54 protein-coding genes, 2 tRNA genes and 3 pseudogenes (1 of these 59 only partly in view) are annotated in these 55,023 nt (G+C 73.1%); 25 read left to right on the top strand and 34 right to left on the bottom strand.

The features are described from left to right. Nucleotides 1-46 precede the first annotated feature (46 nt). The 3 genes from ACNJ93_RS30085 to ACNJ93_RS30075 all read left to right on the top strand — a co-directional run bounded on the left by ACNJ93_RS30085 (nt 47) and on the right by ACNJ93_RS30075 (nt 2,473). Nucleotides 47-1,384 (top strand): hypothetical protein, encoded by a 1,338-nt coding sequence (locus tag ACNJ93_RS30085; RefSeq protein WP_418960608.1) that lies wholly within the window; start codon nt 47-49, stop codon nt 1,382-1,384. Between the two features lie 160 nt (nt 1,385-1,544). Next, a complete protein-coding gene (locus tag ACNJ93_RS30080; RefSeq protein ID WP_418960607.1) occupies nt 1,545-2,006 on the top strand; it encodes an SHOCT domain-containing protein in 462 nt (153 codons plus the stop codon). 29 nt (nt 2,007-2,035) lie between these two features. Next, nucleotides 2,036-2,473 (top strand): DUF7144 family membrane protein, encoded by a 438-nt coding sequence (locus ACNJ93_RS30075; protein ID WP_418960606.1) that lies wholly within the window; start codon nt 2,036-2,038, stop codon nt 2,471-2,473. A gap of 26 nt (nt 2,474-2,499) precedes the next feature. Here ACNJ93_RS30075 and ACNJ93_RS30070 read toward each other — a convergent pair whose 3' ends face one another. The 5 genes from ACNJ93_RS30070 to ACNJ93_RS30050 form a co-directional block, all read right to left on the bottom strand. Further along, entirely contained in the window at nt 2,500-3,714 is a 1,215-nt protein-coding gene (locus tag ACNJ93_RS30070; protein WP_418960605.1) for a ribonuclease inhibitor, read from the bottom strand. Then, a complete protein-coding gene (locus tag ACNJ93_RS30065; protein ID WP_418961579.1) occupies nt 3,711-5,099 on the bottom strand; it encodes an SDR family NAD(P)-dependent oxidoreductase in 1,389 nt (462 codons plus the stop codon). Before ACNJ93_RS30065 ends, ACNJ93_RS30070 begins: the two co-directional genes overlap by 4 nt. Nucleotides 5,100-5,170: 71 nt before the next feature. Next, a tRNA-Cys gene (locus tag ACNJ93_RS30060) sits at nt 5,171-5,243 on the bottom strand. 6 nt (nt 5,244-5,249) lie between these two features. Beyond that, nucleotides 5,250-5,321 (bottom strand) — tRNA-Ala (locus ACNJ93_RS30055). A 36-nt stretch (nt 5,322-5,357) separates the two neighbouring features. Further along, nucleotides 5,358-5,825 carry an RrF2 family transcriptional regulator gene (locus tag ACNJ93_RS30050; RefSeq protein WP_418960604.1) on the bottom strand — a complete coding sequence of 156 codons (468 nt, stop codon included), beginning with the start codon at nt 5,823-5,825 and terminating at the stop codon, nt 5,358-5,360. Between the two features lie 188 nt (nt 5,826-6,013). Here ACNJ93_RS30050 and ACNJ93_RS30045 point away from each other — a divergent pair, with 188 nt between their 5' ends. Further along, nucleotides 6,014-8,689 carry an FAD/NAD(P)-binding protein gene (locus ACNJ93_RS30045; protein WP_418960603.1) on the top strand — a complete coding sequence of 892 codons (2,676 nt, stop codon included), beginning with the start codon at nt 6,014-6,016 and terminating at the stop codon, nt 8,687-8,689. Between the two features lie 154 nt (nt 8,690-8,843). Further along, a complete protein-coding gene (locus ACNJ93_RS30040; RefSeq protein ID WP_418960602.1) occupies nt 8,844-9,809 on the top strand; it encodes a pirin family protein in 966 nt (321 codons plus the stop codon). 129 nt (nt 9,810-9,938) lie between these two features. Here ACNJ93_RS30040 and ACNJ93_RS30035 read toward each other — a convergent pair. Both ACNJ93_RS30035 and ACNJ93_RS30030 read right to left on the bottom strand, forming a co-directional pair. Continuing rightward, nucleotides 9,939-10,043, bottom strand: a pseudogene (locus tag ACNJ93_RS30035) (RidA family protein); the annotation flags it as partial. Nucleotides 10,044-10,093: 50 nt separating this feature from the next. Then, nucleotides 10,094-10,957, bottom strand: coding sequence for an NAD(P)-dependent oxidoreductase (locus tag ACNJ93_RS30030; RefSeq protein ID WP_418960601.1), 864 nt, complete (start codon nt 10,955-10,957; stop codon nt 10,094-10,096). A 148-nt stretch (nt 10,958-11,105) separates the two neighbouring features. Here ACNJ93_RS30030 and ACNJ93_RS30025 point away from each other — a divergent pair, with 148 nt between their 5' ends. Beyond that, nucleotides 11,106-11,630 (top strand): CGNR zinc finger domain-containing protein, encoded by a 525-nt coding sequence (locus ACNJ93_RS30025; RefSeq protein WP_418960600.1) that lies wholly within the window; start codon nt 11,106-11,108, stop codon nt 11,628-11,630. A gap of 77 nt (nt 11,631-11,707) precedes the next feature. On the opposite strand, the gene ACNJ93_RS30020 is transcribed toward ACNJ93_RS30025, so the two are convergent. Together ACNJ93_RS30020 and ACNJ93_RS30015 are read right to left on the bottom strand one after the other, a co-directional pair. Beyond that, the gene (locus tag ACNJ93_RS30020) at nt 11,708-12,577 is read right to left on the bottom strand and encodes an alpha/beta fold hydrolase (RefSeq protein ID WP_418960599.1); all 870 of its coding nucleotides are present in this window, start codon (nt 12,575-12,577) and stop codon (nt 11,708-11,710) included. A gap of 249 nt (nt 12,578-12,826) precedes the next feature. After that, nucleotides 12,827-13,183, bottom strand: coding sequence for a winged helix-turn-helix transcriptional regulator (locus ACNJ93_RS30015; protein WP_418960598.1), 357 nt, complete (start codon nt 13,181-13,183; stop codon nt 12,827-12,829). A gap of 49 nt (nt 13,184-13,232) precedes the next feature. Between ACNJ93_RS30015 and ACNJ93_RS30010 the strand changes: the two genes are divergently transcribed. Then, entirely contained in the window at nt 13,233-14,153 is a 921-nt protein-coding gene (locus tag ACNJ93_RS30010) for an NAD(P)-dependent oxidoreductase (protein WP_418960597.1), read from the top strand. Nucleotides 14,154-14,279: 126 nt separating this feature from the next. On the opposite strand, the gene ACNJ93_RS30005 is transcribed toward ACNJ93_RS30010, so the two are convergent. Beyond that, a complete protein-coding gene (locus ACNJ93_RS30005) occupies nt 14,280-14,705 on the bottom strand; it encodes a hypothetical protein (RefSeq protein ID WP_418960596.1) in 426 nt (141 codons plus the stop codon). A gap of 251 nt (nt 14,706-14,956) precedes the next feature. Between ACNJ93_RS30005 and ACNJ93_RS30000 the strand changes: the two genes are divergently transcribed. From ACNJ93_RS30000 to ACNJ93_RS29990, 3 genes are all read left to right on the top strand, one after another. Next, nucleotides 14,957-15,550 (top strand): hypothetical protein, encoded by a 594-nt coding sequence (locus ACNJ93_RS30000; protein WP_418960595.1) that lies wholly within the window; start codon nt 14,957-14,959, stop codon nt 15,548-15,550. Beyond that, complete coding sequence (locus ACNJ93_RS29995; protein WP_418960594.1) at nt 15,547-16,689, top strand: peptidoglycan recognition protein; 1,143 nt, start codon at nt 15,547-15,549, stop codon at nt 16,687-16,689. The genes ACNJ93_RS30000 and ACNJ93_RS29995 overlap by 4 nt, the downstream gene beginning before the upstream one ends. Nucleotides 16,690-16,828: 139 nt before the next feature. After that, on the top strand, nt 16,829-17,176 hold the full coding sequence (locus tag ACNJ93_RS29990; RefSeq protein ID WP_418960593.1) for a tetratricopeptide repeat protein: 348 nt from the start codon (nt 16,829-16,831) through the stop codon (nt 17,174-17,176). Nucleotides 17,177-17,225: 49 nt separating this feature from the next. On the opposite strand, the gene ACNJ93_RS29985 is transcribed toward ACNJ93_RS29990, so the two are convergent. The 3 genes from ACNJ93_RS29985 to ACNJ93_RS29975 are packed head-to-tail and all read right to left on the bottom strand — an operon-like array spanning nt 17,226 to nt 21,913. Then, entirely contained in the window at nt 17,226-18,734 is a 1,509-nt protein-coding gene (locus tag ACNJ93_RS29985) for a PE-PGRS family protein (RefSeq protein WP_418960592.1), read from the bottom strand. Between the two features lie 59 nt (nt 18,735-18,793). Next, a complete protein-coding gene (locus tag ACNJ93_RS29980; RefSeq protein WP_418960591.1) occupies nt 18,794-20,464 on the bottom strand; it encodes an amidohydrolase in 1,671 nt (556 codons plus the stop codon). 36 nt (nt 20,465-20,500) lie between these two features. Next, entirely contained in the window at nt 20,501-21,913 is a 1,413-nt protein-coding gene (locus ACNJ93_RS29975) for a purine-cytosine permease family protein (protein WP_418960590.1), read from the bottom strand. A gap of 166 nt (nt 21,914-22,079) precedes the next feature. On the opposite strand from ACNJ93_RS29975, the gene ACNJ93_RS29970 reads away from it, so the two are divergent. Then, nucleotides 22,080-22,691, top strand: coding sequence for a TetR/AcrR family transcriptional regulator (locus ACNJ93_RS29970; RefSeq protein WP_418961578.1), 612 nt, complete (start codon nt 22,080-22,082; stop codon nt 22,689-22,691). Between the two features lie 74 nt (nt 22,692-22,765). Here the strand turns inward: ACNJ93_RS29970 and ACNJ93_RS29965 are convergent, their stop codons facing one another. Beyond that, nucleotides 22,766-23,038, bottom strand: coding sequence for a hypothetical protein (locus tag ACNJ93_RS29965; protein ID WP_418960589.1), 273 nt, complete (start codon nt 23,036-23,038; stop codon nt 22,766-22,768). A 117-nt stretch (nt 23,039-23,155) separates the two neighbouring features. Further along, the gene (locus tag ACNJ93_RS29960; protein ID WP_418960588.1) at nt 23,156-24,001 is read right to left on the bottom strand and encodes a hypothetical protein; all 846 of its coding nucleotides are present in this window, start codon (nt 23,999-24,001) and stop codon (nt 23,156-23,158) included. A gap of 335 nt (nt 24,002-24,336) precedes the next feature. Here ACNJ93_RS29960 and ACNJ93_RS29955 point away from each other — a divergent pair, with 335 nt between their 5' ends. After that, nucleotides 24,337-24,501, top strand: coding sequence for a hypothetical protein (locus ACNJ93_RS29955; protein ID WP_418960587.1), 165 nt, complete (start codon nt 24,337-24,339; stop codon nt 24,499-24,501). Nucleotides 24,502-24,568: 67 nt separating this feature from the next. On the opposite strand, the gene ACNJ93_RS29950 is transcribed toward ACNJ93_RS29955, so the two are convergent. From ACNJ93_RS29950 to ACNJ93_RS29940, 3 genes are all read right to left on the bottom strand, one after another. Beyond that, the gene (locus ACNJ93_RS29950) at nt 24,569-25,504 is read right to left on the bottom strand and encodes an AAA family ATPase (protein ID WP_418960586.1); all 936 of its coding nucleotides are present in this window, start codon (nt 25,502-25,504) and stop codon (nt 24,569-24,571) included. Nucleotides 25,505-25,507: 3 nt separating this feature from the next. Further along, nucleotides 25,508-26,713 carry a T4 RnlA family RNA ligase gene (locus ACNJ93_RS29945; RefSeq protein WP_418960585.1) on the bottom strand — a complete coding sequence of 402 codons (1,206 nt, stop codon included), beginning with the start codon at nt 26,711-26,713 and terminating at the stop codon, nt 25,508-25,510. Between the two features lie 235 nt (nt 26,714-26,948). After that, on the bottom strand, nt 26,949-28,379 hold the full coding sequence (locus ACNJ93_RS29940) for a dihydrolipoyl dehydrogenase family protein (RefSeq protein WP_418960584.1): 1,431 nt from the start codon (nt 28,377-28,379) through the stop codon (nt 26,949-26,951). 127 nt (nt 28,380-28,506) lie between these two features. Between ACNJ93_RS29940 and trxA the strand changes: the two genes are divergently transcribed. Beyond that, entirely contained in the window at nt 28,507-28,881 is a 375-nt protein-coding gene (gene trxA, locus ACNJ93_RS29935; RefSeq protein WP_418960583.1) for a thioredoxin, read from the top strand. Between the two features lie 115 nt (nt 28,882-28,996). Here trxA and ACNJ93_RS29930 read toward each other — a convergent pair whose 3' ends face one another. From ACNJ93_RS29930 to ACNJ93_RS29915, 4 genes are all read right to left on the bottom strand, one after another. Then, complete coding sequence (locus ACNJ93_RS29930; protein ID WP_418960582.1) at nt 28,997-30,184, bottom strand: thiolase family protein; 1,188 nt, start codon at nt 30,182-30,184, stop codon at nt 28,997-28,999. 212 nt (nt 30,185-30,396) lie between these two features. Continuing rightward, nucleotides 30,397-30,666 carry a hypothetical protein gene (locus ACNJ93_RS29925; RefSeq protein WP_418960581.1) on the bottom strand — a complete coding sequence of 90 codons (270 nt, stop codon included), beginning with the start codon at nt 30,664-30,666 and terminating at the stop codon, nt 30,397-30,399. An 80-nt stretch (nt 30,667-30,746) separates the two neighbouring features. Further along, a complete protein-coding gene (locus ACNJ93_RS29920; RefSeq protein ID WP_418960580.1) occupies nt 30,747-31,769 on the bottom strand; it encodes a LacI family DNA-binding transcriptional regulator in 1,023 nt (340 codons plus the stop codon). A gap of 201 nt (nt 31,770-31,970) precedes the next feature. Continuing rightward, a complete protein-coding gene (locus ACNJ93_RS29915; RefSeq protein ID WP_418960579.1) occupies nt 31,971-32,834 on the bottom strand; it encodes a TIGR02452 family protein in 864 nt (287 codons plus the stop codon). A gap of 187 nt (nt 32,835-33,021) precedes the next feature. Between ACNJ93_RS29915 and egtA the strand changes: the two genes are divergently transcribed. From egtA to egtD, 4 genes are read left to right on the top strand one after another with little or no spacing between them, the layout of a single operon-like run. Further along, nucleotides 33,022-34,308, top strand: a complete 1,287-nt coding sequence (gene egtA, locus ACNJ93_RS29910; protein ID WP_418960578.1) for an ergothioneine biosynthesis glutamate--cysteine ligase EgtA — start codon at nt 33,022-33,024, stop codon at nt 34,306-34,308. Then, nucleotides 34,305-35,621 carry an ergothioneine biosynthesis protein EgtB gene (gene egtB, locus ACNJ93_RS29905; RefSeq protein WP_418960577.1) on the top strand — a complete coding sequence of 439 codons (1,317 nt, stop codon included), beginning with the start codon at nt 34,305-34,307 and terminating at the stop codon, nt 35,619-35,621. The genes egtA and egtB overlap by 4 nt, the downstream gene beginning before the upstream one ends. After that, on the top strand, nt 35,621-36,379 hold the full coding sequence (gene egtC / locus ACNJ93_RS29900) for an ergothioneine biosynthesis protein EgtC (RefSeq protein WP_418960576.1): 759 nt from the start codon (nt 35,621-35,623) through the stop codon (nt 36,377-36,379). The genes egtB and egtC overlap by 1 nt, the downstream gene beginning before the upstream one ends. Continuing rightward, nucleotides 36,376-37,341 carry an L-histidine N(alpha)-methyltransferase gene (egtD, locus tag ACNJ93_RS29895; protein ID WP_418960575.1) on the top strand — a complete coding sequence of 322 codons (966 nt, stop codon included), beginning with the start codon at nt 36,376-36,378 and terminating at the stop codon, nt 37,339-37,341. Before egtC ends, egtD begins: the two co-directional genes overlap by 4 nt. Here the strand turns inward: egtD and ACNJ93_RS29890 are convergent. The 3 genes from ACNJ93_RS29890 to ACNJ93_RS29880 form a co-directional block, all read right to left on the bottom strand. Then, complete coding sequence (locus ACNJ93_RS29890) at nt 37,236-38,240, bottom strand: lysophospholipid acyltransferase family protein (protein WP_418960574.1); 1,005 nt, start codon at nt 38,238-38,240, stop codon at nt 37,236-37,238. The two genes, egtD and ACNJ93_RS29890, sit on opposite strands and share 106 nt — an antisense overlap. Further along, complete coding sequence (locus ACNJ93_RS29885) at nt 38,237-39,013, bottom strand: GNAT family N-acetyltransferase (protein ID WP_418960573.1); 777 nt, start codon at nt 39,011-39,013, stop codon at nt 38,237-38,239. The genes ACNJ93_RS29890 and ACNJ93_RS29885 overlap by 4 nt, the downstream gene beginning before the upstream one ends. A gap of 200 nt (nt 39,014-39,213) precedes the next feature. Continuing rightward, nucleotides 39,214-40,467 (bottom strand): extracellular solute-binding protein, encoded by a 1,254-nt coding sequence (locus ACNJ93_RS29880; protein WP_418960572.1) that lies wholly within the window; start codon nt 40,465-40,467, stop codon nt 39,214-39,216. Nucleotides 40,468-40,659: 192 nt separating this feature from the next. Between ACNJ93_RS29880 and ACNJ93_RS29875 the strand changes: the two genes are divergently transcribed. Beyond that, entirely contained in the window at nt 40,660-40,875 is a 216-nt protein-coding gene (locus ACNJ93_RS29875) for a dodecin (RefSeq protein WP_418960571.1), read from the top strand. A 130-nt stretch (nt 40,876-41,005) separates the two neighbouring features. On the opposite strand, the gene ACNJ93_RS29870 is transcribed toward ACNJ93_RS29875, so the two are convergent. Then, on the bottom strand, nt 41,006-41,452 hold the full coding sequence (locus ACNJ93_RS29870) for an anthrone oxygenase family protein (protein ID WP_418960570.1): 447 nt from the start codon (nt 41,450-41,452) through the stop codon (nt 41,006-41,008). 96 nt (nt 41,453-41,548) lie between these two features. Here ACNJ93_RS29870 and ACNJ93_RS29865 point away from each other — a divergent pair, with 96 nt between their 5' ends. Then, entirely contained in the window at nt 41,549-42,127 is a 579-nt protein-coding gene (locus ACNJ93_RS29865; RefSeq protein ID WP_418960569.1) for a TetR/AcrR family transcriptional regulator, read from the top strand. 17 nt (nt 42,128-42,144) lie between these two features. On the opposite strand, the gene ACNJ93_RS29860 is transcribed toward ACNJ93_RS29865, so the two are convergent. Then, nucleotides 42,145-42,744 (bottom strand): TetR/AcrR family transcriptional regulator, encoded by a 600-nt coding sequence (locus ACNJ93_RS29860; RefSeq protein WP_418960568.1) that lies wholly within the window; start codon nt 42,742-42,744, stop codon nt 42,145-42,147. A 130-nt stretch (nt 42,745-42,874) separates the two neighbouring features. On the opposite strand from ACNJ93_RS29860, the gene ACNJ93_RS29855 reads away from it, so the two are divergent. The 4 genes from ACNJ93_RS29855 to ACNJ93_RS29840 all read left to right on the top strand — a co-directional run bounded on the left by ACNJ93_RS29855 (nt 42,875) and on the right by ACNJ93_RS29840 (nt 46,042). Then, the gene (locus ACNJ93_RS29855) at nt 42,875-43,294 is read left to right on the top strand and encodes a nuclear transport factor 2 family protein (protein ID WP_418960567.1); all 420 of its coding nucleotides are present in this window, start codon (nt 42,875-42,877) and stop codon (nt 43,292-43,294) included. Nucleotides 43,295-43,348: 54 nt separating this feature from the next. Then, complete coding sequence (locus ACNJ93_RS29850) at nt 43,349-43,828, top strand: anthrone oxygenase family protein (protein ID WP_418960566.1); 480 nt, start codon at nt 43,349-43,351, stop codon at nt 43,826-43,828. A 146-nt stretch (nt 43,829-43,974) separates the two neighbouring features. Continuing rightward, the gene (locus tag ACNJ93_RS29845; RefSeq protein ID WP_418960565.1) at nt 43,975-45,216 is read left to right on the top strand and encodes an NAD(P)/FAD-dependent oxidoreductase; all 1,242 of its coding nucleotides are present in this window, start codon (nt 43,975-43,977) and stop codon (nt 45,214-45,216) included. A 472-nt stretch (nt 45,217-45,688) separates the two neighbouring features. Next, nucleotides 45,689-46,042: a peptidase inhibitor family I36 protein gene (locus ACNJ93_RS29840; RefSeq protein ID WP_418961577.1), complete on the top strand. Its 354-nt coding sequence runs from the start codon at nt 45,689-45,691 to the stop codon at nt 46,040-46,042. A 266-nt stretch (nt 46,043-46,308) separates the two neighbouring features. Here the strand turns inward: ACNJ93_RS29840 and ACNJ93_RS29835 are convergent, their stop codons facing one another. Next, the gene (locus tag ACNJ93_RS29835; protein ID WP_418960564.1) at nt 46,309-47,472 is read right to left on the bottom strand and encodes an oxygenase MpaB family protein; all 1,164 of its coding nucleotides are present in this window, start codon (nt 47,470-47,472) and stop codon (nt 46,309-46,311) included. Between the two features lie 292 nt (nt 47,473-47,764). Beyond that, the gene (locus ACNJ93_RS29830; protein WP_418960563.1) at nt 47,765-48,580 is read right to left on the bottom strand and encodes a hypothetical protein; all 816 of its coding nucleotides are present in this window, start codon (nt 48,578-48,580) and stop codon (nt 47,765-47,767) included. 310 nt (nt 48,581-48,890) lie between these two features. On the opposite strand from ACNJ93_RS29830, the pseudogene ACNJ93_RS29825 reads away from it, so the two are divergent. Both ACNJ93_RS29825 and ACNJ93_RS29820 read left to right on the top strand, forming a co-directional pair. Further along, nucleotides 48,891-49,190: pseudogene (locus ACNJ93_RS29825) on the top strand (hypothetical protein); the annotation flags it as partial. 99 nt (nt 49,191-49,289) lie between these two features. Continuing rightward, a complete protein-coding gene (locus ACNJ93_RS29820; RefSeq protein WP_418960562.1) occupies nt 49,290-50,774 on the top strand; it encodes a hypothetical protein in 1,485 nt (494 codons plus the stop codon). Between the two features lie 76 nt (nt 50,775-50,850). On the opposite strand, the gene nhaA is transcribed toward ACNJ93_RS29820, so the two are convergent. The 5 genes and pseudogenes from nhaA to ACNJ93_RS29795 form a co-directional block, all read right to left on the bottom strand. Beyond that, nucleotides 50,851-52,149, bottom strand: coding sequence for a Na+/H+ antiporter NhaA (gene nhaA, locus ACNJ93_RS29815; protein ID WP_418960561.1), 1,299 nt, complete (start codon nt 52,147-52,149; stop codon nt 50,851-50,853). A 227-nt stretch (nt 52,150-52,376) separates the two neighbouring features. Continuing rightward, on the bottom strand, nt 52,377-53,915 hold the full coding sequence (locus ACNJ93_RS29810; RefSeq protein WP_418960560.1) for an alanine/glycine:cation symporter family protein: 1,539 nt from the start codon (nt 53,913-53,915) through the stop codon (nt 52,377-52,379). Nucleotides 53,916-54,309: 394 nt separating this feature from the next. Further along, a pseudogene (locus ACNJ93_RS29805) lies at nt 54,310-54,596 on the bottom strand (hypothetical protein); the annotation flags it as partial. 43 nt (nt 54,597-54,639) lie between these two features. Next, entirely contained in the window at nt 54,640-54,939 is a 300-nt protein-coding gene (locus ACNJ93_RS29800; protein WP_418960559.1) for a hypothetical protein, read from the bottom strand. A 74-nt stretch (nt 54,940-55,013) separates the two neighbouring features. Beyond that, nucleotides 55,014-55,023, bottom strand: the final stretch of a protein-coding gene (locus tag ACNJ93_RS29795; RefSeq protein WP_418960558.1) for a potassium channel family protein. It continues 707 nt past the right edge of the window; 10 of the gene's 717 nt are visible here — the last part of the coding sequence; its start codon lies beyond the right edge, outside the window; its stop codon occupies nt 55,014-55,016.

Raw genomic sequence — 55,023 nt, 5'->3', positions numbered from 1 at the left:
CGCCTGAGCCCGTGCCGCGCACGGACCGGCAAGGAAGTCGGCAGCCATGAACCCGGCGACGGCCCCGGAGCCGGGCGGCGGCGCGGGCGCGCGGCACGCCTTGACGGCCGAGGAACGAGCGGAGTACGAACGGCTGCGCCGCCACACGGCGGTGCGCCACCGGCGGCTGCGCAGGGCCGGCTCCGTGGTCCTCCTCCTGCTCGCGCTGCTGCTGGCGCCCCTGGCCGTCGTGGCGGCCTGGGTCCAGGACACGGTGTCCGACACCGACCGTTACGTGGCGACGGTGGCCCCGCTGGCGTCCGAGCCTCCGGTCCAGGAGGTCGTGATCAACCGGCTCACGGACCGCGTGGTGGCGAACGTGGACGTCGCGGCGGTGACGGACGCGCTCACCAAGGCGCTCCAGGACGCCGGGGCGCCTCCTCGGGCCGTGGACGCCGCCGAGGCCCTCGAAGGACCGCTCCGCAATGCCGTCACGACCGTCGTCGACCGTACGGTCACCCGCGTGATCACCGGCGACGCCTTCCAGCAGGTGTGGGAGGGCGCCAACCGCCGCTCGCACGCCGCGGTGATGAACATGCTCACCGGTGAGCGCGACGGCGCCCTGCGCGCCGACGGCGGGACCGTCCGGCTGGACGTGGGCGAGGTCGTCGACCAGGTCCAGGAACGGCTCGTCGACGCCGGCTTCGAGAAGGCCGCCGCCATCCCCGACACCGACCGGACGATCACCCTGTTCGAGACGGAACAGCTCGGCAAGGCCCAGGACGCCATGCGCCTGCTGGACATCGTCGGCGTCTGGCTGCCCGTCCTGGCCGTGGTGCTCGCCGGGCTCGCCGTGTGGACGGCTCCGGCGCACCGGGTGATGCTGATGGTCACGGCGACCGGATTCGCCGTGATGATGGTGCTGCTCCTCGTCGCGCTCGCCGTCATGAGGCGGGTCTACCTGGACTCTGTCCCGCCCACGGCGCTGCCGCCCGACGCGGCCGCGGCGATCTTCGACACGTTCGTGCGCTTCCTGAAGGACAGCACGCGCACCCTGCTGATCGTGTCGGTGATCACGGCCCTGGTCGCCTACCTGTACGGCCCCGGACGCCCCGCCCGAGCCGTCCGCGCGACGACGGACCGGGGGACGACGGCCGCCGGCCGGGCACTGCGCCGCGCCGGAGTGCGCACCGGTTCCACCGGGCACTGGCTGGCGGGCCACCGGGCGTGGACCACCGGCGGCGTCATCGCGGCCGCGGTGCTCACGCTGGTGCTCTGGAACCATCCCACCGTCGGAGTGGTGGCGCTGGTCGTCGGCGTCTCCGTGGCGGTGCTGCTGCTCCTGGCCGTGTGCGCGGCCGCCGCCGGGCCCGACGACCGGACGGCACACGGGGCGCCGTCGTGAGGGGCGCGACGGTGAAGCGCGGGTGCCCCGGCACGCTCACTCACCCGTGCCGGGTGAGGCCCGCGGCCCGTGCTGCGGGCACCCTGAAGGCGTCACAGCGCCGATGCCGCGGCGACGCCCGGCGCGGATGCCGTGCCGACGCCCGGAACGGAGAACGGACATGACCGGACAGACCTATCTGGCGTACGACTTCCCGCTGCTGAGCGCCTTCTGGACCATGCTGTGGTTCTTCCTGTGGATCCTCTGGTTCATCCTGCTCTTCCGGATCATCACGGACATCTTCCGTGACGACCGGCTGAACGGGTGGGCGAAGGCCGGCTGGCTCGTGTTCTGCATTCTCCTGCCCTTCCTGGGCGTGTTCGTCTACGTGATCGCCCGCGGCAAGAACATGGGCCGCCGGGAGATCGCCCAAGCACGCGCACAGCAGGAGCAGTTCGACGCCTACATCAGGGACACCGCAGGCGGGGGCCGCACCAGCAGCGTGGACGAACTCGCCAGGCTGGCCGAGATCCGGGACCGGGGCGACATCACGGACGAGGAGTTCCAGAAGGCGAAGCAACTGGTCCTGAGCGGCCACGGTCCGGCGGGCTCCGGCTCGACGGCCCGCCCCTCCGGCACGTGAACGTCCGCCCACGAGAAACGAGGCCCACGATGACCACGACACCCACCCGGCCCGCGTACACGGCGAAGCAGAGCTGGGCCACCGGCCTGACGGCCTTCGCCGCCGTGATGCTCCTCCTCGTCGGCGTGCTCGACATCTTCCGGGGCATCATGGCCATCGCCGAGGACGACGTCTTCGTCACCACACGCAGCTACGTGTTCGAGTTCGACCTCACCAGCTGGGGCTGGATCCACCTCGTCCTGGGTGTGATCGCCGTGATCGTCAGCCTGGGGCTGTTCAAGGCCGCGGTCTGGGCGCGCGTCGCGGGCGTGGCCATCGCCGCGCTCGTCATCATCGCGAACTTCCTCTCCGTGCCGTACCACCCGGTGTGGTCGATCCTGATGATCGCCTTCTCGGGCTTCGTCATCTGGGCCCTGTGCGTCGTCCCGCGCGGTGACCTGCTCGACACCCCGACGCGCGGCATGTGAGGAACCACCCCGCCCGACTCAGGGTGTCAGTCCGCGTCCGGCTCCTCGGGCGCGGACTGCGCGGTGCGGTGGACGCTGTGGACGGCCCGGACGTCCTCCGGGACCGCGGGGGGCGGGACCGAGGCGCAGTGCTGTTCCAGGCGGCGGCGGATGCTGGTGGCGATGCCCTTGCCGAGGACGTAGCGGGTGGGGGTAGCGGCTCGGGGGGCCGTGTCGAGAAGGCGGTGGGCCTCGCGGCTGCGGAGCCCGGTGTGGGCGAGGACCAGGTGGGTCAGCCGGTGTGCGCGGGCGGTCAGGGCCTCGCCGATGGCGGTCGTGGCGGCGAGGTCCAGATGGTTGTCCGCCGCGCCCAGGGTGCCCGCGGCGCGGACCCGGCCGAGGTCCAGGAGTTCGACGCCCGCGCCCGCCGCGGCCGCGACCAGGCGGGCGGCGGCCTGCGGGCCGATGCCGTTGCTGGCGACGGAGAGCCGCGTGGTCCGGCCGTACGGGGCGCGCTCCAGGGCCCGTGCGAGGAGCAGCGCCCCCTCGTCGCCCAACCGGGCCGCCGACACGTACAGTTCGCCGATCGCGCCGGCGGCGAGGAGCGCGGCCAGCGGGGCGGCGCCGGTACGGCCGAGTGCGTTGCCGCCGACGAAGAGGCGCTCGATGCGGCGGCCGTCGGAGGCGGCCGTGAGCAGCGCCTCGGCGAGCACGGCGAGCCCCGCCGGGTCGAGGCCGGTCTGCACGAGGTCCAGGGTGCGCAGCTCGGACGCGGCGGCGACGAGGTCGGCGGCGGCCCGGCCGCCGCCCGGGCCGAGCGGGTTGCGCTTGAGCCAGACGCCGCGGACGACGTGCTCCGAGGCGCGCAGTCCGTCGGCGATCCGGCAGGCGCCGCCCGCCGTGATGCCGTTGCAGCCGAGATACAGCGTCTCCACCCCGGCGCCCACGGTGCGCTCGGCGACCCCGGCCGCGCCGTCGTCGCCGAGCCCGTCGGTGCCGAGCAGCAGATGCCGGACGCGGGGCGGGCCGGCGGTGTCGCCGAGGGCCTCGGCGATCAGCGCGGCGCCCTCCGGGCCGAGGGCCTGCTTGCACAGGTCGAGCCGCCCGTCGGGCATCGCCGTCCCGGCCGGGAAGTCGAGCCGCCGGTCGGCGGCCGCGCCCCCGCGCAGCCAGTCGAGCAGCGGCGCGAGTTCGGCCACGGACCGCGGCACCACCGCGGGCACGCCCGCGAAGGGCGCGTCGGTGCGCTCCGGCTCGTTCACCACTCCGCCTCCTGGTAGTCCTTCAAGAACACGCCGGCGACCGGCGCGCCCGCCTCGCCGCGCACGATCGGGTCGTAGACGCGCGCCGCGCCGTCGACGATGTCGAGCGGGGTGCGGAAGCCCGAGTCGGCGATGCGGTTCTTCTTCGGCAGCGGGTTCTCGTCGGTGATCCAGCCGGTGTCGACGGCGCACATGTGGACGCCCTGCTGGGCGAGTTCCGGTCCGCTGGTGCGGGTCAGCATGTTGAGCGCGGCCTTGGCCATGTTGGTGTGCGGGTGGCCGGCCGTCTTGCGGCGGGCGGCGAACCGGCCCTCCACCGCGGTGACGTTGACGACGTACCGGTTGGGCCGGGGCGAGGCGAGCAGCAGCGGCAGCAGCCGGTCGACCAGCAGGGCGGGCGCGAGCGCGTTGACGAGCTGGGTCTCCAGGAGCTCGGCCGGATCGAGCGAACCGAGCTTCGCGGACCAGGAGTTGACCGGGGCGTGGTCGGGCAGCAGGCCCGCCTCGTCGGCCTCCTGCAGGACGAGCGCCAGCGCGCCGCCCGCGGCCGGAGCCTCCAGGGCGCGCATCGGCGCGTACCCGGGGGCGTGCCAGACGCCCGGCGGCAGGGCGTCGGTCTCGCCGGCGGCGAGCAGCGCGTACGACTCGGGCGGCCGGCGCACGGTCTGGGCGGCGTTGTTGACGAGGATGTCGAGCGGCCGGCCCTCCTCGCGGAGCCGTTCGCAGAGGCCGAGGACCTGCCGCGGGTCGCGCAGGTCGACGGCGACGACGGTGAGCCGGTCGAGCCACGCCGCCGCGCTGCCGGGTTCGGCGCGGAACCGGCGCAGGGTGTCGTGCGGGAAGCGGGAGGTGACGAGGAGTTCCGCACCGTCACGGAGCATCATCAGCGCCAACTGGAAGCCGATCTTGACCCGGCCGCCGGTGAGCAGGGCGCGGCGGCCGGTGAGGTCGGTGCTCAGGGAGCGGCGGGCCGTGTTGTCGGCGGCACAGCCCGGGCAGAGCAGGTGGTAGAAGCCGTCGGCCTGTCGATAGAACGACTTGCAGACGTAGCACCGCCGGGGCCGCTCGTAGACGCCGCCTTCCCCGCCCTGGTCGGGCGTCAGCGGAGCGTCCTCGCGGCGGGCGACCGCGCCGGTGGCGGTGGCCGCGGCGACGGCGGCGTCGGCCTCGGTCCGGGCGGCCTTGAGGGACTTGCGGCGACGGGTCCGGCCGTCGCGCGCGAAGGACGCGGCGACCTGCTCGGCGCGGAGCCGGACCGGGTCGTCCGCGGGCAGGGCGCGCAGGCGGGCGACCGTACGGTCGAAGGCGGCGAGTTCCTCGTCGCTTATGTGCGCCGTGTCCGGACCGTCGGGCTCCGGGGCCGGGGCGATGTGCCCCCTGTCCATGTGCTCCGTGTCCCGGCCGTTGTGCTCCATGTCCGTGTCCCCGCCCCGCCCCGCCTCATGTACCGCCCCCGTGGTCCCGGCCGGATTCGAACCGGCGTGTCCCGTCTTTGCAAGACGGTGCGACTGCCTCTGCGCTACAGGACCGGGCTGCCCGGACGGTCGGATTCGAACCGACGTAGCCGACTTGCGAAATCGGAGCGCCTGCCTCTGCGCGACGTCCGGACAGTGCCGGAGATCATATCGTCGGTCCGGGCCGGTTCAGCGCGACGGGTACGTGCGGGGGTCGTCGTCGTACGCGCGGGCGCGCTCGCGGACCAGGTCGGGCAGCTCGCCGGAGGCCAGGTCGGCCAGGGTGGTGCCCTCCAGGACCTGGCGCAGGCTCGTGCGCACGGCGCGCCAGACGTCGGGGAGCGGGGCCGCGGCTCCGGGGTACTCGAGGCCGGTGAGCTTGAGGTCCCGGACGCTGACCAGGGGGCCGTCCATGGCGCGGATGACGTCGGCGAGGGTGATCTCGGCGGGCGGGCGGGCCAGCATGTAGCCGCCCTCGGGGCCGCGTTCGCTGCGGACGAGCCGGGCCTGGCGCAGTTCGCTGAGGACGACGAAGAGGAAGCGCACCGGGATGTCCTGGGCGCCGGCGACGTCCTCCGCCTTCCGGGGCCGCTCGGGGGACCGGGCGAGCTCCGCCATGGCCCGTACCGCGTAGTCCGTGCGCGCTGAGATCCTCACGGGCTCAATGTCTCACGGTTGGCGGGAAATGACGGACGCGGTGCGGCGGGCTTGTCTCTTCACATTGTTCATCGAGATAGTGAACTTCCCGGGCGCACGTCGTCCCCGCCCCGATTCCGGAGGTTCAGGTGGTTCCCGAGGTCCCCGAGTGTCCCGAGGCTTCTCCGTCGGCCGCGACCGGCCGCTCCGTGACCGCCGCGACCGCCCGGCCCGTCGTCGCCGTGGTCGGCGCGGGCGCCGCCGGGGCGCTGGTGGCCGTCCAGCTCTGCGAGACCGCCGCGCGACGCCGGACCCCGCTGGAGCTGGTGCTGATCGACCCCGCGCCGGAGGCCGGCCGGGGCGTCGCGTACGCCACGGAGGTCCCGGAGCACCGGCTCAACGTGCCGGTGGGCGGGATGAGTTGCTACCCGGACGATCCCGGCCATTTTCGGCGCTGGCTCTGCCGTCACGGCGAATCGACCGTCACCGCGGGCGACTTCGCGCCACGCCACCGCTTCGGCTCGTACCTCGCCGACACCCTGGGCCGGGCGATCATCACGGCCACCGGCACGGTCGCCGTGCGCCGGCTGCGCACCACCGCGACGCGCTGCGCCGCCCGCGGCACCGGCTTCGTCCTGGACCTCGCCGACGGCACCACCCTGGACGCCGACAGCGTGGTCCTGGCCACCGGCCCCGCGCCCGGCACGTCGTCCTGGGCGCCCCCGGAGCTGCGCGCCTCCGACCGGTTCGTCGCCCGCCCCTGGGCGCCGGGCGCCCTGGACGCGGTCGGTGACAGGGAAGACGTGCTGCTCGTCGGTGCGGGGCTGACCGCCGTCGACCTCGCCCTCGTCCTGGACCGGCCCGGCCGCACCGTGCACACCCTCTCCCGCAGCGGACTGCTCCCCCGGCCGCACGCCGTCGCCCCGCTCCCGCCGGTCCCGGTGCCGGACGGTCTGGCCGGGCTGCCGCTGGCCCGGCTGCGCGCGGTGCTGCGCCGCCATCTGGCCGCCTCGATGCGCGAGCACGGCGACTGGCGGCCCGCGATGGACGGCCTGCGCCCGCACATCGCGGCGCTCTGGGAGGGCCTGAACGACGACGAGCGGGCCGAGTTCCTGGGCCGCGACGCCACCCTCTGGAACGTCCACCGACACCGGATGGCCCCGACCACGGCCGAGGCGATCGCCCGGATCAGGGCGGCGCACCGGCTGCGGGTGCACGCCGGCCGGGTCGCGGGCGTCCGGCCGCTGGAAGACGGGCGGCTGGCCGTCTCCCTCGCCGACGGCCGCGAACTGCGGGTCGGCCGCGTGGTGGACTGCACCGGTCCGGGCCTGCGCGCGGACCGCGATCCGCTGTGGGCCGGGCTGCTCGCCGAGGGGCTCGCCGTCCCCGGCCCCCTGGGCATCGGCGTGGCCACGGACGGCGGCCGCCTGACGGACGCCGCAGGGAGTTCGGCGCGTCCGCTGTTCACGCTCGGCGCGCCCCGGCGGGGCGAGCTGTGGGAGACCACCGCGATCCCCGAGATCCGGGCCCAGGCCCGGGAAGTCGCCGAGGCGGTGCTCGCCCCGTCCGCCGCCCGGGTACGGCCGGTCCGCCGCCGGCCCACCGACCAGTTCGGGCTGCCGCTGTCCACGCACGCGGCGGCCGCGGCCGCGTACCGCTCCGGGCTCGGGCGGGTGGTGACGGTACGGGCCAAGGCCGCGGAGTCCTTCGTACGGGCGGTCGAACTCGACCCCGGCTTCGCGCTCGGGCACGCGGCGCTGGCGCTGCTCGGGCACGAGTGCGGCGCGGACGTCGACGTGCCCCGGGCGCTGGCCGACGCGCGGCGCGCCGCGAAGGAGCGCGGCGACGAGCGGGAGCGGTCCTTCGTCGAGGTGGTCGGCCGGCGGATCGGCGCCGACGACGGCGACCGGGCCCTCGTCGAGCACCTGGACCGGTACCCGGGCGACGCGCTGGCGTTGAGCACCGCGGTCCCGACGATCGCGTTCTCGGGCGTCGGCGACCTGGACGACAACCTGGCGCAGCGGCTGGTGGAGCGGACGGCGTCCGCGTACGACGGGCACTGGTTCCACACCTCGCTGCGGGCCTTCCTGCTGCAGGAGGAGGGACGGATCGACGAGGCCGGCGTCCTCGCCCGCGAGGCGCTGGCGGCGGAACCGGCCTCCGGGCACGCGGTGCACGCGCTGGCCCATGTCCACTACGAGTCCGGCGACCACCACGCGGGCCGCGACTGGCTGGACGGCTGGATCTCCGGGCACGGGCGCGGGGCGGTCCACCGGGCGCACTTCTCCTGGCACGTGGCCCTGCACGAACTGGCCCTGGACGACTCGGAGGCGGTGCGCCGCCGCTGGTTCGCCCAGCTCGCGCCGCGGCGGGTCAACGGGGTGCGGGCGCTGGTGGATTCGGGTTCGCTGCTGTGGCGGGCGCGGATGTGCCGCACCTGGCAGGGCCGGATGCCGGTCGACCACGTCCTCGACGCGGTGGCGGCGGATCTCGTCGAGCGCCCGGCCACCGCGTTCACGGCGCTGCACAGCGCGGTCGCCCTGACCGCGGCCGGCGACCTCGCGGCCCTGCGCCGGCTGCGCCGGCACGCGGCGGGCGCGGACGAGGTCCAGCGCGAGGTCGTCGCCCCGCTGTGCGCGGCCCTGGAGGCGGTCCTGGAGGAGCGCTGGCCGGAGGCGGTCCGCGGGCTGCGCGCCCTGCTGCCGACGCTGCGCCGGGTCGGCGGCAGCGCGGCGCAGCGGGAGGTGGTCGAGGAGACCCTGCTGTACGCCCTGGTCGAGTCGGGCCAGAGCGACGCGGCCCGCCACCTCCTGCGCACCCGCCTGGACCGCCGCGACTCGCCCCTGGACACCCGCCGTCTGGCGGCGCTCGGCGCCGGGCACTGAGGCGGTCGCGGGTCGCCGCCACTGGTGTCGGGTCCCGGCGGCTGACGGCAGGGCCGACGGGAGAGCACCCTCCGAGTACCCGCCCGGCCCGGCTCCGGACGTTTCACCCGCGAAAACGGACGGACGCCGGGCCCGGGCCGACTAGGTTGGGGTCATGAGCAACCTTGACCGTCAGCCCACGCCCAGCGTCTGCGGCGGACGTGGCTTCGTCGTCGCCGAGCCGGTACGGGAACTCCTGAGCCCGCGCCACGTCAAGCTCGGCGAGTCGACCGAGGTGCGCCGGCTGCTGCCCAACCTCGGCCGGCGCATGGTCGGCGCGTGGGCGTTCGTCGACCACTACGGTCCCGACGACATCGCGGACGAGCCCGGCATGCAGGTCCCGCCCCATCCGCACATGGGCCTGCAGACCGTCAGCTGGCTGCACGAGGGCGAGGTGCTGCACCGCGACAGCACCGGCAGCCTGCAGACCATCCGGCCGCGCGAACTGGGCCTGATGACCTCGGGCCGGGCGATCTCCCACTCGGAGGAGAGCCCCCGCTCCCACGCCCGCTTCCTGCACGGCGCGCAGCTCTGGGTGGCGCTGCCGGACGCCCACCGGCACGTCGAGCCGCACTTCCAGCACCACGCGGACCTGCCGACCGTCGCCGCGCCCGGTCTGACGGCCACCGTCATCCTGGGCGAGCTGGACGGCGCCCGCTCCCCCGGCCACACGTACAGCCCGATCGTCGGCGCCGATCTGGCGCTGGCCGCGGGCACGGAGACCGCGCTGCCGCTGGAGCCGGACTTCGAGTACGCGGTCCTGGCCATGTCCGGCGAGGCCCGCGTCGACGACGTCCCGGTGCTGCCCGGTTCGATGCTCTACCTCGGCTGCGGCCGCACCGAACTCCCGCTGCGCGCGGTCTCGGACGCGGGCCTGATGCTGCTCGGCGGCGAACCGTTCGAGGAGGAGCTCATCATGTGGTGGAACTTCATCGGCCGCAGCCAGCAGGAGATCGAGCAGGCCCGCGAGGACTGGCAGACCGGCACCCGCTTCGGCGAGGTCAAGGGCTACGACGGCGCCCCGCTGACCGCCCCCGAACTTCCGCCGGTCCCGCTGAAGCCCCGCGGCCGCGTGCGCTGACCTGCCGTTCCCTCGCCGCGTGGACGGGCGCGGCCCGTACGAACTCCGGCCGCGCCCCGGCACCCCGCACCTCCGCACGGGGCCCCGGGGCGCGGCCGCGGCATGTCCGGGGCCCTGGGACCGGCTCTGATCGAGCACGGCGGCGACGGCTTCGATCTCCACGAGCTGGCCGTCATAGCCGAGCACGGTGACACCCATCAAGGTGCTGGGCACGTCGTGGCCGCCGAACGCGTCTTCGGGTCCGGCCGGCCCCGGGTCCGGCTCGCGCCGTTGGTCGTCGGGGGTCACCGCGGCTGCTGTTCCGCGATGACCGCCCAGTCGTCCGCCCCGCGACCGTCGGCGACGGCCGCGTCGAAGACGTCCGCCAGCAGTCGACCGATCGGGAGAGGAATGCCCTGGTCGGTCGCGGCGTCGAGCGCGAGGTGGAGGTCCTTGCGGCCCAGGACGGTGGTGAATCCGGCCGGCTGGTAGCGCCGTTCGGCGATCATCGACCCGTAGCCGGTGTAGACGGCTCCCGGGAAGAGCGTGGACGTCAGCAGCTCGACCAACTGCCCGGAGTCGACGCCGGCGCCCTCCGCGAGGCTGACGGCCTCGCCCAGCGACTGGATCGCGCAGGCGATCAGGTAGTTCCCGAGGATCTTCACGATGTTGGCCTGATCCGGACGGTCGCCCAGTCGCCAGGTCCGCGAGCCGATCACGTCGAAGAACGGCTGCACCCGGTCGAGCAACGCATCCTCCCCGGCCGCAAGGACGTTGAGCGCTCCGGCCTCGGCGACCGGAACACGGCCGAAGACCGGTGCCGCGACATAGCCGACACCATGCTCGGCGTGTGCCGCAGCCGCCCGGCGGGCCAGACCGGTGCTCACCGTGGCGAGGTTGACGTGAACGGTCCCGCCCGGGGTCCGAGCGAGGACACCGGAGTCGAGGAACGTCTCGGCGACGGCCCGGTCGTCGGACAGGACCGAGAAGACCACGGGCGCCCGCATGGCCTCGGCCACCGAGGCGGCACGCCGGGCGCCCACCGCGACCAGTTCGTCCGCGGGCCCGTCGGAGCGGTTCCACACCACGACGTCGTGGCCGGCCTGCACGAGGTTGCGCGCGATGGGCCGCCCCATGGCTCCCAGACCGATGACCGCAATGCTGCTCACGCCGAGCACCCCTTCCGTTGAACCGTCTGAAGCGGTTCAAGGGTGCCACGGAGTTACGATCACAGCGAACCGTCCGAAGCGGTTCGGCGCGTGTGGTCGCTCGCTGCGGAGGCTGGAAATGACGGAGGACGTACGTCGTGTGTTCCGGATGGACAACGAGGTCCTCGCATTCCGGTTCACCGCCACCGTCACCGATCGCGCCGGCCGGACGCCGAGGGAGCGGCTGACCGATCCCGCACGGCTGAAGATGTGGCTGGGGGCCACGGGGCTCGACGTCGCAGACGTGTCGCCGTCCGACCTGGGGCGCGCCGTCGAACTGCGCGAGGCGGTCTACCGCGTCGGGTCGGCGCTCGCCGCAGGGGAACCGCCGGAATCCGAGGACGTCCACACCCTCAACACGTTCGCTGCCGCCGGCCACGCGAAGGCTGTGCTGGAACACGAGGGCGCCGGGTGGCACTTGACGGAGACGACTCCCGTCGCCGACGCCCTCGGGGTCCTGGCCACGGATGCCATCCGCATCCTCGGGGGCCCCGACCGGAGCCGCATCAAGAACTGCGAAGGCCCGGGATGCTCGGGGTTGTTCCTCGACACCAGCCGCGGAGCCAACCGCCGTTGGTGCTCGATGAACACCTGCGGCAACAAGGTCAAGAAGTCACGCCTCAACGCGCGCTGACCGGCGGGGCCGCGAACGCGCCTGCGGCGCGGGTCGGCCATCGACGGATGGCCGACCCGCGCCGCAGGGAGGGGTGATCAGCGAGCCAGGAAAGCGAGGATGCGCTCGTTGACCTCGTCCGGCTTCTCGGAGAGGAGGAAGTGGCCCGCGCCCTCGATCATGGCGCCGTCCGATCCCGGCGGCAGCATGGCGACGAGCTCGGCGAGCGTCTCCGCGTCGACCACGGGGTCCTCGGTTCCGTGGAGGTAGAGGGTGGGCTGGGAGGGCAGCTTGTCCAGGACCCGGATCATCTCCCAGTCCGGGGTGCCGAATGTCGAGGCCGGGAAGTTCTGCCGGTAGAGCTCCAGGCCGAGGTGGAGCCTCTCCGGCGTGTTGAGTCCCTCCTTCATCGCCTTGCGGTCCTCGGTGGAGTCGTAGCCGGGGACGGTCCCCGTCCAGTGGTTCCAGAGCCAGTCGAGGTAGGCGAGGTTGTCGGCCGCGACGAGCTGGTCGGCTATGGCCATCTGGAAGAAGTAGAAGTGGACGTACCGCTCGATCCGCTCGGGATCGGCGCTGTTGCGGTCGTAGAACTCCAGGGGCGGGACGTCGTTGACGACCACCTTGGCCCACCGCTCGGGCGCGGCCGCCGCGGCGCCCCAGGCGGTGAAGCCTCCCCAGTCGTGCCCGATCAGGACCGCGTCGGAGCCGCCACCGAGCGCCTCGTGCAGACCGTTGGCGTCGGCGATCAGGTCGGGAAGGCGCATGCTGCCGTCCGACGGCACCTGCGACGGGGCGAACCCACGCATGGTGGGGACCACGCCGCGGTATCCGGCCTCGGCGAGCGCGGGCAGGAGGTACCGGTACAGCCGGGGCGTGTCGAAGCCGTGCAGCATCAGGACGAGCGGCCCCTCTCCCGCCTCGACGTAGGCCAGGTCCAGGCCGTTGACGGTGATCCGCTTGTGTTCCATCGTCAGCTCCTCGTTTTCGAGAACCACTAAAAAGAACGTTCTAACGAGCCGGAAGCTAGCACGGCGTTCACGTGATCCACAAGCTAGAACGAGCGATCTATCCAGCAGGCGTTCATGCAGCCTCCGACCGCCGGCGCCCGGCCGAGTACCCACTTTTTTGTGGGTACTTGTGGCTGCCTCGCCGCACGGAGAGGCTGAGGGGGCGCGATCGGTACGGCACAGGGCCGGCGGAGACCGGAAGGGGAGGGTTCAGAGCGCCTGTTGTTCCTGCGCCGCGGCAAGACTGTCGAGTCGACGGTGACCCCAGTCGGCCAGCGGGGCCAGCGCCTCGGACAGTTCACGGCCGAACTCGGTCAGCGAGTACACGGTCTTCAAGGGCAGTACGTCGTGCACCTCGCGGTGCACCAGCCCGTCGGTTTCCATCTCACGCAGGGCGTGGGTCAGCACCTTCTCGCTGAGGCCCGGAAGCCGTCGGCGTAGTTCACCGGGGCGGTGGGGACCGGATTCCAGGGCCCAGAGCAGCCCGGTCTTCCACTTGCCGTCGATCACCGCGATGGCGGCGGTCACTCCGCACACGTTCACGTCCGTAGCCCGACTGCGCGTCATTGTCATCCCGTTTTTTCGTATGTGTTATCAAAGCAAGGAGAGTTGAGGCATGTCCTCGTACACACAAGAGTCTGCCGTGACCGTGCTCGGACTGGGGCCCATGGGCCGCGCACTGGCGGGAGCCTTCCTGGACGCGGGGCTGCGGACGACCGTCTGGAACCGCACTGCGGGGAAGGACCGTGACCTGGTGGAGCGGGGAGCGGCGGGAGCGGCGTCCGCCGCCGAGGCCGTCGCGGCCAGTGAGCTGGTCGTGGTGTGCGTCGTGAACTACGACGCGGCGGACGCCGTCCTGCGCCACCCGGACGTGACGGCGGCCCTCAAGGGCCGGACCGTGCTGAACCTGACGGCGGACGTCCCGGACCGGGCGAGGGACAGCGCAGCCTGGGCGGCCGACCACGGCATCGCCTACCTGGACGGCGCGATCATGACTCCTGCGGCCACCATCGGAACACCCGCCGCGGTGTTCCTGTACAGCGGTCCGGAGGAGACCCACCAGCGGTACCGGTCGTCGCTGGCGGCGCTCGGCGGTACCCACACCCACCTGGGCGAGGAGATCGGCCGGGCCGCGGCCCACGACGTCGCGCTGCTCGACATCTTCTGGACGGCGATGGCCGGTTACGCCCACGCTCTGGCCGTGGCGCAGGCCGAGGGGATCACCCCGCGGGAACTGGCGCCCTTCGCCAAGGGGATCGGCGAGATCCTCCCGCCGATCTTCGAAGAGTGCGCGGAGGAGATGGCCGCCGGCACCTTCTCCGGGGACGGCAACCCGATCACGTCGGCGGTGTCGTCCATGGCCCACATCGTGCACACCTCGGAGCAGCGCGGCATCGACGCCGGCGTGATGCGTGCCGCGGAGGGGCAGGCCCGCCGTGCCATCGGCCTGGGCCACGGCGCCGACGGGTTCATCAGGGTCGCCGACCTGCTGGCGAGGCAGGCCCGCGCGGGCACCGCGGGGAAGTCCGCCGAGTAATCGGGAAAGGGCAAGGCCAAGAGCCGCCCGGCACCTCGTGGAGGTGCCGGGCGGCTACGGCGTGCACCACCCTCTCCGGCTCATTCGCCTTTGTGGCGAAGGGGCCGGATCAGGGCGTCACGGTGCTCAGTTGCACGGCGGAACGTAGTGGCCCTTGTCCACGATGGTCGTGCCGGAGGAGTTCTTCATCGTGGAGACGGCCCACAGACACACGCCCTCCGGGCGGCGGACCGGGCCGGCGTAGTACTGGAAGTAGCCGGCGTCGGTGACGCAGCCCGAGTTGTAGCTGTCGCAGAGCTTGATGGACATCCACTTGGTCTGGCCGTAGTAGATCCCCTGGGCGACGAGGTTGACGCACATGTACGAGCCCTCGTCGTGGTAGTACGTCTTGGCCGCCAGGCGGCCCGCCGAGTCGTACCAGCTGTTCGACGCGAAGGCGGTGCCGTTGCAGCCGTTGGCCGCGGCGGCAGGCTGCGCCGGCAGTGCGACGACGGAGCCCGCTGCCAGGGCGAGCACCGCGAAGAGCTGGACGATCCGTGCGCGCAACGTCATCTGAGAACTCCCCAATACCGGGCGGGTCGCAATCCCGCGCCACCATTCCTGCATACCGGGGCGGATTTCTAATCAGGAATCCGATGCCCCGTCAACCCCGCAGACAATTCGGGCAGTTCCCAGGCCGCAGTGGCGAATGGTCCGTTTTCTTCTTCCTGTTGCCACACTCCGATCGGCTGGTGTAGAACCGGGCGGATTTACTCGCCGGCACAAGCGTGTCCGGGAAATACACGCCGAACGAAAGCCTGACGATGCCTACGAGCGAAACCCCCGAAACGGCCGGCACCGCCGACGCGGCCGGCACGGCCGACGCGCCGGACGCCACCGGCAAGGCCGACGCGGCCGACCCGGTCGTTCCCGAGCACGACGAGGCCGACGCCGGCGCGGCCGAACGGCGGTCCGACCGGCGCGCCGTGGCCGCCGTCGTCGGCGCGCTGCTCCTCGCCACCGGCGGACTCGTCGGCTACGGACTGCTCGACGGCTCCGCCGACGAGCCCGAACGGCAGGCCGTGCCGACCACCGCCGTGACGTACGAGGTGCTCGGCTCGGGCACCGCCGACATCACGTACCTCGGCGACGGCGAGGCCGCCCGCGCCGGCAAGGCCGACGTCGCCCGGAACGCGCGTCTGCCCTGGCGGAAGACCGTCCAGGTACCGCACGGCAGGCAGCCGCTCGTGAGCCTGACCCTCGGCGCGAAGGGCGGCCAGGCCACCTGCAAGCTCGCCGTCGGCGGCAAGCACGTCCAGCTCTCCTCGGCCACCGGCGCCTTCGGCCGCGCCACATGCAGCAGCGAACTCTCCGCTCCGGAAGGCGCGGTCACCACTCCTGGAGGCGACACCCGATGACGCACGCCCCGCGCCGCATACCCCTGGCCGCCCCGGCCGCCGCCCTGACGGCCGCGGCCCTGGTCGCCGCGCTCGGCCCGGCGGGGCCCGCGTCGTCCGCGGAGCAGGCCCATCAGGCCGCCGCCGACCGCGGGTCGGTGCACAGCATCGCCCTGCCCGCCTCGCACGGTGACGTGCGCGAACTGCCCGCCCGCCGCACCGCGCCGTTCAGCATGCTCGGCCTCACCTGGACCGACTCCCGGGCGCAGCTCGGGGGCACCGCGCAGGTCCGCGTCCGCGACCGCGCCACCGGCGCGTGGTCCGCCTGGCGGGACCTGGAGACGGACGTCCGTACGCCGGAGACCGGCCCGGACAGCACCGCCGCCGGCGTACGCGCGGGCACCCAGCCGCTGTGGACCGGGCCGTCCGACGGCGTCCAGGCGCGGGTGCGCGACGCCTCCGGACGGACGTCCGGCCTGCCGGCCGGGCTGCGGCTCGAACTGGTCGACCCGACGCCCGCGGCGCCGACGCCCACCGTCACGGTCGCGGGCAGCGCGACCGCCGCCCCCGCCCCGCAGCCCGCCGTCCTCCCCCGCTCCGCCTGGGGCGCCGACGAGTCCCTGGTCAAGGACCCGGCGACGTACACCAAGGAGACCAAGGCGGTCTTCGTCCACCACACCGCCGGCACCAACGCCTACACCTGCGCCGAGTCCCCCTCGATCGTGAACGGGATCTTCCTCTACCACGTGCAGGGCCAGGGCTGGAACGACATCGGCTACCACTTCCTGGTCGACAAGTGCGGCACGGTCTTCGAGGGCCGCGCGGGCGGCATCGACCGGCCGGTGCTCGGCGCGCAGACGTACGGCTTCAACACCGACACCGCCGGTGTCGCCGTGCTCGGCAACTACAACGACGCGACGAGCACCCCCGAGGTGCGCGAGGCGGTCGCGGGGGTCGCCGCCTGGAAGCTGGGGCTGTACGGCTACGACCCGGCGTCCACGGTGGTCATGACCGCCGCCGCCTCGAACGGCAAGTACACGGCCGGCCAGCAGGTGACCTTCGACCGGATCTCCGGCCACCGCGACGGCTACCCGACCGAGTGCCCGGGGAACAACCTGTACGCGGACCTGCCGGCGATCCGCACCCTCGCGGTGAGCTGAGGGACCTCAGGGCCGACCACGACCTCGGGGCCGCCCCGGACCTCGGGTTGGTGGAATCTTCAAGCGTCATCCCTTGTTGTGCGGGGTGCCGGGCCACGAGAGACCCGGCACCACGACGACACGCAGTGAGGGAGCGCCGGTGAGCGACACCGCGTACTACGAGTTCGGGACGGCCGCCGAGCGCTGGGACCGGGCGCAGCTGTTCTTCGAGGCGAAGGAGTACCTCACGGCGGCCCGGATCCTGCGCGGCCTGGTGGACGAGGCGCCGGAGCAGACGGCGCAGCGGCTGCTGCTGGCGCGCGCGTACTACCACTCGGCCCAGCTCGGCCGGGCGGAGACCGAGCTGCGGGCGATCCTCGACCGCGACCCGGTGGAGTCGTACGCGCGGCTGATGCTGGGTCGCACCCTGGAGCGCCAGGGGCGGGCCGCCGAGGCGGCCCCGCACCTGCGGATGGCGGCGGCGATGGCGGGCGAGTTCACCGACTGACGCCGCCCGGCGACGACCCGGCCGACACCGCCGGCGGCGACCGGGGCCGTCAGGGCCCCGTCGCCGCCAGGTCGATCATGCGGTGCATGACCGGGCCGGGGATCGACGGGTTCCGGGGCGCCGTCGGGATGCCGTGGCCCTCCGGTTCGCGCAGCAGACCGATCAGCACCGGCACGGGCAGCGCCGGGTGCAGGGTCGCGAGCATCCGGATGCCCTCGTCCGCGTCGTCCAGAAGCCGGACGGCGGACTCCGGCGAGAGCCGCGGGTCCTCCGCCGCCCGTCGCCGGACCTCGTCGTCCGGATCGAGGGCGAACCGCTCGACCAGCTCGGGCGTGGATTCCGGGTCGTCGAGGGCCAGCTGCCGCATCCGCGGGCTCGGGTCGTCGGCGTACCGGAGCAGTCCGGCGCGCGGGAAGTTCGGGTGGGTGCGCGGGCGGCCCGGCTTGGAGAGGCTGCCGGTCCACCACTGCCAGACCTCCAGCAGCATGTCGGCGGGCGCGTCGTCGCAGGACTCGGCGAGGAAGAGCCGGACGACCCGGTCCTCGTCCCGCGCCAGCCGCTCCACGACGTCGGCCGGCAGCCGCTTCGCGCGCGCGACGGCGCTGCGCAGCACGGGGTGGACGGAGCCGGCGAGCCGGCGCATCTCGTCGGGGTCGTCGTGCCGTTCCGTGACCCACGGGACGTCGAGCCGCATGCCGTCGGGGTCGAAGTCCGCCGGAATGAGGGCGGCGCGCCGCTCCTCGTCGAGATCCGGGCGCAGGGAGACGGCGAGCCGCACGGAGTGGTCCGGGTCCTCGGCGAGCATCGCGATCACGTCGGCGTCCAGGTCCGGGGTGAGGGCGAGGGCCCGGCGGGCGTTGTCGTCGCCCGTGCGGGCCACCTCCACGGCGACGTCGTGTTCGAGTCGGCATGTCGCTTTCAGCGCGCCCGGGACCTCGAGGGAGGCGTACACGGAGCGCGGCATCGGGTGGTCCCGGTGGTGGGCGAGCAGCGCGGCCGTACGGACGCGGTCGTGCGGGTCGGCGAGCAGGGCCTCGCGCTGCTGTGGCGTGAGGTGCGGCCAGGCCCGCGCGCAGGCCGCCTGACGCACCATCCATATCGGGTCGGTGGTGAGCGCGACCAGCAGCGGTCCGGGGAAGCCCGGCAGGCCGACGGCCGCGCCTCGGACGCCGGGCGCGGGATCGGCGGCCAGCCGTTCGTGCGCCTCGGGCGGCAGCCGCACCTCCCACGCCACCGCCTGGGTCACGAACCGCCCGCGGACGCGGAAGTTGGGTTCGTCGAGGACCAGCGCCGTCCACTGCTCGGTGGTCAGCACCGGCTGCCATTCCGCGAGCCGGCTGCGGATCTTGTAATTGGGATGGGCGACCGCCGCCGCGAAGACCTCGTCCGACACCGCGCACGGCAGGAAGCCGTCCATGCCGTAGCCGAGCAGCCGGACCAGTACGTCGTCCGGCGCTCCCCCGTTGAACCCCAGCCCCTCCAGCCACCCGTAGCGCACCCGCCACGGCAGGTCCGCTCCCCCCTCGAACAGGGCTTCCCACTCCGCGTAGTCGTTCACGCGGCCATCATCCCCTACCGGCGCTGCACCTTTCCCCTACCGGCGGCGCACCGTCTCCCCTACCCGCGCCGCACGATCTCCCCTCCCCGCACCACGGTCTCCCCTCCCACCACGACCGTCTCCGCGACCGTCCCCGGGATCTCCTCGGCCGGGACCCGCAGGATGTCCCGGGACCACACCGCGAAGTCCGCGAGCTTGCCGACCGCGAGCGAACCTCGCTCCTGCTCCAGGAAGTTGGCGTACGCCGAACCCCGCGTGTACGCCTCCACCGCCGTCCCGACGTCGACGGCCTCCTCCGGCGTCCACGGCGCGCCGCCGTCGAGCGGGCGGCGGGTGACGGCGGAGTAGATGCCGATCATCGGATCCATCTCGGCGACGTTCCAGTCGCTGGAGAAGGCGAGCACCGCGCCGGCCCGGTGCAGGCTGCGCAGCGGCCAGGCCTTGTGCCAGCGGTCGGGGCCGATGTTCTCGGCCCAGTCCTGGCCGGGCCCGGCGATCTCGGGCGCGGCGTGCCGGGGTTGCATGCAGGCGACGACGCCGAGTTCGGCGAAGCGGGGGGTGTCGGCCGGGTCGAGGCACTCGACGTGGACGACCTGGTGGCGGGCGTCGCGCGGGCCGTTGACGGCGCGGGCGTGCGCGACGGCGTCGAGGACGGTGCGGATGCCGCGGTCGCCGGTGGCGTGCACGAAGCACTGGAAGCCGCGCGCGTCGAGCTTCGCCAGCAGTGCGGCGAACTCCTCCGGGGGGTAGAACGTCTCGCCGCGGTGGTGGCCGCAGCCCGCGTACGGCTCCAGGAGGGCGGCCGTGCGCGGTTCGACGACGTCGTCGATGTACAGCTTGAGCGGGCCGACGCGGAGCCGGTCGTCGCGGAACCTGCGGGCCGCTGCGGCGAATTCGTCCAGTTCGGCGTCGCCGGTCCCGCGCGGGTGGAACAGCGCGGCGACGATCCGGGAGCGGAGCCGGCCCTCGGCGCGGGCGCGGGTGAACAGGGCGAGGTCGTCGAGGGAGTTCTGCGGTTCGACGACGGTGGTGATGCCGTAGCGGATCGCGTCGTCGAGGCTGCGGGCGAGCCGGCCGTACTGGCGGTCCGGCGAGGCCCACGGCACGCCGAGCCGGTGCAGGGCGCGGTGGCCGTCGCGGGAGAGGCCCTTGACGGCGAAGTCGCGAACGAAGCCGGTGGGTTCGCCGGTCGCCGGGTCGGTCTGGGCCTCGCCGAACGGGACGCTCGTACGGTCCCTGGTGATGCCGCAGCGGCGCAGGGCGGCGGTGTTGAGCCAGGCGGTGTGCACGTCGTAGCTGAGCACGAGCGCGGGGACGTCGCCGGTGACGGGGTCGAGGTCGGCGGCGGTGGGCGTCCGGCCGCCGAGGGCCGAGTAGTCGAAGGCCTCGGCCTCGATCCAGGGGGCGTCGGGGTGGGCGGTGCGCCAGGCGCGGATGCGAGCGTGGATCTCGTCGAGACTGCGGGCTCCGCCGAGTTGGACGCAGGCGTCGTCGGAGCCGAGCCGGACGTGGTTGTGCGCGTCGACGAAGCCGGGCAGGACGAGCCGGCCGCCGGCGTCGAGGACTTCGGTGCCAGGGCCGGTCCAGGCACCCGCGTCGGCGGCGGCGCCGACCCAGACGATCCGCCCGTCGCGGACGGCGAGCGCCTCCGCCTCGGGCAGACCGGGGTCGACGGTGTGGATCCGGGCGTGGGTCAGGACGAGGTCGGCGGGCGGGGTGGTGCGGGGCATCGCGGTGAACTCCCGTGCGGCAGAAGGGTCGAAGGGTCAGAGGGCGGGCGTCGCGAGGGTCGCGGGTACGGCGGTCCGGCCGCGGGCCAGCAGCACGTACACGAGGGCGGCGACGGGCGCGCCGAGGAGGGTGAGGTCCGCGCCGCCGAGCGAGGCGACGAGGGGGCCGGTCCACAGCTCGGAGTCGCAGGTGAGGGCGGCGAAGACCATGCCGGCGAGCAGGGCGGCCAGTCCGGCGGGGTGGTAGCCCGCCCGGTACCAGTAGGCGCCGCCGGGGCCGGCGTGCAGCGCTTCGGCGTCGTAGCGGCAGCGGCGCAGCAGCATGTCGGCGAGGAAGACGCCGCCCCAGGGGGCGAAGACGATGATCAGCAGGGAGAGGAAGGAGAGCAGCGAGGCGGTGAAGTCGGTGAGGAACAGCGCGCCGAGCGATCCGGCCGCGGTGACGGCGGCGCTGATCACGATGGCCTTGGCGCGGCTCCACGGAATGCCGAGGACCTGGAGGTTGAGGCTGGAGGAGTAGAGCGTGATGATCGAGTTGGTGACCGAGCCGCCGAGCACGAGGGCGAGGAACAGCGGCTGGAACCAGCCGGGCAGCAGCTTCTCGGCGCCCGCGACCGCGTCCGTCATGTCGGTCTGCGTGGCGGCGGCGACGCCCGCGACGCCGAGGGCGACGGAGGACAGGAAGCCGCCGAGCGCCCCGCTCCAGGTGACGGCCCGCAGGGTGGTGGTGCGGGGCAGGTAGCGGGTGTAGTCGGCGGGCATCGGCAGGTACGAGAACGGGCCCGCGAGCATGACGACGAAGGCGAGGCTCCAGCCGGAGGCGCCGGGCGCGGCGGCGGGGGCGCCGGTGTCCGCGCCCGGCAGCAGGAAGACGAGGAGCGCGGCGAAGCCGACGGCGAGCACGTACGCGGCCCAGCGCTCGGCGAACTGCACGGTGGCGTGGCCCCACAGGGCGATGGCGAAGGTCAGCGCGAGGGTGACGGCGAGGGCGAGGGCGCGCGGGGCGTGGCCGCCGGACCAGCCGAGGTCGGCGAAGAAGGCTTCGAGGGCGAGGGTGCCGACGACCGTGTTGACGATGGTGTAGCCGATGCTGACGACCCAGTTGAGCAGTCCGGCGGGCCAGTTGCCGCGGACGCCGAAGGCGGCGCGGGAGACGACGAGGGTCGCGGTGCCGGTGCGGCTGCCGCTGAGGCCGGCGGCGCTGATGGCGAAGAAGGACAGCCCGCCGATGACCACGACGGCGGTGGCCTGCCAGAAGGAGAGCCCGAAGGCGACGGCGAGGGCGCCGTTGATGACGTAGGTGAAGGTCAGGTTCGAGCCGAACCAGAGCCAGAAGACGTCCTTGGCGCTGCCGTGCCGTTCGTCGTCGGGGATGGGGTCGATGCCGTGGCCCTCGACCTGGAACACCTCGTCGCGACCGGCGGTCGTGGGGGTCCGCTGTTCGATCACACCGCGCTCCGTTCTTCCGTACCGGAACCCGGCCGGATCTTGAATGTCGTTCTAAGTTTTAGAACGGCATTCAAGATGTGGGAAGGGCCGGTCCGGCGTCAAGCCCCCGGAGGTTGCGGTTAGGGTCGTGCCCGGACGACCTTTCGACCGGCACGAGGCGGGGATGGTGGCAGGGGCAGCACGACGGCGGGACGGGCACATCGCGCAGGAGCGGATGCTCGAGGAGGCCATGGCGGCCATCGCCGAGAACGGCCTGGCCTCGCTCACCATGTCGGCGCTCGCGGAGCGGCTGGGCACCAGCGGCGGCCACATCCTGTACTACTTCGGCTCCAAGGACCTGCTGCTGCTCGCCGCCCTGCGCTGGAGCGAGGCCGCGCTGACGGAGGAGCGCAAGGCGCTGCTGGGGCGGCGGATCGGCGCGGAGCGGAAGCTGGACCGCTTCCTGGAGCTCTACCTGCCGCGTGGTCCGCGCGACCCGCGCTGGATGCTCTGGATCGAGCTGTGGGCCCGCGCCCCGGCCAACGAAGCGCTGCGGACCGCCCAGGAGGAGATGGACCTGGCCTGGCAGCAGGACCTGGAGACGCTGCTCGCCAAGGGCGTCGCCCAGGGCCGCTTCCCGGACCTCGACGTCCCGGCCCGCGCCTCCGAACTCCTCGCCCTCCTCGATGGCTTGAGCACCCGCGCGGTCCTCGGCCGCGCCACCCCGGGCGGCCCGGACCCCCGCCCGGCCCTGGAGGCCGCCCGCGCGGCGGCGCAGCGGCTGATCGGGCGGGCGTAGCGGCGCAGCGGCACCGGCAGGACGGCCGACGGCCGCCGGACGGGTGTCCGGCGGCCGCTGTCACGGGTTCGTGCTCACTCCTCTCGCTGCGGCACGAAGTAGTACGAGTCGAACGGGCCGCCGCTGACATGGACGAGCGTGACGAAGCCGCCGGCGATCAGCTGCGGTGACGCCAGAGCCCTGGCGTCGACGCAGATGCCGTTCACCTTGTGATCCGGTTCGAGGCGCGATCGGAAGAACCTCTCCGGGTCCTCCCTCAGTGCGTCCCAGTCCTCCTCGCCGACTGCCACGTCGAACAGCTCGAGGGTCTGCGACGTGATCTCGCTCTTCTTGGTCACCGTGCTCACGGGGTCTTCTCCCTTCTCCGGGATGGGCTCCATCCCAGCCTGAGCGCACGGTGTCCATCGGCAAGTCGCGTGCGGGCTCACCTGAGCCAGGGGAGTGACCCCGGGCGGCGCACCCGCTCAGGCGGGACCATGGGCGCTCCACGGCCGCGGCTCGACGGGCGCGAGCGGCCAGGAATCCGGGTCGTGCCGGCCGTGGGCGGCGGCGTTCCACAGGAGTTGCTCGTTGTGCAGGGCCGGCGGGGAGAAGCGGGCGAGCGCCGGGTAGCGGGCGCCGAGGGTCTGCGCGAGCGCCAGGGTGGCCTCGGCGTCGGAGGCGGCGTCGCCGGGGCGGTCGTGCGGTACGCCGTACCAGGCGGTGACGCGCTCCAGGGACCGGCCGCCGGAACGGTACGGGTCGGCGTGCCGGTCCAGGACCAGCGGGTCGCACACCGGGGCGAGACCATGGGGCGCGCGCTCGCCGAGGGTGGGCAGTCCGTGCCGGGTCAGCTCGGTCTCCAGCAGCGTCAGCACGTACGGCGCGTACCAGACGACCAGCGGCTCCCCCGCCGCGAGCCGCCCGGCCAGCAGCTCCGCCACCTCGTCGAGCGCCCGCACGGCCGGGACGCCCTCGGCGCGGGCCCGCTCCACGGTGATCCCGTGCCGCTTGGCCGGGTCCACGGCGAGCGGCCCCGCACCCGGATCGACCAGCCAGTCGCGCGCCGTGCCGTCGGCGCACCGCACCGAGGCCGCGAGGATCCGGTCCACGGCGGTCCGGTGCCCGGTCGCTGCCACGTCGAACGCGGTCAGCCCCCGCCGATGCCACCCGGGATGCTCGTGCGGAACCGGTGGCCCCGGCTCGCGCACATGCTCCGGGTGGTACACCGCCCACCCCTTGGGCCGCAGCCCGACCAGCACCCCCGCCCCGGCCGCCACGGTCCCACCACAGCCGGCGCAGGTCGCGGGGTAGTCGTTGGTCCGCTCCATCAGCGCTCCTTGCGGCGGTGCGAGGGTGACGGGCACGTACCGCCGGCGACCGACGATGCCCGAGTCCGGCCTGCTCGCCATGGCCGACGTCCCGGCTCGGCCCGCTCCTTCACCCGGATGGGCGGAGGCACGGTCCCGTCCGGGGCGACAAGCGCCTCCCGAGGACCGCCGGACAACGACAGTCGGCCTCGGTAGACTCAAGTCGCCTGCGAATTCCCGTGGTTCTGGCAGAGAGAGTCGGCGCGGATCAGGGCGAGGCGGATGGACATCCCTGGGTTGGGGTCGGGGGCGTCCGTCTCCTGCCTGGCGCCGAAACCCTCTCTGAAAGGAGCCGTATGGAGTTGGCCGGATGGGTGACCGTGGGAACCGCCGCGGTCGTCGGGGGCTTCACGGTCGTGGGGCATCTCTTCGATCAGGTTCCCGCACTCGCCCAGAAGATGATCACGGCGATCCGCTCCGTTCGCGCGGTGCGCGACGAGGTGCGGGGCAGCCGGGAGTGATCGGAGCCCCGGACCGGAGAACCCCAGCTCCCGGTCCGGGGCTCACTCACCCTGTCGGCTGTGCGCCTCAGAAGTTCCCGTAGTTGACCTGCCAGGTCGGCAGGCCCATGCGGCGCCAGACGGCGACCACGCGGTCGCGGTCGTCCAGGGAGACCCGGACGGCGTAGCGATGGCGGACGTGTGCGTCGAAGAGTTCGGCCTTGACGATGTCGTCGCTGCGCGTGTCGCCCGAGGCACGCATCCACAGCTCGTCGTACGGGACGTCGTGCCGCTTCAGCCACTGCTCGGTGATCTCGCGGTGGTCCTCGCTGCGGCCGGACAGCAGCACGATCGTGTCGTTGTCCGTGGCCCGGAAGGCCCGCAGCGCCTGCCGCACCGGCGGGTTGAGCAGGTCGGTGTCGCAGCGGGAGAAGTCGTACGGCCCGCGGTCCCCGCGCAGCGCGAGCGTGCCGTCGATGTCGCACAGCACCGCCGACGGCAGCGCGGGGTCGTGCACGTACGCCTGGACCCCCGGCCGGTCGCCGAGCCACTCCGCGGTGAGCCGCCAGCCGCCCCGGCGGGCCTTGGCGTGCTTGTCGGCGAGGATCCGGATGATCTCCTCGCCGACCGGGCGCTCGCGCACCGCGTCGCGGCGGAGGCACTCCTCCACCGGGACGTCGGTGAAGTCGTGCACGACGAAGTCGACGGCGAGGCCGGTGACCGCCGCCTTCAGCCGCTTGGGTATGTGCGGCGTCAGGTGGGTGTTGTCGACGACGACGTCGAAGCCGCCCGCGACGGCCTCGCGGACGGCGGCGTCCTGGACGGCGAGCACGGTCTGCTCATGGGCGTGCGAACGGCGCTCGGGCGCCGGCACGTCGAACATGGCCCGCAGGTCGTCCAGGTTGACGCGGCGCATCCGGCCCTCGGACTCGGCCTGCAGCTTCCTCGCGGCGGTCGTCTTGCCGGAGGCGGGAAGTCCCGTCATCACGTGGATCACGGGGACGGCGGGGACGGTGGCGGGCACGGTTCAGTTCTCCTCGTCGGTGGCGAAGGGGTCGGACGCCTCGGGGCGCACATGCTTCCAGACCAGCAGGGCGGTCGACTTGCCGTCCAGGCGCAGGAACAGCGCCGAGCGGATGCCGGCGTCGACCGGCAGCTCCCGGACCGCGCGGGCGAACGCGCCCCGGTCCGCGGCCAGATGGGCGACGGAGGCGTACGCCTCGTCGATGGCGCGCTCGCGGGCGGCGGCCTCGTCCTCCAGGCGGGCCACGACCCCGCGCACCCAGGCGTCGAACTCGTCCGGCACCTGCTGCAGCAGCGCCTCCAGCGGCCGGCCGCCCTGCGACTGCACCCCGCCGAGCTCGGCGACGGACAGCCCCAGGCCCTGCGCCAGCCGCTTCACGGCCGTGCCGGCGAAGCGCTCGATGCCGTGGCTGCGCCAGATGTCCCGCTCGGTGACGCCGGTCAGGACCTTGTGCAGGCGCACGTACTCGGCGAGCTTGGCCTTCGCCCGGACGCCGGAGGCGAAGCGGAGCACGAAGCCCTCGGCGTCGGTGCCGGTCGCGGTCCCGCCGCCGGGCAGGGTGTTGGTCTCGGCGAGCTTGGTCAGCTCGTCCAGCGGCATCGCCGGCCACACGGTGACGACCGAGCCGATCCCCTCCCACTGCGGCGCCGCCTCGGCGAGCGGCATCTCCGTGCCGTCGGCCCGGAACGCGGCGAGCAGCACCAGGTCGCGCCGGTCGCCGTAGTCGACGACGATCCGGTTCTGCGGGTAGAGGATCTCGGTGAGGTACGTGACCCCGGGCGTCAGCGCGGAGGTGTCCAGCCCGTCCAGCCGGCGCTGCGCCCAGGTCGCCTGCTCGCTGCCGAACGACCCCTTGGACGCGACCCGCCACCGGTCCGCGTAGTGGAAGACCACGCCGAGGCTGCCGTCGACCTTGTCGTACACCTCGAACGGCTCGTCCGGCAGCGCGGGCGCGTATGGCTGCCCCGCCTCGTGCTCGCCGACGTTGAAGAACTTCGGCAGGCAGTGCGCGACGATCCGCCCGGTCCCGTTCTCGGCGACCAGGCCGCGGCAGCGCGTGGTGACCGGCGTCCAGGCGCGCTCGTACTGGACCGTGCGCGTGTACGTGAGGATGGAGATCGGGAGGGACGGGTGCACCTTGCGCGTCACGTGTCCGGCGGCGATCGCCGCCTCCAGGTCAGCGATGCTGAACAGCTCGGCCAACTCCATGGCAGCCCCCCGTTGAAGCGCTCGGGAGAGGCCGCGCGCGGCCTCTCCCCGTACAGTCCGGTGATGTCCCTCGCCCTCGCGACAAGCCGATGGTCGAGTCGGTCGCCGTTCTCGTCGTGGGCGCTCGCACCGGGCCGCAGGGGCCGCCCCAGCCTATCTGCCAGGGACTTTCGATGCTCGAAAATTCTTCCGCGCCCGCGGCACTCCCCCGGCACTCTCGGACAGCGACGACGCCCTATGCCTCGCGGTACGCCTCCAGGAGGCGGAGCCAGATCTCGCTGAGGGTGGGGTAGGCGGGGACGGCGTGCCAGAGGCGGTCGAGGGGGACCTCGCCGGCGACGGCGATCGTCGCGGAGTGGAGGAGTTCGCCGGTGCCGGGGCCGACGAACGTGGCGCCCAACAGGACTTGGCGGTCGAGGTCGACCACGAGGCGGGCGTGGCCGCGGTAGTCGTCGCCGTAGAGGCCCGCGCCGGCGACGGAGGTGAGGTCCTGGTCGACGGCGCGGACGCGGTGGCCTGCTCGTTCGGCCTGGGCGAGGGTGAGGCCGACGGCGCCGACCTCCGGATCGGTGAACACGACCTGCGGCTGGGCCGCGTGGTCGGCGGTGGCGGCGTGCGCGCCCCAACGCCCGGTGGCCAGAGATGAGTTGCCTGCGGCGCGGGCGGCGATCACATCGCCGGCGATGCGGGCCTGGTACTTTCCCTGATGGGTCATCAGGGCGCGGCGGTTCACGTCCCCGACGCCGTACAGCCAGTCGTGGCCGACGACGCGGAGACTGTCGTCGACGGAGAGCCAGTCGCCGGGGTCGAGGCCCACGGTCTCCAGGCCCAGGTCGTCGGTGCGCGGCGCGCGACCGGTGGCGAACAGCACCTCGTCGGCCTCCACCGTGTCGCCGCCCTCCATGACGACGGTCACCGGGCCGCCGTCCTGGCGCACCAGCGCGGTGACGGAGGCGCCGGTGCGGACGTCCGCGCCCGCGTCGCGGAGCGCGGCGAGCACGTGCTCACCGGCAAACGGCTCCATCCGCTCCAGGACGCCGGAGCCGCGCACGAGCAGGGTGACGTGGGAGCCGAGCGCCTGCCAGGCGGTGGCCATCTCCACGGCCACCACTCCCCCGCCGACGATCGCGAGCCGGCCGGGGGCGGACCGGGCGCTGGTGGCCTCACGGCTGGTCCATGCCTTCGCGCCCGCCAGGCCGGGCAGTTCGGGCAGGGCGGGGCGGGTGCCGGTGCACACGGCGACGGCGTGCCGCGCGGTCAGGACGTGGTGCTCGCCCTCGGGCCCGTCGACGACGACCGTACGGGGGCCGCGCAGCCGGCCGTGGCCCCGGTAGAGGCGGGCGCCGACGGACTCGACCCAGGCGACCTGTCCGTCGTCCTTCCAGTGGGCGGCCTCCGCGTCGCGGTGGGCGAGCACGGCGGCGACGTCGAGCTCGCCCGCGGCCGCGTCGCGCAGTCCGGGCGTCCGGCGGGCGTCGGCGCGCGCGATCACGGGGCGGAGCAGCGCCTTGCTGGGCATGCACGCCCAGTACGAGCACTCGCCGCCGACGAGCTCGCTCTCCACCACTGCCACGCTCAGTCCGGCCTCCCGGACCCGTCCGGCCACGTTCTCGCCGGTCGGACCGGCCCCCAGCACCACCACGTCGTATTCAACGGCTCGCGTCATGGACCCCAGTCTGGCGGCGGCGCCGGGGCAGGGCCACAGGTACGGGCAGCGGGGCGATTGGAATAGGCGGGCCGGGGCAGCGGTTGTGGGTGGCGAGTCCAGAGTGGACCGGGAAGAGGTAGAGGCCATGAGCACCGTCGAGCTCACCAAGGACAACTTCGACCAGATCGTGAGCGACAACGACTTCGTTCTCATCGACTTCTGGGCGGCGTGGTGCGGGCCCTGCCGCCAGTTCGCCCCGGTCTTCGAGCAGGCCTCCGAGCGTCACGAGGACCTGGTCTTCGCCAAGGTCGACACGGAGGCGCAGCAGGAGCTGGCCGCCGCGTTCGAGATCCGTTCGATCCCGACGCTGATGATCGTCCGCGACAAGGTCGCCGTGTACGCGCAGCCGGGCGCGCTGCCGGAGGCGGCCCTGGAGGACCTGATCGGTCAGGCGCGGAAGCTCGACATGGACGAGGTGCGCAAGTCCGTCGCGGATGCGGCGGGCCGGCAGGGCGCGTGAGCCGGTAGGCCGGGCAGCTCGGGCGTACGGGCGCGGGGCCGGGGAGTACTCCCCGGCCCCGCGCCTTTCCGTGTGCGCGCGTCGTCTCGTACGCGTACGTACGCCTACGGGCCGGTCAGCGCTCCAGGACCAGCGCGAGGCCCTGGCCGACGCCGATGCACAGCGCCGCGAGGCCGGTGCCCGAGCCGGCCGCGGCGAGCTGGTGGGCGACGGCGCCGGCGAGGCGCGCGCCGGAGGCGCCGAGGGGGTGCCCGACGGCGATGGCGCCGCCGCGCGGGTTGACGATGCCCGGGTCCAGTTCGGGCCACTCGGCGAGGCAGCCCAGCGACTGGGCGGCGAAGGCCTCGTTCAGCTCGAAGACGGAGAGGTCGGCGAAGGACCGGCCCGCCTTCTCCAGCGCCTTGCGGACCGCCTCGACCGGGCCCAGGCCGAACAGCTGCGGCTCGATGCCGGTGACGGCGGAGGCGCGGATCCGGGCCAGCGGCTCGCGGCCGGTGGCGCGCAGCCCCTCCTCGTCGACCAGGAGGAGGCAGGCCGCGCCGTCGTTGAGCGGGGAGGCGTTGCCGGCGGTGACCGTGCCGCCCTCGGGACGGAAGGACGGCTTCAGCTTGGCGAGCGCCTCCATGGACGTGTTGTCGCGGATGCACTCGTCACGGGCCAGGTCCACGCCCGGGTAGCCGGCGACCTCGCCGTCGTACAGGCCCTTGGCCCACGCCTCGGCGGCCTTGCGGTGGCTCTCGAGGGCGAAGGCGTCCTGCTGCTCCCTAGTGATCGCGTGCTTGTCGGCGACGAGTTCGGCGCCCTCGCCGAGGGAGACGGTCCACTCGGCGGGCATCCTCGGGTTGGTCATGCGCCAGCCGAGGGTGGTCGAGTACATCTGCTGGTGGCCGGCCGGGAAGGCCCGCTCGGGCTTCTGCAGCACCCAGGGGGCGCGGGACATCGACTCGACGCCGCCGGCGAGGGCGATGTGGGCGTCGCCGAGGGCGATGGCGCGGGCGGCCTGGATCACGGCCTCCAGTCCGGACCCGCAGAGCCGGTTGAGGGTGACGCCGGGCACGGAGGCCGGCAGGCCGGCGAGCAGCACGGCCATGCGGGCCACGTCGCGGTTGTCCTCGCCGGCGCCGTTGGCGTCGCCGAAGTACACGTCGTCGATGCGGGCCGGGTCGAGGTCGGGGGTGCGGGCGACGAGCGCCTTCACGACGTGGGCGGCGAGGTCGTCGGGGCGCACGCCGGCGAGCGCGCCGCCGAACCTGCCGATCGGTGTGCGGACGGCGTCGACGATGTACACGTCGCGGATGCTCATCGGGTCTGACTCCCCTGTCCCCTCGCGGGCCCCCGCGGACCCGCGCGTTCCGGTGCCTGTGCGGCCACTGCCTGTGCGTCCTGGCGCGCCGCCCGGTGAACGCGCGTTCGCGGGGCGGGGCCGCGCCCACTGTGTGCCCCGCCGCGACCCCTGTCAACCGCCCGCGGGCGAATTGCCTGGTGTGTACACCGACCAAATGGTCGGCGGCTCGCTCAGCGCCCGTCGGCGTCGCGTACGAGGCAGGTGAGCCCGTAGTCGAGTTCCCGGCCGTCGAGCAGGATCGCCTCGACGGTGCGGGTCTCCGGGTCGATGTCGGCGACGACGCCGTGACCGGCGTACCGGGGGTAGCCGGAGTTCCCCCGTTCCCCGGTGGCCTCGACCACCGCGGCCCGTACGGCGCTGTCCTCGACCGAGGCCCGGCCGCGGTCCTCCACGTGCTCGGGCACCACCAGGATCTCGAAACGCTGCGGAACTGTGCTCATGCCCCGACGCTAAGCCCGCCGGGGGCCGTTCGCCCGGTCGGCACGGGGCACGGAGGGACCGGGCGCCGGCCCGGCCGCGCTCAGCTCGACTCGCGGTGGATCAGCCGCGCCGCCATCAGGTCGTGCCGCTCGGGTGCGCCGCCCGGATCGCGGACCGCGCGGTCCACCAGCTCGGCGAGGTGACGGCCGATCACCATGTCGATCTGCACGGTGCTGAGCCGGGGCCGCAGCAGCCGGCCGAGGAGCAGGTCGTCCGCGCCGACCACGGCGGTCTCCCCCGGGACGTCGATCCCGGCGTCCTGGAGCGCCCGCATGAGCAGCATCGCGTACTCGTCGTTGTACGCGAACACGGCGTCGAGCCCGAGGTCGCGCCAGCGTCCGGCGAGCTCGGCCGCGGGTTCCTCCTCGTGCCGCAGCGGCACGGGCACGATCTCGGCGCCGGTGCCGGCCGCGGCCTGCCGGGCGCCCTCCAGCCGGGGGACGGAGAAGAAGTCCAGGCGGCGGTCCTCGGGCATGATCACGCCGATCCGGCGCCGGCCGCGCTCCACGAGGTGCGCCACCGCCTGCCGGCCGACCTCCGCCTGGTCGAGGACGAGCGCGTGGGCCCCCTCGACCTGGTGCGCGCCCAAGGTGATCACGGCTCGCGCGCCGGAGCGCTTGAGGACCTCGACGCCCTGCGGGGTCAGCGCGATCTCGCCGAAGGCGACCACCGCGACGGGGCGCAGCTCCGCCCAGGCGCGGGCCGCCTCGTCGCCGTCCATGCCGAGGCTGCCGTACTGGACGACCGTGTAGTCCAGGCGCCGCAGGGCCCACTGGAGTTCGTCGAAGAAGCGGCTGTAGAGCGGGCCGACCGGGACGTGGGCGGTCGGCAGCAGCACCATGCGGGTGTGCCCGGCGCGCAGGCTGCGCGCCGCGGCGTGCGGGACGTAGCCGAGTTCCTCGGCGGCCTCGCGCACCCGGCGGCGGGTGCGGTCGCTGATCCGCACGGCGGCGGTGTTGTTCAGCACGTAGCTGACGGTGGCCCGGGAGACCCCCGCGAGGCGCGCCACGTCGGCGCTGGTGGGGGCGGGGTGTCCGGCGGGATGCTTCGGTGAGTGGCTCATCGCGCACGGCATCTTTCCAGAAGCGTCCGGCCGCGTGTCCGGCGGTCGGCCGGATTCGGTGCCCCCTTCGACGCGGGGCCGCCGCGCTGCCGCGGGAGCGCGGCAGTGGAAGGCCGTGATGCGGCCTCGGCCGTCCGCGCGCCCCAGGCCGTTTCCGCACGCTCCGGCCGTCCCGCGCGCTCCAGGCGGTCCGCGCGTGCGCTACGCCGTCCCCACGCTCTCCTCCGTCCCCGCCGTCTCCTTCGCGAAGGCCGTGCGGAAGGCGCCGAGGGTCGTACGGTCCTTGGTGCGGTCCAGCACCGCGAAGACCACCCGGTCGAAATGGCCGGCGAACCGGCCCTCGCCTGTGAGGAGGTCCCGGAAGACCCCGGCCACGACCGCCGGGTCGTTCATGAACACGCCGCAGCCCCAGGCGCCGAGCACGAGCCGCCGGTAGCCGCCTGCCACCGCGGTCTCCAGGACGCGCTCGGCGCGCCCGGCGAGCGCGTCCGGTATCCGCTCGGCGAGCTCGGGCGTCTGCCGCCTGATCACGCCCGCGTTCGGCGCGGGCGAGGTGAGGAAGCCGGCGGTGTACGGCACGTCGAGCAGCCGGTCGCGGTCGTCGCGGAAGACGGGGACGCCGGGCGAGAGGATCACCCGGTCCGTGTAGAAGGCGTCCCGGTGGGCGCGGTGGTGCTCGTAGTACGCGGGGACGCGCAGCAGCGTGGTGTAGAGCGCCGAGCCACGGCAGACGGCCTCCTCCTGGGCCTGCGCGCCGTTGAGGTAGCCGCCGCCCGGGTTGCGGGCCGAGGCGAAGTTCAGGACCGCCACCGGGTCCGCTCCCCGGTCCGCCTCCGCGAGCCGGCGGGCGGCGCCGAGGCTGCCCTCGCCGGTGACCTCGAAGCGGGTGCTGCGGTCGGTGTCCGGCGTGACGGCCACCGGCTCGGGGCCGTACAGCCGCGTGCCCTCCACGGCGGCGGTCAGCTCCGCCTCGATGGACACCCACCCGCCGCCGGGGGCGCGGTAGCGGCCGGCCTCGACGATGTCCTCGGTCTCGCGTGCCAGGGCCCGCAGTCGTGCGCTCATGCCCGCCAGCATGATCGATTCCCCGGAGCGGCGGCAAAGGAATTTCGCCCGGCCGCCGGAGGGGCGTTTGCACCGGTGACGGCCGGGCAGAAACCCGCCCGGCGCGTCCGGCGGCACAGGAGGCGCTCTTGCAGGGCTCACGACCGTGGCTTTAGGTGGAGTCAGAGCCTTCCACAGGAGGATCAGAATGTCGCCTGGCGACCGCACCGCCGGTGGACCGCAGCTCCCGCAGGACCGCCCTCTGACCGAGGACGACGCCGAGGACCTGCTGCGGTGCATCTGTTTCAAGACCGGCCCGCCCCGTACGGTCGGGGCCGAGCTGGAGTGGCTGATACACGAGCGCTCGCTGCCCCGGCTCCCCGTCCCCGCAACCCGTCTCTCGGCCGCGCTCGGCGCCGTCCGTGACCGTGCGCTGGTCTCGGCGCTCACCGTCGAACCCGGCGGGCAGCTGGAGCTCAGCTCGCCGCCCGCCGCCTCCCTCATGGAATGCCTGGACCTCCTGTCCGCCGATCTGGAGGTCGTCCGGGACACCCTCCATCCGCTCGGCCTGGCCCTCGGGGACCATGGCGTCGACCCCTGGCACGCGGGGCGCGAGCGGATCCTGCGCGAGCCGCGGTACGAGGCGATGGAGACCGCGCTCGCCCGCAACGGGCCCGACGGCCGGGCCATGATGTGCGACTCGGCTTCCGTACAGGTCTGCCTCGACGCCGGGCAGGAAGAACCGGGGCCGCTCGGCCATCACCGCCGCTGGCAGCTGGCCCATCTCCTCGGCGCGGTCCTCGTGGCCGCGTTCGCGAATTCGCCGGTGTACGGGCGGCGTCGGACCGGCTGGCGCTCCACCCGGCAGGCGCTGTGGGCGCGTCTGGACCCGGTGCGCGCGCTGGCCCCGCCGCCCGGCGTCGAGCCGCGGGCGGCCTGGGCGGCGCACGTCCTGGACGCGCCGGTGATGTGCATCCGTACCGAGGAGGGCCCCTGGGAGGTGCCGGAGGGGCTGACGTTCCGCGCCTGGCTGCGGTCGGGGCGGCCCCGGCCGCCGCTGCCCGGGGACCTCGCGTACCACCTGACCACGCTGTTCCCGCCGGTCCGGCCGCGCGGGCATCTGGAGCTGCGGATGATCGACGCCCAGCCGGGCCCGGACGGCTGGCGGGTGCCGGTGGCGGTCACCACGGCGCTCTTCGACGATCCGGCCGCCGCCGAGACGTGCTACCGGGCGGTCAAGCCGCTCGGGGAGCTGGCGGGCGCCGGGCCCGCGCCGCGCAACCCGCTGTGGCTGAACGCGGCGCGGCACGGACTGGCCGACCCGGAGCTGCACGCCGCGGCCCTGGTCTGTTTCGAGGCGGCGCTGGAGGCGCTGCCCAGGATCGGCGCGACCACCGAAGTACTCGACGCGGTGGCCGCGTTCCACGACCGCTACGTCCTGCGGGGCCGATGTCCCGCCGACGACGTGCTCGACGCGAAGGAGGTGCTGTCATGACGACGGTCGACGGGACGGGTCTGCGGCAGCGTGCGCTGGACGCCCTGCTGACCGCCAGGAAGCGCACCTCGCTGCTCACCGACTGCGTGGACGACGGCGAACTGACGGCCCAGCACTCACCGTTGATGTCGCCGCTGGTGTGGGACCTGGCGCACATCTCCAACCAGGAGGAGCTGTGGCTGTGGCGGACGGTGGCCGGCCGCGCCGCGCTGCGCCCCGAGATCGACTCGGTCTACGACGCCTTCGAGCATCCACGGGCGGAGCGGCCGTCGCTGCCGCTGCTGCCGCCGGCCGAGGCCCGCGCGTACGCCGCGGACGTGCGCACCCGGGTCCTCGACGTGCTCGACACCACGGCTCTCGAAGGCCGGCCGCTGGTCGAGTCGGCCTTCGCCTTCGGCATGATCGCGCAGCACGAGCAGCAGCACGACGAGACGATGCTGATCACCCATCAGCTGCGCAAGGGCCCGGCCGCACTCAGCGCTCCCCCGCCGCCCGCCGACGGCGCGGGCGATCTGCTGCCGGCCGAAGTGCACGTGCCGGGCGGCCCGTTCTCCATGGGCACCTCCGACGAGCCGTGGGCGCTGGACAACGAGCGCCCGGCGCATACCCGGTTCGTGCCCGCGTACTTCATCGACACCGTGCCCGTCACGAACGGCGCGTACCTGCGGTTCATGGCCGACGGCGGCTACACGGACCCGCGTTGGTGGCAGCCCGAGGGCTGGTCACAGATCCGGAAGCACTCCATCGCCGCCCCGCTGTTCTGGCGCCAGGACGGCGGGCAGTGGCTGCGCCGCCGCTTCGGCGTGGAGGAGCCGGTGCCGGAGGACCAGCCGGTGGTGCACGTCTCCTGGTACGAGGCGGACGCCTACGCCCGCTGGGCGGGCCGGCGGCTGCCGACGGAGGCCGAGTGGGAGAAGGCGGCCCGCCACGACCCGGCGAGCGGCCGCTCGCGCCGCTATCCGTGGGGCGACGCCGACCCGGAGCCCGCCCACGCGAACCTGGGCCAGCGGCATCTGAGCCCGGCGCCGGCCGGCAGCTACCGGGAGGGTCGCTCGCCGCTCGGCGTGCGCCAGCTGATCGGCGACGTGTGGGAGTGGACGAGCAGCGACTTCCTGCCGTACCCGGGGTTCCGCGCGTTCCCGTACAAGGAGTACTCGGAGGTCTTCTTCGGCGACGAGTACAAGGTGCTGCGGGGCGGCTCGTTCGCCGTGGACCCGGTGGCCTGCCGGGGGACGTTCCGCAACTGGGACTATCCGGTGCGCCGCCAGATCTTCTCCGGTTTCCGCACCGCCCGCGACGCGGAGCCGGTCTGATGTGCCGTCATGTCGCCTACGTGGGCGATCCGGTGGCGCTGGGCACGGTCCTGTCGGACCCGCCGCACGGGCTGCTGCGCCAGTCCTGGGCCCCGCGCCGGCAGCGCTACGGCACGGTGAACGCGGACGGATTCGGCGTGGGCTGGTACGCGCCCGGCGACCCGGTCCCGGCCCGCTACCGCCGGGCGGGGCCGATCTGGGCGGACCTGTCGTTCACGGACCTGGCGCGGGTGGTCCGCACCGGCGCGCTGCTCGCCGCGGTCCGCGACGCCACCGCGCCCGGTGCGGACGGGGAGGCCGCGGCGGCCCCGTTCGCCTCCGGTCCCTGGCTGTTCAGCCACAACGGGGCGGTGCCGGGCTGGCCCGACTCGCTCGCCAAGGTGGCCGCGGCGCTGCCGGCCGCGGAGCTGCTGTCCCTGGAGGCGCGCAACGACTCGGCGTTGCTGTGGGCGCTGATCCTGCACCGGCTCCGGGCCGGCGACGAGCCGGGCGCGGCACTGGCCGCGACGGTGCGCGAGGTGGCCGGCGCGGCCCCTGGGGCGCGGCTGAACCTGCTGCTGTGCGACGGGCGCTCGGTCTGGGCGACCGCGTGGGGGGACACGCTCTGGTACCGGCGCGACGAGGCCGGCCGGAGCACGGTCGTGGCCTCGGAGCCGTACGACGACGACCCCGGCTGGCGCGAGGCGCCGGACCTGACCCTGCTGACCGCGACCCGCGCCGAGGTCGTGCTGTCCCCGATCGAGGAGCCGTCCCCGTGAGCCCGTTCCAGCTGACCCGTACCCTCCCCGAGGACGCCACCGAGGCCGACCTGCGCTCCGACGTGCTGTACGGCCTGACCGCCTCGCCCAAGGAGCTGCCTCCGAAGTGGTTCTACGACGCGCGCGGCAGCGAGCTGTTCGAGGAGATCACCCGGCTGCCCGAGTACTACCCGACGCGCGCCGAGCGGGAGATCCTCATCGACCGCGCCCCGCGGATCGCCGCCGAGACGGGGGCGCGGACGCTGGTGGAGCTGGGCTCGGGCTCGTCGGAGAAGACCCGGTTCCTGATCGACGCGCTGCTGCCGGACCTCGACACGTACGTGCCGGTCGACGTGAGCGAGTCGGCGCTGACCGGCGCGGCCCGGGCGCTGCTCGCCGAGCGGCCGGGGCTGCGGATCCACGCGCTGATCGCGGACTTCACGCGCGGCCTGGCGCTGCCCGCGTCGCCGGGGCCGCGCCTCGTGGCCTTCCTGGGCGGCACGATCGGGAACCTGCTGCCGGCGGAGCGGCGCACCTTCCTGCGGGCGGTGCGGGAGGTGCTGGACCCCGGGGACGCGCTGCTGCTGGGCACGGACCTGGTGAAGGACGAGGCGACGCTCGTCGCCGCGTACGACGACGCGGCCGGGGTGACGGCGGAGTTCAACAAGAACGTGCTGGCGGTGCTCGCCCGGGAGCTGGGCGCGGACGTGGACCCGGCGGACTTCGACCACGTGGCGCTGTGGAACCGTGAGCAGGAGTGGATCGAGATGCGGCTCCGGGCCCGCCACGCGCTGACCGTGAAGATCCCGGAGCTGGATCTGGCGGCGCCGTTCGCGGCGGGCGAGGAGCTGCGGACGGAGGTGTCGGCGAAGTTCCGTCAGGAGGGCGTGCGGGCGGAGCTGGCGGAGGCCGGCCTGGAGCTGGCGCAGTGGTGGACCGACCGGGAGGGCAGGTTCGCCCTGTCGCTGGCCCGCGTGCGCTGAATCGGTACGGCGGGCTGCCGAACCGGTAGGCCGCGCTCCTCGACCGGTACGGCCGGCCCCGCCGCCGGGCCCACGGCTCGGCCCGTGACCGCCTGCTGGGCGGCGCGGGCCAGGGCCCGGCGGTCGGGGTGCGCGTCGGCCGGGATCGGCGGCAGGACGGTCAGTTCGGCGGTCAGGGAGCGGGCCCGGACGATGCGGCGCAGCGAGGCGACGAGGGGGTCGTCGGCGACGAAGGCCGCCGGACCGTGGGGCGCGTAGCGCAGTCGTACGGGCTGGACGGGCGCGCCGGCGTCGAGCGCCGCCTGGAAGGCGGCGGGCCGGAAGCGGCCCTGGGCGCGGCCGCACCAGGTGGAGCCCTCGGGGAAGACGATGACCCGGGTACCGCCGGCGAGCGTCGCGGCGAGCTGCCGGACGGTGCCGGGCAGGGCGCGCAGCCCGTCCCGGTCGAGGAACAGGGTGCCGCCGCGGGCGACCAGCGGCCCGAGCACGGGCCAGTCGCGGATCTCCTTCTTGGCGAGCATGCGGCCGGGCAGCACGGCCGCGATGAGGGCGATGTCCAGCCACGAGACGTGGTTGGCGACGACGAGCTGCGCCCCGTCCGCGGGAACCTTCCCGCCGCGGACGACCGGGCGCACGCCGAAGGCCCGCAGCACCGTCCGGGCCCACAGCCGTACGAGCGCGGCCCGCGCGGCGGCGGACACGGCGAACGCGAGGGGCGAGCAGAGCACTCCGAGCAGCACGACGGTGAGTCCCGCGGCGAGCCGCAGGGCGGCCCGGACCGGCCCGGCCTGGGGCGCCCCCGGACCCGGGTGCGCGGTGCACGCCCCGGGGGTGCAGGGCGCGGTGGGCAGCCACGGCGAGACGGCCGGGGCGGGCAAGGTCGGTGTGCCGGTGGTCATTTCACCGGGGCGAGCGAGAGGAAGTGGCGCAGGTAGCGGGGGTTGGTGCGGCGCAGCGAGAGCAGCACGTACAGGTCGGCCACGTTGAAGTCGGGGTCGTGGGCCGGGGCGCCGCAGACCCAGGCGCCGAGCCGCAGGTACCCGCGGAGCAGCGGCGGGAGTTCGGTGCGGCCCTCGGGGCGGGCGACGCCGTCCGGGGACCAGAGCTTGTGCGGGGTGACCCAGTACTCCTCGGGCGCGAGGTGCTTGGCCTTGACGGTGTCCCAGGTGGCCGCGGCGAGACCGCCGCCGTCGCCGAGCGGTATCGAACAGCAGCCGGCCAGCCAGGTGTGGCCGGTGCGGGTCATGTAGCGGGCGAGCCCGGCCCAGATGAGGGCGATGACGGCGCCGTTGCGGTGTGCGGGGTGGACGCAGGAGCGGCCGACCTCGACGAGGTCGTGCCGGAGGGGCGCGAGGCGGGTGAGGTCGAACTCGCTCTCGGAGTAGAGCCGGCCGGCGACGGCGGCGCGGTCCGGCGGCAGCACGCGGTAGGTGCCGACGATCTCGCCGGTGGCCTCCTCGCGGACGAGGAGGTGGTCGCAGTACGCGTCGAAGGCGTCGGAGTCCAGGCCGGGTTCGGGGCCGTCGAGCCGGGCGCCCATCTCGCCCGCGAAGACCAGGTGGCGCAGCCGCTGGGCGGCGCGGATCTCCTCCTGGTCGCGGGCGAGGGACACCACGTACCGGGGTTCGGCCTCGGTGGCGGGGGCGACGGCGACTGCGGACGATACGGACATGGCGTGATCCTCCGGCGTACGGAAGGGGACGGTGAGCGGTGCCGCCGGGGTGCGGCGGCCCGCTCCTTACTTCTTCCGTGACCGGCTGGATTCGACATGACGTCGTGGGGGCCCTGGGATGTGCGACGGCTGAATGACCGGGTGGACGATCCGGGCGGCGGATGCCGGGCGCCGAGGGGCCGGCGCGCGGGGCCCCGGGGCTACTCGGCGAGGGCGTCCGAGATCTGCTCGGAGGCCCGGCGGGCGGCCCTGGCCGGGTCCTCGCCCCGGAGCACGGCGGTCATGTACGGCTTGATCGGGTTGGCGGCCTCGACGTCGGCCCAGTGGGGCGAGTTGGGGGTGGCCCGGCCGCGGGCCGCGCCGACGGCCATGGCGCGGGTGGCCTCCTGGCCCTCGACGACGCTCGCGAGCGTGGTCCGGTTGGGCACGTAGTTCATGGTGCGCGCGAGGTCGGCCTGCCACTCGTCGCCGGCGAGGGCCTTGACCACCTCGATGGCCGCGGCGCGCTGGGGCGCGTTGACCGGGACGATGAGGTCGGAGCCGCCGGTGAACACCGCACAGGGCTTGCCCGCGGCCTTGCCGGGGATCGGGAAGTAGCCGATCTTGTCCTTGAGTTGCGGGTTCTGCTCGACGATGGCGGCCGTGATGCCGGGGGTGGCGATGATCTGGGCGACGTCGCCCTTGGCGAAAACGCCGGACTGCGGCGGGGTCTCCTCGTCGGCGTCCTCAGGACCGGATCCGAGGGACTGCAGCTCCTTGTAGAAGGCCATGCCGCGCAGGGCCGCCGGGCTGTCGAGGGCGCCCTCCCAGACGCCGCCGTTGTCGACGGCGAGTTCGCCGCCCTCGTCCCAGATGAAGCCGGCGAGGGTGTACCAGTCCTGGCCGGCGAGGTAGATGCCCTGGCTGCCGGTTCGGTTGATCTTCTCGGTGGCGTCGGTCCACTGGGAGCGGGTGACCGGGAGCTTCTTGACCCCGGCCCGTTCGAACAGGTCCTTGTTGTAGACGACCACACGGTTGGCCGCGTACCAGGGGATGCCGTACTGGGCGCCGTCGATGCTGCCCGGTTCGGCGAGGCCGGGCAGCCAGTGCTGGGCGTCCAGGTCGCGGACGGACTCCAGGGTGAGGTCGTAGAGCTTGTCGGTGTCCGCGTACCGGGCGACCTGGGTGTTGCCGACCTCGATGACGTCCGGGCCGCCGGCCCCCTCGATGGCCGCGGTGACCTTGGTGCCGATGCCGGTCCACTCCTGGAACGTGAACTTCAGTTCGATGCCGGGGTGGGAGGACTCGTACGCGCGGGTGAACCGGTCCAGGAACTCGTCGCTGACGCTGCCGTTCATCAGCCAGACGCTGACGGTACGGCTCCCGGGCCCGTCCTCGCCGGGAAGCACCCCGCAGCCGCCGAGCGCGAGGACGGTCAGGACCGCCAGGGGGCGGACGAGGAGGCGGTTCTTCACGGGGTCTCACCTTTGCGGACGTGGCCCGGTCGGGGCAGGGGGAGGGGACCCGACGTGGGGGGCCGAACGCACGGTTCGCACGGGTGTGGCCTGGATTCTGGTCTGGACCAATGGGTAGGTCAAGTCCCGGATCGCGGACCGGGCGGCTGTGCGGCACGGTGGGAGGTACGCACCGAGAGGAGCCGGACCCCCATGGCGAATCACACCTACCGCGTCACCGAGATCGTCGGCACGTCCACCGAGGGCATCGACCAGGCCGTCCGCAACGGCATCGCCCGCGCCTCGCAGACCCTCCGGGGCCTCGACTGGTTCGAGGTCACCCAGGTCCGCGGCCATCTGGTCGACGGCGAGATCGAGCACTTCCAGGTCGGCCTGAAGGTCGGCTTCCGCCTGGAGGACGGCGCCTGACGGCGCATACGGCGGCCGGGCCGATCCGGACGCGCATACGGCCGGCCCGTCGGGACGACGGGCCGGCCGGGCGCGCCCCCTGGCGTGCCGTCACGGTCGACGAGCGGACGCACCATCCGGGCCCGCGGGCTCAGACGAGGGCGACGACGAGCAGGGTGAAGGCGCCGACGATGACGGCGACGCGGACGTAGTGGTAACGGTCCCAGCGCTTCATCTGCTCCTTCCAGTCGGCGGGCCGGTTCTCCGGCGTCCACGTCTTGCCCCGGTTGTTGATCGGGACGAGCAGAAGCACCGACATGATCACGCTGACGATCAGCAGCCCGGCGGCGGTGACGACGAGCCCGGTGCCCTGGTCGTGCCATCCCGCGACGGCCCAGGCCGCGACGAGGACGAGGGAAGCGACGTACCAGACGGGCATCGCCGCGCCGAGCATCCGGCCGCCGTGGGCGCGGCCCAGTTGGCCGCTGTCCTCGGGGAGTGCGTCGAGGATCCGGTTGATCACGACGGCGACGGAGAGCTCCACTCCCACCATGAGGCCGACGGACACGGTGGTGAACACCTGAAGCGCATTGAGCATGGCAACCCCTCCTGAGACCCGATCTAGCGTCGCTAGCCGATGAGGCAACGCTAGCTCTACTGCCGCTCGATTGTCTAGCAGTGCTAGGATCGAGTCATGTCGGTAAAGGAACGCAAGGAACGCGAACGAGCCGAGCGCGAGCGCCTCATCGTGAGGACGGCGCGCGAACTCGCCGAGCAGCAGGGCTGGGACGCGGTCACCACGCGCCGGCTCGCCGAGCGCATCGAGTACAGCCAGCCCGTCCTCTACAGCCACTTCCGCGGCAAGCGCGAGATCATCGGCGCCGTCGCGCTCGAGGGCGCCACCGAGCTGGCCGTGGCGCTGCGGGCCGCGACCGCGGCGACGGACGACCCCCGCGCACGGGTCACCGCCCTGGCCCGCGCCTACCTGGACTTCGCCGAACGCAACCCGGCGGTCTACGACGCCATGTTCCGGCTCGACGGCGGCCTGGCGTTCGCCCAGGAGGACACCCCCGAGCAACTGAAGGACGGCTTCGCCGCACTACTGGACAACCTCCACGAGGTCGCCGGGGACGGCGTCGATCCGGGCCTGTTCACCGAGACGTTCTGGGCGGCCCTGCACGGCCTGGCCACCCTCACCCGGGCCCGACGACTCCCGCCGGAGGACACCGAGCGGAGGGTGCATCTCCTGGTGGACCGGCTCGCGCTCGTCTGACAGACCGCCACGAGGGGTCAGCTCACATCCTCCGCGGCACCGAGGACACGGAAGACCGTGGTGCGAAGCGCGGCCCTCGCCCGGGAGTTCGTCATGCGGCCGGAGTTCACCTCGTCACCGGCGGCATGTCCGAGGGCGACGGTCATGGCCACCAGCCAGTGCGGAGGCAGATCGGCGGCGAACTCCCCCGCCTTCTGACCCCGTTCGACGAGCCGGCCCAGGCGGCCGATGACCGGTTCGTGGCGCGCCCGCTCGTCCTCGTCCGCCGCATCGGCCGACACGGCTCCGAGCAGGGGCGCGTTGTCCTCGAAGAAGTGCCAGGAGACGTCGAGGAATCTGGTCAGCGCGGCCGCGGCCGGCCCTTCGTCGAGCCGTGCGGCCTCCATCGCGGCGACGGCGCCCTCGGTGATCCGGTCGACGGTCGCCGCGAGGAGCGCCTCACGCGACGAGAAGTGGGCGTAGACCGTCTGCCGCGTGACCCCGGCCTCGGTCGCGATGGCCTCCATGCCGGCGTCCGGGCGCTGCCGCAGCAGGCGGACCGCCGCGTCGAGGATGGCGGTCCTGCTGCGCTCGGCATCGGCGCGCCGTCGGCGCCGGGGCTCTCCGGGAGCAGTCATCTCTTACACCCTTGTCTGACTTGACGAAGCTATATATCTTACAAGCGCGTAAGAGATCCTAGTCGGGAGGCGCCGGCCCCGCCATGCCCGCGACCGGCTCCGGCCACTCCTCACCCCTGATCGGAGCGCCATGAAGGGACCCGCAGACACCACCCCCGAGCAGTTCATCGAGGACTTCTTCGACTCCCTCACCGCGCAGACCGTCCAGGGTGACCCGCCGCAGTCGGTGATGGACCGTCACTTCACGCCGGACGTCGAGCAGATCAGCGACGGAATCCACCTCGACCACGACCGCCTCCTCGCGCACCTCCGCCCCGTGTCCCGCAACGTGACGAGCTGGCGGGTCGACGTCCACGAGGCGGTCGCGGACGGCCACCGGATCGCCGCCCGTCTCACGATCCACGCTTGGAGGCGCAAGGGCGGCGAGACCGCCACCGAGGTCCATCTCTTCGCCGAGTTCACCGACGACGGCCGCATGCGCCGCTCGCACCAGCTCACGCGAGCACTGCCGCCGATGCCGCCCGCCGGCACGACCGACACGGCAGCCTGACGCCCCCTTCCCCTGGGTCGCGCCGCACGCGGCGCCCCATGACAGAGGTACGACATGCGCATACGCATCACCCACGGTCTCGCCCTGATGGCCACCGGCCTGCTCGCCGGCGCCTTCAGCTACGGCGCCGCCAACCTGGTCCCGACGTTCGACGCCGTGCCGATCGACATGCGGCTCGACTTCCACAGCGAGCTGATGAAGGTCAACGGGATCACCGTGCAGGGAGCCATGGTGGTCTCCACCCTCGCCTCCTTCGCCCTCGCCGCCCTGACGCGCGGCCGCGCCCGTGTCCTCGCGGCCGCGGCGGGCCTCCTGACCTTCGCGTCCTTCCTGATCACCCGGCTCGGGAACGTCCCGATCAACGGCCGCATCAAGCAGTGGGCCGCCACCACGCCGCCGGCCGACCACGCCGAGATCCTGCAGCGGTGGGAACTGTTCAACCAGGCACGGACCCTCACGGCCATCGTCGCCTTCGCCCTCCTGATCTTCCTCGCCCTCCCGGCGACCCGTTCGGCGGCCGCGGCTCGGGAGTGAGGCGCACCGCCCCTGCCCGCCGAGACCGGACCGCGCAGGTGTTCTAGCGTGGAAAGAGGACACGCACCGCGCAGCGCCGAAGGCCCGCTCTCCCGCCCGTCTCGCCACCCGCTGCCGGGGGACGGTCCGATCGGCAGGTGAGAGCAGTGAGCGGCACAGCCGGCTCGGCCGGCGACGGAAACCACCGGTACGACGTGATCGTCGTCGGCGCGCGGTGCGCCGGCGCACCGACCGCGATGCTCCTGGCCCGCCTCGGCCACCGGGTCCTCCTGGTCGACCGGGCCACCTTCCCCAGCGACACGATCTCCACCCATCTGATCCACCCGCCGGGACTCGCCGCGCTGGACCGCTGGGGCCTGCTGGAGCGGGTCGCCGCGACCGGGTGTCCGCGCATCGACACGTACAAGTACGACCTCGGACCGTTCGCCATCGTCGGGTCCCCGGCAGGAGAGGGGTTCAAGGCGTCGTACGCACCGCGGCGCACGGTCCTCGACAAGATCCTCGTCGACGCCGCGGCGGAGTCCGGCGCCGAGGTGCGCGAGGCGTTCACGGTCGAAGAGATCATGTTCGACGGGTCCGTGGTGACCGGCGTCAAGGGCCACGGCAGGGGCGGCGCCACCTCCGTCGAGGAGGCCCGGGTCGTCGTGGGCGCGGACGGACTCCACTCGTCCGTCGCGAAGGCGACCGGCGCCGCGAGCTACGCGGAGAAGCCGAAGATCAACGCGTACTACTACACGTACTGGGCCGGCCTGCCCATGCACGGCGCCTTCGAGGGGTACGACCGCGGTGACCGCGCGTTCGCCGCGTGGCCCACCAACGAGGACCTGACCATGGTCATCTGCGGCTGGCCCATGCGTGACTTCGAGGCCATGCGCGGCGACATCGAAGGCAACTACCACGCGACGCTGGCCCGCGCGCCGGCGTTCGCCGAGCGGATCGCCGGGGCAAGCCGCGCCGAGCGGTTCGTCGGTACGGCCATCCCCAACTACTTCCGCACACCGTACGGACCCGGCTGGGTCCTGGTCGGCGACGCCGGATACCTGAAGGACCCCATCACGGCCCAGGGCATCCAGGACGCCTTCCGCGACGCCGAACGGTGCACCCGCGCCCTGGACGACGTCCTCGCCGGCCGTCGCCCCCTCGACGAGGCGATGCGCGAGGCCCAGGAAGCGAGGGACGCCCAGGTCACGAGCATGTACGAGTTCACTGCGGACTTCGCGACGATGGAACCGCCGCCCCCTGAGATGGAGCAACTGCTCCTCGCCGTGTCCCAGGACCCCTCCGCCTCCGACGAGTTCGTCCGCGTCACGGCGGGCGTGACCCCGCCCGAGGAGTTCTTCGGCCACATGCAGGAGCGGATGAACCACCAGACCCCTGAGGCAGCCTGAGGGGCCCGTACCGCCCTCCGGGTGAACGATCGGCTGCCGCCGTGTCCTGAGACCCGTCCGTCCCCGTTGAGTGGATCATGCGAATGATCTTCCTCGCGATGGCCGATGTCGCGACCGGTCACCCACGGGGCTGAGCCGTTCCATGCCCACGCCCCCGTACCGCGCCGCGCTCGTCGCGCTTCTCGCCCCGCTGTCGGTCGTGACCGCGTGCGCGGCCCCGCAGGCGCCCTCACTCAGCCCCGACGACACCGTCGCGGCCGCCCATGTCCTGCTCACCGACCGCTGCCTGGTACGCCAAGGGCTCACCCCGCCGCGCCCCGGGCAGCGCCCGTCCGGCAGCGAGGAGCAGCGCCGCGTGAGCGAAGCGCTCTTCGGAACCGGACCGGCCGAACTCACCCTCACGCTGCCCAGCGGCCACGAGGTGCGCCAGCACACCGACGGCTGCCTCGCGCAGGCCAAGAAGCCCGCCCTCCTGGCCGCCGCCTTGCTCCTGGCCGCCGCGAGCCCCTTCGCCACCGCCGCCACGGCGACCGCCGCCGACTGCCCCAGCGGCCAGTTCTGCGCCTGGGAGCACGCCGACCACCAGGGCCAGCGCGCCAACTGGAGCGGTGACGACGGCTGGTGGGAGGGCTACATCGCCGACAACGACTCGTCCTGGGCCAACCACGGGATCGTGGGCCCCGGCATCCCGAGCTACGTCCAGGTCTTCGAGGACGCCTCACAGGGCGGCGACATGACCATCTGCCTCGCCCCGGGCCAGGAGGTCAACTACAACGGCGTCGCCAACGACCGCGGCGACTCCCACACCTGGGCCCACAGCTGCTGACCCCTTCCAGGGACACCACGCGCGGCGCCACTCGACGCACTTGCCCGGACACTCGGCGGCCATGCGCTCGAAGGAGTCGAGGAACGGCTGCTTGCCGTCGCCGACGGGCGGGTCGCGCTGGATGTACGTGTCGCCGACGTACTGCCCGGCCTCGGCGGGGTGTGAGGTGCGCCGCGGGCCTCTCAGGCAAGAAGCTGGGAGCTGTGGGCGTGAGCCGGGGAGCGCCGGGGCGGGATTGTGTGGCTGCCCGCCCCGGCGTTCGGGCGTCAGCGGTTGTCGCCGAGTTCCTGGTGCATCTGGGGCTGGTCGTCCTTGTCGTGGGTCAGGGCGTACTTCTCGACGTCGTTGAACGCCTTCGAGGCGATGCCGAGGATGCGGTCGTAGGGGTTGACGCCGGCGGCCTCCTTGGCGTTCTCGCCGAGCAGACCGCCGCCGATCCCGCTGACGGCCTTGTGCCCGGAGGCGATGAGCTTGCCGCCCTCGGCGAGGGGGGTCTTGTCGAGGCCGGCCATGTCGGCGTACTTGTCGGTGAGCGCGACGCGGATCATGGCGACGAACGCGTCGTGGGTCGCGGGTGTCGACGGCTGGAGGAAGTCGTCGTAGAACTTGACCGCCTGCTGGGTCATGAAGACGCCGTCGTCGGTCTTCTTCCACTCCTTGTCGCGCTCGGCGGTCCACAGCCGGTCGACTTCGTCGGCGTCCTTGGGCAGAAGCCACTTCTCGGGAGTGCCGAGGTAGTGGTTGACGTAGTGCCAGGCGCACACGAAGCCGTGGGCGTCGTCCTTGGAGACATGGATGCCGAGGTTGCGCATGGCCTGGAGGATCTGGACGGAGAAGACGCAGGCCGCGCCGGTGGTGTACTTCTGCGAGACCGGCTCGCCCCACTTCTTGTAGTCCCACACACCGCTCTTCTTGTGCAGCTGCCGCACGGAGGCGTGGACCAGGCGCACCTTGGTCACGTTGGCCTTGAGCGTCCCGTCGCGCATGGCGTTCTCCTTGCCCATGTCGATGAACAGGCGGGAGGACTGCGACAGGCGCCGGCCGGGGCCCTCGACTCCGCCGAGTCGGCCGGTGGACCGCAGGGTGAACGCCCCGGTCGGGGACAGGTACGTACCGATGAGACCGACCGTGCCCTGGAGCATGGACGCCTCGCCGTGGTGGGCCCGGAAGAACCCCTCCGCGGCCGTGACGTCCGCCTCGCTCCAGCCGGGCGGTTCGGCGGAGGCGTCCTTGAGGAACTCGGCCAGCCGCGGCGGCAAGGTGGAGTAGTCCATGCCGGGCTGGAGGGTGTTGATGGTGCGGAACAGGTGGTTGACCCCGTCGATCTCCTTGTTGTCGATCAGGTCGGACACGAGCTCGTCGGCCTGGGGGTCGCCGGCCTTGCTCGCGGCCTCCATTTCCTGCGCGACGTACTGGGCGGACAGAGGCACAGCGCAACTCCGTTTCTCGGGGCAAGCAGGTGGCTGCCGCGCCCCGGGACGGGGGCGGCGCGGTAGGGAACTCGCCCTGGAACGAGGCGGCAGCAACCCGCGGTCGGACCACACGTGCTGCCGACGCCACCACGGGGAGGACGCCAGGGCGAGTTCACCGAACGTGATCATTGCTGGTCCGGAGGCTGCCGACGATCACCCAGGGGAGGGATCGCGTGGTGCGCCCGCGCATTCAGCGGCGCACGTCCGCCAAGGCGCGATTTCCCGAGTTGAGGGCGGGCCCTGGACGGCGTCAGTCCGACGTGCGCGGGTTGCCTTCGCCGTCGCAGGGAAGTCCGGCGCCGGGGTGGTCCCGACGGAAGTCGTCGCTGATGTCGGCGGCGGTCTCCGCCATGGCCGAGTCCGTGACGCGGATGACGCCGTCGAAGGGGCGGTCGATGTCCTGGATCAGCAGCAGCGAGCCGGTGAACAGCACGGCGAGGGTGAGCAGGAGGGTGAGGTGGCCGGGGCCCCGGTTGCGGGGAAGTCCGAAGGCGAACGCACCGATCGTCGCGGCCAGTGAGACGACCATGAACCAGTAGACGACCGGCGGGATGGCGGGAGTCGCCTCGGCGATGCGAGCGTGCCGGGCCTCGGAACGGTCGTCATCGGCCTGGACGAGAAGCGTGAAGCGCTCGTCGGGATCGGCCGAGAGCTGCTTGAACGAGCTACGCAGTCCAGAGGACCAGACCGACACCTTCGGTGAGGCTCCTCCCCCGTCCTTCATCAACGGCCATTCATGCGCTCGAACGGCGCGCGTGTAGCAGATCGCGTCCGCCTGGATCTGGCGGCGCTGCGGGTCGGGGGCGTAGTCGGCGACCTCGTAGAGATGGTCGATGCGACTGGCCTCGGTCTCCGCCGCGGCGCTGGCCGTCCCGTACGACTCCGCGGCGACGACGATGACGAAGGCGACCAGGAGCACCGCCAAGGTCTCCAGGGGACTGATCAGGTCGCTGACCGACCCGTCTTCGGTGTCGGCGGCAGCGTATTCACGCCTGCGGTGGGCGTGGGCGAACAGCCCCGCCAGGAGAGCGGCCGCGATCGCCGCGATGGTCAGGAACTGGACCATGAACGTTCGTCTCCCGAACGGCCCGCGGACGGGTGGCGGGCCTCGTCGTGTGAGGTCGGGGACCGGGCGCTCGCGGCGAGGACGGCCCCTGCGGACCCGTCACGCCAACGGGCACCGACCGGTCCGGGGGTCAAGATCATGCGCCGTGACGGCCCGACCGCCGAAGCACCAGGCGCGGAGGTGGTCGGAGGATCGTTTCGCCCTCACCCGTCCGGGAGAAGAGTCGGCTACGACGGACGACATCTCGGTGCGGGGTGGACAAGTCGCCGGAGGGAGGCTCCTTCGATGCCGTGGCTCGTCTCGCTGCTCGATCCGCCGGGTGAAGCCGCTCGGCTTCACCCTGGACCAGATGGGCGCCCTGCTCGACGCCACCGACCGCCTGGACGCCGACGACCCGCTGAAGACCGCCGAGCGGCGGGCCGTCGTGGAGCGGGTCCGCGCCTGCCAGCAGGCCGCCGCCGAACGGGCCGAGACATCCCGCGTGCAACTGGCCCGCGCCGAGGACTTCGAAGCCACCCGCAGCCGTACAGCGACGGTGACACGATGGCCTCCCGCACCCGGGGCGCGGGAGCCGTCGTGCACTGCTGCGATGCCCGACCAGTCCCTGTGATCACCGGGTGCGGGCAGGCGGAGAGGAGCCGAGCCGAGAAGAGCGGCCTGCCCCGACGGCACCTGCACGGGTGTCGGCGCCTTGGCGTAGGGTCCCGACATGCACAGCACAACTATCGACGGCATCACCGTCCTCTGGACGGAGGCACCGCCGCCGCTGGAGGCGGCGCTGGTGTTCGGGTGCGGGGTGCGGGACGAGACGTTCCGCACGCTCGGTGTCACCCACCTCGTGGAACACCTGGCGATGAGCACCCTGCCTCGCCTGCACCATGACCACAACGCCAGCGTGGACCTGAGGACGACGGACTTCCTCGCGACGGGCCGTCCGGAGCAGATCGCGGCGTTCCTCGAAGCGGTGTGCAGGGCTCTGTCCGACCTGCCGCTCGATCGGCTGGACCGGGAGGCGGGCGTGCTGGCCGCCGAGGGCGGCGAGCCGGAGCACCCGACCACCGGCGCGCTGCTCTCCCGCAGGTACGGCGTCGCAGGTGCGGGGCTGGCTCCCTGGCGCGGGCCGGGAGCGGACCGCATCAGTCCCGAGACCGTACGCGACCACGTACGGCGCTACTTCCACGCCGACAACGCCGTCCTGATGCTGTCCGGACCGCCGCCGGAAGGACTGAAGCTCCCGCTCCCCCGGGGCGAACGCCCGCAGCGCGCGGGCGTCGCGCCGACGGTGCTGGGCGCCGGCCCGGCCTGGTCGCAGGAGTGCGTCCCTGACATCGGCCTGGCCCTGCACAGTGAACGCCACGACGACGTCGCCCTCACCCTCGCCGTCGACGTCCTGCGCGAGCGGCTCCTCGCCAAGGCCCGCCACGAGCACGGCCTGTCCTACGACGTCGCCGTCGACCGTTGCGCCGTCGGCGGCGGACACCGCGAGCGCGTCCTGCGTGTGGACGCCCGGGACGGCGAGGAAGCGCGGGTCGCCGAGCTGCTGTGGGCCGAGGCGCTGCGGCTGGCCGCCGACGGGCCGGACGCCGCGGAGCTCGCGGAGGAGCTCGCAGCGGCCAAGGAAGCACTCGGCGACCCACGGCACGCCGTGACCGACCTGCTGCGCCTGGCGGACGCGGAACTATTCGGCGAGCCCACGCTCGACGCTCAGGAGTGGCTGAGCCTCGCCTCCTCGGTCACCCCCGACCAGGCCCGCAGCGCCTTCGCGACAGCCATGGCCACGGCCTTGCTGGCAGTGCCGGAGGATGTCGAGCCGGCCCTCGTGCTCCCGGACGGCTCGCCCCTCCCGGCAGGCGGATGCATACGCTCGCACGAGCTGCCGCCCGGCAGGATCTTCCGCCCCGGACCGCTGCAGCGGCTGATCAGTTCGGCAGCGCGGCGCAGCCTCCTGGTGCTCGGAGACAGCGGGATCGCGATGCGTGACTCCGACGGTGACGTGCACGCGATCCCGTTCGAGGACATCGTCGGCGTCGAGGCCCACGGCCCGGGCCGCGTGCTGTTCGGACGCGGCGGCTGCGTGATCCCGGTCCTCCCCGACCTCTTCGCCAAGATCGCCCCGGTCGTCCGACGAATCGACACCGCCGTCCCCGCCGAACTGCACTACCCCGTCTCGGCCTACTGGTCGGACGAGGAATGACGCAGGGCTCCCCGTGGCCCGGACGGGTTGCGGGGAGCCGGATGCCCGCGGACAGGTGACGGGCGCGGGCGGAGCCTCATATGTGGGCCTGCCGGCCGTCCTGCTGGTAGATGTCGGGGATGCCGTCGGCGTCGTCGTCGCGCTCCTCCTCCTCGTAGAGGAGCCGGTAGACGCGGTTGCGGCGGCGCAGGAGGACGGCTGCGAGGGCGGCCGCCGTCAGGGAGCCGAGGAGGACGGCGGCCTTGACGTGCTCGGCCTGGGCGGCGTCGGGGAAGGCCAGTTCGCCGATGAGCAGGGCGACGGTGAAGCCGATGCCCGCCAGGACCGCCAGGCCCAGGACGTCGGACCAGGCCAGGTCGGGGTTGAGTTCGGCTCGGGTGAAGCGGGCGGCCAGATACGTGCCGAGGAAGATGCCGAGGATCTTGCCCACGACCAGACCGACGAAGACTCCGAGGGGTTCGGGGTCGGTGAAGACGTGGGCGAGGGCGGCGCCCGAGACGCCGACGCCGGCGGCGAAGAGCGCGAAGAGTGGCACCGCGACGCCCGCGGAGAAGGGGTGGACGAGGTGGGAGACGCGAGCGCCCGGGGACGCCGTCTCGTCCTTGTCGCGGGTGGTGCGCAGGATCAGGCCCATGGCGACGCCGGCGACGGTGGCGTGGACCCCGGAGTTGTACATCAGCGCCCAGATCGTGACCCCCAGGGGGACGTACCACCACCAGCCGCGGACGCGGAACCGCTGGAGGACGTAGAAGAGGACCAGGCCCGCGAATGCCCCGCCCAGGGCCCAGAAGTCGAGGTCCGAGGTGAAGAAGATCGCGATGATCAGGATAGCGCCGAGGTCGTCGACGACGGCGAGGGTGAGAAGGAACGCCCGTAGGGCGGACGGCAGATGGGTGCTGATGACGGCGAGCACGGCCAGGGCGAAGGCGATGTCGGTGGCCATGGGAACGGCCCAGCCGTCCAGGCTGCCACCGCCCGCGGCCGCGGTGAGGGTGTAGAGCGCGGCGGGTACGGCCATGCCGCACAGGGCCGCGACGACGGGCAGCGCGGCGGTGGCGGGGGTGCGCAGTTCGCCGACGACCAGCTCGCGCTTCAGCTCGATGCCCGCCACCAGGAAGAAGACCGCGAGGAGCCCGTCGGCGGTCCAGTGGCCGACGGAGAGGTCCAGGCCGAGGGCCGGAATGCCGAAGTGGAAGTCGCGTACGGACTCGTAGGCGGCGCTCCATGGACTGTTCGCCCAGACGAGCGCCACGACCGCGGCGGCGAGGAGGACGAGTCCTCCGACGGTCTCGGTGCGCAGTGCTTCGGTGACGGCCTGGCGTTCGGGCCAGGGCAGCAGACCGAGAACGACCTTGCGGGGGCGTGCCTGGGTCATGGGGAGGAACCCTCCGGGGCATGTCGACAGGTGGGCGCACAGGCCCCTCGGACGCCGACCAGACTTCCCGGCACACCAGCATCGTATTGATGCGTTCTTTACACCCTAGCGGGTGCGCGGAAGTCTCACCAGGCGTCGCTGACCTGCTGGAACAGGGTGAAGGACCCTGTCCTCACCAAGGCGCGAGGTGAGGACAGGGCCCCTCGGGAGCCGGGCCGCGGGGGCGGTCAGACGGTGGTCCTCACCGGCTCCGGGTCGGTGTCCTCGTCCGTGTCGAGGCCGGCGTCGCGGCGCTTGACGAAGGCGAGGAAGGAGTTCAGCTCCCGCTTGACGACGGGGGCGAGGAGGTACAGGCCGATGATGTTGATGACCGCGAGCATGAAGAGCACGGCGTCGGCCATGTCGATCAGGGTCTGGAGCGTGAGCAGCGAGCCCGCGACCGCGAAGACGGTGTAGAGGACCTTGAAGGTCAGCTCGCTGACGCGGCTGCGGCCGAACAGGTGGGCCCAGGCCTTCATGCAGTAGTAGCCCCAGGTCAGCACCGTGGAGATGGCGAACAGCATGACCGCGAGGGTCAGGATGTAGGGGAACCAGGGCAGGACGGTGGCGAAGGCGTCGGAGGTGATCGTGACGCCACCGATGGAGTCACCGCCCTTGCGGACCTCGACGTAGCTGGCCGGGTTGGCGATGACGATGGTCAGCGCGGTCATGGTGCAGATGACGACGGTGTCGATGAACGGCTCCAGCAGGGCGACCAGGCCCTCGCTGGCGGGGTGCTTCGTCTTGACGGCGGAGTGGGCGATCGGGGCGGAGCCGAGGCCGGCCTCGTTGGAGAACGCGGCCCGCTTGAAGCCGATGATCAGCGCGCCGAGGACACCGCCGGCGACGCCCTGCGGGTTGAAGGCGCCCTCGATGATCGAGGAGATCGCGGTGGGGACGGCCGAGACGTTGACGGCGATGACGACGAGGCAGGCGGCGATGTAGATGCCGGCCATCGCCGGGACGAGCTTGCTGGTGACGGAGGCGATGGAGCGGATGCCGCCGAGGAGCACGATGCCGACGAGGGCGGCGATGAGGATGCCGAAGAAGAGCGCGCCGGCGGAGGAGCCCAGGGCGCCGTTCTCGCCGCCGGTGACGGAGACGAGCTGGGCGTAGGACTGGTTGACCTGGAAGAGGTTGCCGCCGAAGAGGCCGAAGAACAGGACGAAGAACGAGGCCAGGACGGCCAGGATCTTGCCGAGCTTCTTGCCGTTCTTGCCGAAGCGGTCGGCCAGGCCCTTGGGCAGGTAGTGCATCGGGCCGCCGGAGACGGTGCCGTCGGCGTGCACCTCACGGTACTTCACACCGAGCGTGACCTCGACGAACTTCGTCGCCATGCCGAGCAGGCCGCAGAGGATCATCCAGAACGTGGCGCCGGGGCCGCCGATGGAGACGGCGACGGCCACACCCGCGATGTTGCCGAGGCCGACGGTGCCGGAGACGGCGGCGGTCAGGGCCTGGAAGTGGTTGACCTCGCCGGCCGAGCCCTTCTCGTCGTACTTGCCGCGCACGACGTTCACGGCGAGGCGGAACTTCCGCAGTTGGACGAAGCCGAACCAGCCGGTGAAGACGAGGCCCGCGACCACGAGCCAGGCCACGATGAGGGGAAGCTCCGTGCCCCCGACGGGGACGGAGTAGAAGACGACCTCGCCCAGCCACTTGGCTATGGGCTCGAAGAATCCGCTGACGGTCTTGTCGACGGACTGGGTGAAGGACTCGAGTGACACAGTGGGGACCTCAATGGCGCAGGACCGGCGCGCGGGAGGCTGCGGCGGTCTCGGGTGCGGGCTTTGAGCGAACGCCGTTGTCCGATCGGCGACCCTGGGCGACGTGTCCGCGGACTCGGACAGGGGTCGCCCCGGTCAAGCAGGCCGGCGAGCGGGCCGGCCGCCCCACAGGATTGACGGCACGGTGCCGCCGCCTGCGGAGTTGCGCATTCCTACCACGACATCAGCCCCCGTCCACGTGGCCCACATCACATCCGGAAGAAGAGGTTCCGAAAGCCCAGCACTCGTGACCCGACCGTTATCCGGACACCTGTATCCGTTCACGGTGCACTTATCTCTGCAGGTCAGCAGCTAGGCGAAGTGACGCCCATGTCAGCGGGGCGCTGCCAGAACCTCAGTCCCCGCGGTCCTCGGAGGTGGGCCCGCCCGCACTCGGTGCCGCGTGCCGTCCCGGTGGGCGGGTCAGGAGGTGGCGGGCTCCGTGGCTCGGGTGATGGCGGCTTTCACTGCGGTGATGCGGTCGGCGACCAGGGCGGCCTCGGCTTCCGAGGTGAGCGTCTGGGCCTCGGCGGCGTCGTGGTCGGCGATCACGGCCGTGAGTTCGGCGTCGTTCAAGGCGGGCGAGATGCGGGCTGCGATCCGGTTCATGTTCCGGTACGAGCCCTGAAGCCAGAAGGGCGGTCGGCGAACAGGGGCCCGTACTCCCACACTTAGCTCTCCGCGCTCACGACGCCGTCTCCGGCCGGCCGCCGGCCGCCGCGCGCCGGGCCCGGTGCCGGGCCAGCTCGTACATCCCGAGCAGCGCGGTGGCGGCGTTGAGCGGGAACGCGACCGCTTCGGCCACGGCGGTGACACCCCGCGCACGGCCGATGCTCGCGGCGAGCGCCGTCACCAACAACAGCGTGGGCAGGATCCGCCGCCACCGGGGCAGATCGTCCAGCCGCCACACGCGTACGCACAACACGACCGTGAACGCCGTGAAGGCGAGCGCGAACAGGGCGATCAGGATCAGGGTGAGGGGCATGGCCGGGTCCTTCGGGGCAGGCGGAAGTCGGTGCCGACCAGACTTCCCGGCTCACCAGCGGCTGATCCTAGCGGTCAGGGCAGG

Source organism: Streptomyces tritici, from assembly GCF_048500665.1.
GTDB classification, from domain to species: Bacteria; Actinomycetota; Actinomycetes; order Streptomycetales; family Streptomycetaceae; genus Streptomyces; species Streptomyces tritici.
The sequence above is the reverse complement of the archived record's forward strand: the minus strand, read 5'-3'. Positions and strand labels throughout refer to the sequence as shown.

Bases quoted from the DNA above. Each gene is read 5' to 3' on its own strand.
- ACNJ93_RS30085 (WP_418960608.1), top strand. From the start codon at position 47: ATGAACCCGGCGACGGCCCCGGAGCCGGGCGGCGGCGCGGGCGCGCGG.
- ACNJ93_RS30080 (WP_418960607.1), top strand. From the start codon at position 1,545: ATGACCGGACAGACCTATCTGGCGTACGACTTCCCGCTGCTGAGCGCC.
- ACNJ93_RS30075 (WP_418960606.1), top strand. From the start codon at position 2,036: ATGACCACGACACCCACCCGGCCCGCGTACACGGCGAAGCAGAGCTGG.
- ACNJ93_RS30065 (WP_418961579.1), bottom strand. From the start codon at position 5,099: ATGGACAGGGGGCACATCGCCCCGGCCCCGGAGCCCGACGGTCCGGAC.
- ACNJ93_RS30040 (WP_418960602.1), top strand. From the start codon at position 8,844: ATGAGCAACCTTGACCGTCAGCCCACGCCCAGCGTCTGCGGCGGACGT.
- ACNJ93_RS30025 (WP_418960600.1), top strand. From the start codon at position 11,106: ATGGACAACGAGGTCCTCGCATTCCGGTTCACCGCCACCGTCACCGAT.
- ACNJ93_RS30020 (WP_418960599.1), bottom strand. From the start codon at position 12,577: ATGGAACACAAGCGGATCACCGTCAACGGCCTGGACCTGGCCTACGTC.
- ACNJ93_RS30015 (WP_418960598.1), bottom strand. From the start codon at position 13,183: ATGACGCGCAGTCGGGCTACGGACGTGAACGTGTGCGGAGTGACCGCC.
- ACNJ93_RS30010 (WP_418960597.1), top strand. From the start codon at position 13,233: ATGTCCTCGTACACACAAGAGTCTGCCGTGACCGTGCTCGGACTGGGG.
- ACNJ93_RS30005 (WP_418960596.1), bottom strand. From the start codon at position 14,705: ATGACGTTGCGCGCACGGATCGTCCAGCTCTTCGCGGTGCTCGCCCTG.
- ACNJ93_RS30000 (WP_418960595.1), top strand. From the start codon at position 14,957: ATGCCTACGAGCGAAACCCCCGAAACGGCCGGCACCGCCGACGCGGCC.
- ACNJ93_RS29995 (WP_418960594.1), top strand. From the start codon at position 15,547: ATGACGCACGCCCCGCGCCGCATACCCCTGGCCGCCCCGGCCGCCGCC.
- ACNJ93_RS29980 (WP_418960591.1), bottom strand. From the start codon at position 20,464: ATGCCCCGCACCACCCCGCCCGCCGACCTCGTCCTGACCCACGCCCGG.
- ACNJ93_RS29960 (WP_418960588.1), bottom strand. From the start codon at position 24,001: ATGGAGCGGACCAACGACTACCCCGCGACCTGCGCCGGCTGTGGTGGG.
- ACNJ93_RS29955 (WP_418960587.1), top strand. From the start codon at position 24,337: ATGGAGTTGGCCGGATGGGTGACCGTGGGAACCGCCGCGGTCGTCGGG.
- ACNJ93_RS29945 (WP_418960585.1), bottom strand. From the start codon at position 26,713: ATGGAGTTGGCCGAGCTGTTCAGCATCGCTGACCTGGAGGCGGCGATC.
- ACNJ93_RS29940 (WP_418960584.1), bottom strand. From the start codon at position 28,379: ATGACGCGAGCCGTTGAATACGACGTGGTGGTGCTGGGGGCCGGTCCG.
- trxA (WP_418960583.1), top strand. From the start codon at position 28,507: ATGAGCACCGTCGAGCTCACCAAGGACAACTTCGACCAGATCGTGAGC.
- ACNJ93_RS29930 (WP_418960582.1), bottom strand. From the start codon at position 30,184: ATGAGCATCCGCGACGTGTACATCGTCGACGCCGTCCGCACACCGATC.
- ACNJ93_RS29925 (WP_418960581.1), bottom strand. From the start codon at position 30,666: ATGAGCACAGTTCCGCAGCGTTTCGAGATCCTGGTGGTGCCCGAGCAC.
- ACNJ93_RS29920 (WP_418960580.1), bottom strand. From the start codon at position 31,769: ATGAGCCACTCACCGAAGCATCCCGCCGGACACCCCGCCCCCACCAGC.
- ACNJ93_RS29915 (WP_418960579.1), bottom strand. From the start codon at position 32,834: ATGAGCGCACGACTGCGGGCCCTGGCACGCGAGACCGAGGACATCGTC.
- egtA (WP_418960578.1), top strand. From the start codon at position 33,022: ATGTCGCCTGGCGACCGCACCGCCGGTGGACCGCAGCTCCCGCAGGAC.
- egtB (WP_418960577.1), top strand. From the start codon at position 34,305: ATGACGACGGTCGACGGGACGGGTCTGCGGCAGCGTGCGCTGGACGCC.
- egtC (WP_418960576.1), top strand. From the start codon at position 35,621: ATGTGCCGTCATGTCGCCTACGTGGGCGATCCGGTGGCGCTGGGCACG.
- ACNJ93_RS29890 (WP_418960574.1), bottom strand. From the start codon at position 38,240: ATGACCACCGGCACACCGACCTTGCCCGCCCCGGCCGTCTCGCCGTGG.
- ACNJ93_RS29885 (WP_418960573.1), bottom strand. From the start codon at position 39,013: ATGTCCGTATCGTCCGCAGTCGCCGTCGCCCCCGCCACCGAGGCCGAA.
- ACNJ93_RS29875 (WP_418960571.1), top strand. From the start codon at position 40,660: ATGGCGAATCACACCTACCGCGTCACCGAGATCGTCGGCACGTCCACC.
- ACNJ93_RS29870 (WP_418960570.1), bottom strand. From the start codon at position 41,452: ATGCTCAATGCGCTTCAGGTGTTCACCACCGTGTCCGTCGGCCTCATG.
- ACNJ93_RS29865 (WP_418960569.1), top strand. From the start codon at position 41,549: ATGTCGGTAAAGGAACGCAAGGAACGCGAACGAGCCGAGCGCGAGCGC.
- ACNJ93_RS29860 (WP_418960568.1), bottom strand. From the start codon at position 42,744: ATGACTGCTCCCGGAGAGCCCCGGCGCCGACGGCGCGCCGATGCCGAG.
- ACNJ93_RS29855 (WP_418960567.1), top strand. From the start codon at position 42,875: ATGAAGGGACCCGCAGACACCACCCCCGAGCAGTTCATCGAGGACTTC.
- ACNJ93_RS29850 (WP_418960566.1), top strand. From the start codon at position 43,349: ATGCGCATACGCATCACCCACGGTCTCGCCCTGATGGCCACCGGCCTG.
- ACNJ93_RS29830 (WP_418960563.1), bottom strand. From the start codon at position 48,580: ATGGTCCAGTTCCTGACCATCGCGGCGATCGCGGCCGCTCTCCTGGCG.
- ACNJ93_RS29820 (WP_418960562.1), top strand. From the start codon at position 49,290: ATGCACAGCACAACTATCGACGGCATCACCGTCCTCTGGACGGAGGCA.
- nhaA (WP_418960561.1), bottom strand. From the start codon at position 52,149: ATGACCCAGGCACGCCCCCGCAAGGTCGTTCTCGGTCTGCTGCCCTGG.
- ACNJ93_RS29800 (WP_418960559.1), bottom strand. From the start codon at position 54,939: ATGCCCCTCACCCTGATCCTGATCGCCCTGTTCGCGCTCGCCTTCACG.